The organism is Bacteroides sp. An279, assembly GCF_002159615.1.
Taxonomy (GTDB): Bacteria; Bacteroidota; Bacteroidia; order Bacteroidales; family Bacteroidaceae; genus Phocaeicola; species Phocaeicola intestinalis.
In genome coordinates, this window is the sequence record NZ_NFJA01000021.1 from 1 (window position 1) to 46,269 (window position 46,269).

The window sequence follows — 46,269 nt, forward strand, 5'->3', positions numbered from 1 at the left end:
GCTCCTGTTCTTCGTCAGATAGCCCGCTATCTTCCTCATCACAGAAGCGAAAATGCCTCAAAAACTCATCCCAAATCATCGCACGATAAATTCAAAACAGCTTCTAATTCAATCTGCGTAAATCCGCGATTATCTGCGTTTCTCCGTCATATCAATTAATTTGTACATTACTTATTATAATTTACGTATGACATATTCTGCCAGATAGCAGCCGAACACTGCCGGCATATAGCTGACGGTACCAGCGGTAGACTTCTTGTTCTGCTCGCCATCTACCAGCATCACAGCTTCCGGGTCTGCCTGTTCGGTACTGAACACAACAGGTAATTTCCGCTTCATCCCCATCTTCTGCAACCGCTTGCGCACCGCTTTGCTCAACCCGCAATGATAGGTTTCCCATAAGTCGGCAAAACGTATCTGGGTTATGTCTTTCTTGGCACCTGCCCCCATGCTGCTTACTATTTTCAGCCCACGCTGTAAAGCATGATAAATCAAATAACACTTAGGGGCAACGGTATCGATGGCATCTACGATGAAATCGAACCGCGCACTATCCAGCAGTGCGGGTATCGCCTCGTCTTTCAGATACACGGGTAATACCTTCAGCTGTATATCGGGATTTATGTCGCGAAAACGTGCCGCAAGAACTTCTGCCTTAGTCTGTCCCAATGTAGAATGCAGTGCCGGAAGCTGACGGTTGATATTGGATGGCTGCACCGTGTCGGCATCCACCAAGGTCAGTTGTCCCACTCCTGCCCGGCACAGCATCTCGGCGGCATACGCTCCTACTCCTCCCAATCCTACTACCAATACATGCGCCCGGCGCAGGCGTTCTGTCTTGTCCTTGCCCAACAGCAATTCCGTACGTTGCTGCCACTCTTTGCCTGTCATGCTCATGAATTTTTCTTGAACCATTTATAAATCCAGTTTCCTACTTTATCATAATACTGCGTTTCCGCCCATCCACGCGGGTCAGAGAAAGAAAGACTCTCATTCGGGTCACCCTTCTGCTCGGGATAAAGCAACATGATGCTGTTGTTATTGAAATACTTCGAAACTTGCATCGGAAGTTTCTCGAACGAAGAATCATACGATATCGAGCCACGCCGTGCACTCACGATGACCAGCAAATGATCATAGTTAACCTGTCCGGTCAGCAACAGCAAGTCGTCCCACTCTTCCAGCTCCGAATAGACGGCACGCGTATCCTTGTATTTCTTTTGGATAAAGCCACTGATATACCCCAATGTCCGCGAAGAAGCATAAAACTGCACCCGGCACCCTAACTGACTGCTCAGCCGGCACATATAAGTTATCCACTTGGTAAACCCGTGCTCGAACTCGGCTTTCGGGGGAACTGCCACAATAATGCGGCGCAATGTATTGACCGGCATCAGGAAGCGCACCACCATTACCTGCAGATAAGTATTCTTCAACAGGTTCTCGGTCAGATTGCCGAAAAACGAATCCACAATACTCGCCTTATAATGTAGCCCCACGATGATGCCCGTAGCCTCGTATTCCTTGGCTGTATGCAAGATACCGGTTGTAATGTTCAAATCAAAACGGCTGACCGTCTTCAACTGTACATTGGTAGATGCAGCAATCTGCGCAGCTTTTTCCAAATTACGTTTACTGCGCATTTCCTGCTTTACCGAATCATTACTGTCATTGATAACACTCAGTGCTACCAGATTATCGTTTATCTTCTCATCGCGCAACACCAATGCCAGGCTCATCAGTCCTTCCAAGGTTTCGGGGTTGGCGATGGGAACCAAGAAACGTTCTTTTTCCTGCTCCTTTTCCTCGTTCACTCCAATATCATCACTCGTCGCAATCCGCTTGGCTGCATGTTCGGTTATAAAAGAACTGACAATGCATGTCACCAAAATCAGCAAAATCGTACCGTTCAGCACATCTTCGTTCAGCAAACGTTCGCCTGAAGGCAGAATGATATCATAACCTACCAATACCGCAGCCAGTGTAGCAGCGGCCTGTGCATTGCTCAAACCGAACATCAATTCCCGTTCGACAGCACGCATCCGGTAAATCTTCTGGGTAAGCCACGAAGCAATCCATTTTCCCACCAAGGCAACCACTATCATAACGCCCGCTACCTTTATCGAATCGATATGCCCGAACAGAACGTTGACATTGATAAGCATCCCCACACCTATCAGGAAATAAGGGATAAACAAGGCATTGCCCACAAACTCCAGATGGTTCATCAGCGGTGACACGTGCGGAATAAGCCGGTTCAACACCAATCCGGCAAGAAAGGCTCCCAAAATCCCCTCCATACCGACTACCTCCATCAATCCGGCACCAAGGAAAACCATCGCCATCACAAAAATGTATTGCACCACATTATCACTATACCGCCGGAAAAACCAACGGGCTATGGGCGGGAAAGTATACATAATGACAGAGCCAAGTATAATCACTTTCAAGACCAACCATACCCAGAACATATCCGACGATTCGCCTTTATACAAACCACCGATAACTGCCAGCACCAGCAAAGTCAACGTATCGGTCACAGCCGTACCACCTACAGCAATACCCACCGCCCGCTGACGGTTGATGCCATAACGGATTACAATAGGATATGCGATAAGGGTATGTGATGCATACATACTGGCAAGCAAGACAGAAGTAACAACACCATAATCCAATATATGAATATTGGTCCAGAATCCGATACCCAGCGGAAAGATGAATGCCAGCAAGCCCAATACCATCGCCTTGGCACGGATACTTTTGAAATCCTCCATATTCATTTCCAATCCGGCAAGGAACATTATATAATACAGCCCCACTTTGCCAAACAATTCGAAACTGCTGTCACGGGTCAGGATGTTAAACCCATGTTCGCCGATTACTACTCCAGCCAATATCATCCCGATGATGTGTGGTATACGCAACCGCTCCAAAATAATAGGAGCAAAAAGAATAATCACCAGTACAAGAAAAAAAATCCACGTAGGATCGGTAATCGGAAAATGGATATCAAGACCAAAAAAATCAAGCAATTCTTTCATAAACCGGTATCGTCATTTTGCATTCATCGAACAAAAGTAGAAAAAAACTTCCGAGTTTCCATATTAATCGGACAGAATGTTTTATTTTTGCAGTCGAAATCGTCATAAACGATACAGTCCGATTAAAAATAACAAGATATAGTCAGAAAAAGTATTAACTTAACAGAATTACAAAAACATGAAAGTAGCAATTGTTGGTGCAAGCGGAGCCGTAGGACAAGAGTTCCTGCGTGTGCTCGATGAAAGAAATTTTCCAATAGACGAACTGTTGTTGTTCGGTTCCCAGCGCAGTGCCGGGCGAAAATACACCTTCCGCGGAAAAGAAATCGAAGTGAAACTGCTGCAACACAATGATGATTTCAAAGGAGTTGACATTGCTTTCACTTCTGCAGGAGCAGGAACTTCCAAAGAGTTCGCAGATACCATTACCCGATACGGAGCAGTGATGATTGACAATTCAAGTGCATTCCGCATGGATGCAGACATTCCGCTGGTAGTACCCGAAGTCAATGCCCAAGACGCATTGAACCGCCCGCGAGGCATCATCGCCAACCCCAACTGTACCACCATACAGATGGTTGTGGCACTAAAAGCCATCGAAAACCTGACCCATATCAAGCGGGTACACGTTTCTACATACCAGGCTGCCAGCGGTGCGGGAGCAGCCGCCATGGACGAACTTTACGAACAATACCGTCAAGTATTAAACAATGAGCCGGTGAAAGTAGAGAAATTCGCCTACCAGCTCGCTTTCAACCTGATTCCGCAAATCGATGTCTTTACCGATAACGGATATACGAAAGAAGAAATGAAAATGTACAACGAGACGCGTAAAATCATGCACTCCGATGTAAAGGTAAGCGCTACATGCGTACGCGTTCCGGCACTTCGTTCGCACTCGGAAAGCATCTGGATAGAAACAGAACGCCCCGTGTCGGTAGAAGAAGCCCGCAAAGCATTCGCCGAAGGAGAAGGACTGGTACTGATGGACAATCCGGAAAAGAAAGAATATCCGATGCCGTTGTTCCTTGCCGGCAAAGACCCTGTCTACGTAGGACGTATCCGCAAAGACTTAAGCGACGAAAACGGACTGACCTTCTGGATTGTAGGCGACCAGATAAAGAAAGGAGCAGCACTAAACGCCGTACAGATTGCCGAATACCTGATTAAGGTGGGCAACATCAGATAAATGGCGATTCAAGCCAAACGCAAAGACGCAAAGGATACAGAGGATACCTCACCTTTGCGTCTTTATGACAACACTCATCTTCATTCAATCAAAACAAAGACTATGAAACTCACCCGAGATGCACTTACCCTGCTGCTTGCCGTAATGGCATGCACCGCCTCTATGGCACAAAACAAAAAACACCCCACATTCCGTACTGCAATCCCACGTGATTCCATCCGGCTCAGCGATCCTTGCATTCTGGCCGATGATGAAACCCGCACCTATTACATGACCGGAACAGGAGGATTATTATGGAAAAGCAAAGACCTTGACCGATGGGACGGACCTTACATCGTAGCCGAAACAGATCCAGACTCATGGATGGGGCACAAGCCACAAATATGGGCAGCCGAACTCCATAAATACAAAGGAAAGTATTATTATTTCGCAACTTTTACCAACGACTCCATTCTTATCGGGAACTACCGGGGAAACGACATTCCCCGACGCGCCTGCCACGTACTGGAAAGCGACCGTCCTGAAGGACCTTACCGCCCAATGAAAGATAAAGTCTACCTCCCCGCTAATGTCCCCACACTAGACGGTACACTATGGGAAGATACCGACGGAAAGCCTTACATGATATATTGCGGCGAATGGCTCCAGAACTGGAACGGCACAATCGAGAAAATAGCACTTAAGACAGACCTCAGCGGAACAACGGGTAAAAGCGAAGTGCTGTTCCGTGCAAGCGATTCACCTTGGAGCCGCGAGACAGGAACAGACAAGCCCAATCGTGTGACAGACGGACCATGGCTCTTCCGCACCGGAACCGGAAGACTGGGAATGCTATGGACAAGCTGGATAGAAGACGTATATACCCAAGGAGTAGCCTACTCGGAAAGCGGAACCCTGGAAGGCCCGTGGATACAAGAAACCGAACCGATTACACCTCCAAACTATGGACATGGCATGCTGTTTAAAGACTTCAACGGACGCTGGCTGATGTCTGTACATAGCCACAACAACGACAATGGAAGATACATACGCATTCCTCAGTTATTCGAAGTGGATTTATCGGGTGACAAACTCAAGCTGGGACGACGCCTGTGCACCTCAGAGCAAAACATGGGAGCGTATCTATTTGTATTTTTCAGCGACCCGACACATAGCCTGTTCATGGCTACGAGCCGCGACGGCTATACATTTACTGCGGTCAACGATGGACAACCAATCATCAGCGGAGATACCATCGCCGAACAACGAGGCATACGCGACCCACATATCTATCGCGGACCAGACGGTGCTTTTTATCTTGCCATGACCGACTTGCATATCTTTGCCCAACGAGAAGGCATACGCGAAACCGAATGGGAACGGGACGGAAAACAGTACGGATGGGGGAATAACCGCGGACTGGTACTGATGAAATCGCACGACCTTATCCACTGGACTCACAGCAACATACGGGTAGACAAAGCTTACCCCGATAAATTCGGCGATATCGGATGTGCCTGGGCACCCGAAACCATCTATGACCCTCAGGCAGGTAAAATGATGATTTATTTCACGATGCGTCACGGCAACGGAAGGAGTACACTTTATTACGCCTATACCGACAATGATTTCACCCAGCTCACCAGTGAACCCAAACAACTCTTCGAATATCCTGACCCCAAAATCCAAATACTGGATGCCGACATATCCCTATTGCCCGACGGACGTGCCTGCATGATGTATGTAGCCCAAGAAAATCCCGGAGGAATCCGCATGGCTATCAGCAATAACGGAAACGTAACCGGTCCCTACCGCTACATAGATAAATGGATAGACTTTGAACCGGGAGCATGTGAAGCACCAAACGTATGGAAACGTATCGGTGAAGATAAATGGGTAGTGATGTACGACATCTTCAGCATCCAACCACACAACTTCGGGTTCTGCGAAACCAGCGATTTCAAACATTTCACCAACCTGGGGCATTTCAACGAAGGAGCAATGAAAGCCGTTAACTTCATCTCACCCAAGCACGGCACTGTAATTCAAATCACTCCTGCCGAAGCTGATGCACTGGAAGCATACTGGAAGCAGCATTAATACCCACATACAGAGACACACAGAGACAAACTTCTTCGTTCTGTGTGCCTCTTCCAACCGTAATATCTTGACGGATAAAATCAACCGGAAAAACGTTGAAAAATGCTCTAGAAGCTATCAACCTATCAGTTCTTGCAATTTTTTTTCAGAAGCGTCAGGCAGCAAACTACGAAGATGCCCATATATCTGCCGATACGACTCTTCGGGTGTGCATCCGGCATCCTGCCTGCCATAAAGCACTTCAGGAGAAGTATAACGGGCAACTCCCCAACCATAAGGACGACCGTGACGATCAATATTGTATTCAAAATCGGAAATAACAACATGCATCCCCATCATCAACCGTGTCAGTATAGGTTCAAGCGAAATCTTGCCATCACTCTGCATTGCATCCACCAGATCTGTCTCGCATCGACGCCCACGCCTCTTGGCAAAACCGAGTAAGCAGCGTAACTCTTTCACCGTCACACTGCCTTCTCCCCAAATAGCCTGAAGCACCACATCATCAAGTGCAGCAGTATCTTCGTCTTTCGCATAACGGCGTGAACGCCGCCAGTTCATCAGATGAGGAAGCCATTCCAGACTGACATAACCCGCTTTCTTATTGTACAGCTTGCCATAGGCGCAATGTCCCTCGCGGATGACGGGGCCTTTCCATTCCCACGGACCTTCTTCTTCGTCCGAGAACCAATATTCAGTTGCCGTCCGTTCTTCGATGGAGAAACCGGGAATGCCGCATCGGAAAAACGGCAGGAAGCCCAAAGCCAATACCTGCCGTTCCATATCTTCCGCCGTGCGTATCTTGTCTTTGATACACATCATCATTTTTTCAATGCTATACCGTCCTTGAACGCACTGCCCACATGCCCGCCTACTTCCAGATAGGCATTGTGTACGGGGTCGAACGAAATCGGGCGCAATTTAGCAGGGTCTATCTTGCCCTTCTCGTCCAAAATGCGCTCGTCGGCAGATACATTCACAATCCGACCTACCAGATGGCACATTTCCGGGTCGTAAGAAACAAGCTCGCACTCCACTGCCATCGGCAATTCTTCGATGAGAGGCGCGTTGACAAACTCCGACTTTACGGCATGGAATCCCGCACGGAAAAACTTGTCGGGCACATCGTTTGCCGAAACGATACCTACATAATCGCAAGCCGTCAGCTGGTCTGCTGTTGCCATACTTACGGTGAATGCTTTTGTCTTTAGCAAGTTCTTTACGGTCTTATGCCCTGCACTCAGACACAGGTTGATTTGATCGTCGTAATCGATGCCTCCCCAAGCGGCATTCATCGCGTCGGGGCTTCCTTCTCCATCGTAAGTAGCAACGATAAATACAGGCTGTGGATACGTCCACGGCTTTGCTCCAAAATTCTTTCTCATAAAGCTTTCCTCCTTATTTTAATGTGATAATGTGGCAATGTGATAATGTGACAATGTGATAATGTGACAATGTGATAATGTGGCAATGTGATAATGTGGCAATGTGATAATGTGGCAATGTGATAATGTGGCAATGTGATAATTCATTCACACATTAACAAACTATTCATTGGCAAATTACCACATTTGCACATTACCACATTTGCACATTACCACATTTGCACATTGTCACATTTGCACATTATTTATGCGTCTTCACAATCTCGGTGGGAGCCAGCTCGGCATTGCGTTTCTCTGTCTGTGCAACCACGTTACGTGCCAGTTCCAGAAAAGCCTGCCCCGTCACCGAATCATCGTCAAGAGCTACGGGAGTTCCCTCATCACCGTGCTCGCAAATACTCTGCACAATAGGTATCTGCCCCAAGAGAGGCACATGAAGTTCTTCTGCCAGTCTTCGTGTGCCCTCCTTGCCGAAAAGGTAATACTTGTTTTCGGGCAACTCGGCAGGGGTGAACCATGACATATTTTCTACCAGCCCCAAAATAGGCACGTTCACCTTATCGTTCATATACATATTGATACCTTTGCGGGCATCGGCAAGAGCCACTTCCTGCGGAGTGCTGACGATAACCGCTCCTGTGATGGCAAGAGTCTGCAACAACGTCAGATGGATGTCGCTCGTGCCCGGAGGCGTGTCAAGGACGAAATAATCCAAATCTCCCCAGTCGGCATCGCCCACCAGCTGTTTCAAAGCATTGCTTGCCATGCCGCCGCGCCAAAGCGTAGGTTGATCAGGATCAACAAAAAAACCGATAGACAAGAGCTTGATGCCGTATTTCTCAATCGGAACTATCAAGTCCCGCCCTCCAATAGTTTCGGCATACGGACGTGCATCTTCCACCTGGAACATCTTAGGAACAGAAGGACCAAAGATATCAGCATCCAGCAATCCTACCTTATATCCCAGCTTCGAAAGTGCCACAGCCAGGTTGGCAGCAATGGTAGACTTACCCACGCCGCCTTTTCCCGATGACACGGCGATGACATTCTTCACCTGCGGAAGCATCTTGCCCGGTTCAGGGCGCGCCGCCTGACGGCTTTCGGTCGTGATTGTCACTTCCACGTCTTTCGACACATAAGTATGAATAGCCGTTTCTGCCGACTTCACTACTGATTTCATAAAAGGGTCGGTCGGTTTCTCGAAGACAAGCGAGAAACTGACCTTCATCCCGTCGATACGCATATTGTCCGCCACCATTTCTGCTTCGACAATATTTTTCCCGTTGCCAGGATAACGCACCGTTGCCAGCGCGTCTAAAATCAATTTCGGATACAATGTCATATAAATGAAATTTACGATTTGACTATTTACAATTTACGATTTGACATTTTACGGTTTATGATTCATGGCTAACAATAAATAGTAAATCGTAAATTGTCAAATCGTAAATGAGTATTATTTGCTTGTTTGCAGTCCGCTCCGCTTGCTACGGTTATAGCTGCGGTAATCGTCCAGTTCGATTTCCACATCCGGCTCCTGTAGTTCACCCGTCTGGGAAAGACGAAAGCGGATATACTTAATGCTCAGCCCACGGTCCAGCCATTGCTGTTCGTAATAGGTACGGATGCGCAGGATATCATCGTCCAACCCCGAATGATATAAATCATCCGTGACGAACTCAACGGGAAAATGATTGACTTCAACCATATATTTCGTATAGGTGAACATGAAATTGCTGTCCGTCTTCAGGTGCACCAGCCCGTCGGGCACAAGAAACTTGCGGTAACGCTCCATGAAATACGTCGAAGTAAGCCGCTTGGTCACCTTTTTCATCTGCGGATCAGAGAAAGTCAACCAAATCTCGCTCACTTCACCCGGAGCAAAGAATCGGTCGATAATTTCAATATTCGTGCGCAAGAAGGCTACATTCTTCAATCCTTCATCAAAAGCCTCTTTCGCTCCCGTCCACATACGTGCTCCTTTGATATCGACCCCGATGAAATTCTTGTCGGTATACCGGCGTGCCAGCCCTACGGTATATTCTCCTCTTCCACAACCCAACTCCAGCACGATCGGATGTTCGTTCTTAAAAAAATCACGGTTCCAGTTTCCTTTCATCTCACAAGGCGTATCCGCCACCTGTGAATACGGATATTCGAATACATGCGGGTATTCCGCCATGTCTGCAAATTTCGCTAGTTTTCCTTTTCCCATTGCGTACAGATTAATCCTAGTTCAGGGAACAAATGTACAGATTTTCGGCGGAACCCACAAATGAAAACATGGAAAAACACCTGCAAAAACGATAGACTTATTCTTTTTACGGGTGCCGCAATCCGCCCATACAATTACGTTCAAAAACGAAGATATATTACTTTGCCGTTTCAGATATCTTCATGAGCTGTAGCAGTTAACTGGAATCGCCCATGAAGGTATCTGCATTTTTCTGCGAACACTTTTTCCGAATCCATTGCCAGCTGAAAGAAAGGAATTATCTTTGCAACCAGACATAACACTCAAAAAAACGACAACACCGATGACCGATAAAATAACCTCTTATACCTTAGCCGCACTATTGCTTTCATCGCAGGCTCTGCCATGCCCTGCATCCTTATGGCAACAAAGCACCGTATCTGACACCATAACCACGGTAAGCGAGAACCAATGGAAAGGGAAAAAAGTGGCTTTTTTAGGCGATTCCATTACCGACAAGAAACACGTAGGAACTACCAAGAACTACTGGCAATACCTTGCCGAAATGCTGGGACTTACACCGCTGGTATATGGCATCAACGGCAACCAATGGAACGGTATTCTGAAACAAGCCGAACGGCTGAAGGCGGAAGCCGGTGATAACGTGGATGCCATCATCGTATTTTGCGGCACAAACGACTACAACGCCGGCATACCTTTAGGAGAATGGTATACATATACCTACGAAGAAACAACCGTAAAAGGCGGAACAAAAGAAGTGCGCAAGAAACGACATGCAGCACCCAACCCGCACACGTTCCGCGGAAGAATCAACGAAGCAATGCTATACCTGAAGAAAAATTTCCCAATGAAACAAATTATCCTGCTGACCCCCATCCACCGTGCCCAAGCAAGATTCAGCAAGGAAAACATCCAACCCGAAGAATCGTTTCCCAACAAACTGGGATTGTATGTAGACGAATATGTGAACGTTGTAAAAGAAGCTGCCAACGTATGGGCAGTACCCGTTATCGACCTGAACAGCATCAGCGGGCTGTATCCTTTGCTGGACGAACATGCTCCATACTTCCACGATGCACAGACCGACCGCCTGCACCCGAACGCTAACGGACACTACCGTATGGCAAAAGCACTTGCTTACCAGCTGCTGGCATACCCGGCAAACTTCTAAAAAGGATGCGGCCAGAAGTGAAAAACATTCATGTGTCGCAGGAATTACGGCTTTGTCAGGGAGTCGAAAGCCAATACCTTATAAAACAGACATACAAGGCATTAGCCTTTAACTCCCTATAACTCTTTCTCATTCCTGACTCTGTATGCAGCATTAAAAAGGCAAATCATCTTTTTCATCACCTGCCGAAAAGTCTACAGGAGCAGCCGGAGCAGCACCTATCGGCGGGAATGGAGCTTCGGGTTGCATAGGTTGTGGTGCACTTACACGTTCCACTTTCCATGCACGGATACTGTTAAACCAACGTCCTTGCCATTCGCGTGCATCAATGTCGAACGAAACGTTCAGTTCTTCACCTATCTTAATAGCAAACTGCTGTATCTTGTCGGCACCAAACACGTCAAAACACATCCGGCGAGGATATTGGTCGTGTGTTTCAATGACATACTCCTGTACCATCCATTCGTTTCCATTTCTGGAAGTACCGCTCTTCGGTTCGAGAACGGCAATTACTTTTCCTGCTAATTCCATATTTTCATTTTTAAATTTGGCTACGAAAATACGTTTTTCTACACAAGTAAACTAATTTTTTAGATACTTTTTGCGATGCATCTGCAATCTTTTCGTAACTTTGGCTGATAAAATAAAAATAAGGATAAAACATACAAATATGAAATTTATTGTTTCAAGTACAAGCTTATTCAGCCATTTGCAAGCTATCAGCCGTGTTATCAATTCGAAAAACTCATTGCCAATTCTGGACTGCTTTTTGCTCGAGTTGCACGACGGGACACTGTCGATGACCGCATCAGATAATGAAACCACACTTTCTACCTCGATTGAAGTGAATGAATTTGACGGAGACGGACGCTTTGCCGTATCATCGCGTACACTATTGGAAGCATTGAAGGAAATTCCTGAACAGCCGCTCTCGTTTGCCATCAACCCTGAAAATCTGGAAATAACGGTGCAATACCAAAACGGGAAGTACAGTCTGATGGGACAGAATGCCGATGAGTATCCGAAACCGCAAGCATTGGGAAACAATGCTGTACAACTCACTATTCCTGCCAACGTCCTGCTGGACGGAGTAAACCGCTGTATCTTTGCCACTGCTGATGATGAATTGCGCCCGGTAATGAACGGTATCTATTTCGACATCACATCCGAGGATATCACACTGGTTGCTTCCGACGGACATAAGCTGGTACGCAACAAGACCTATGAGGCACACGGTTCGGAAAAAGCAGCTTTTATCCTGCCCAAGAAACCTGCCAATCTGCTCAAAAACCTGCTAACGAAAGAACAGGGTGATGTCCAGATAGGTTTCGACGACCGCAACGCAACATTCATCCTGGAAAATTACCAGATGGTATGCCGGCTGATAGAAGGACGCTACCCCAATTACAATTCGGTTATCCCACAAAACAATCCGCACAAGGCCGTCATCGACCGTAGCTCGCTTATCAGTGCTTTGCGCCGTGTATCTGTATTCTCGTCACAAGCCAGTAGCCTCATCAAGCTCAACCTCTCGACCAACCAGATGAAAATCTCGGCACAAGACATTGATTTTTCGACCTCTGCCGAAGAGACCTTGATGTGCCAGTACGAGGGAAATGACATGAGTATCGGATTCAAATCATCATTCCTGATTGATATCCTGAACAACATACCTTCGACCAACGTAGTGATAGAGCTTGCAGACCCTTCACGCGCGGGAGTAATTGTACCCGAAGAACAAAGTGAAAACGAAGACCTGCTGATGTTGTTGATGCCGATGATGCTGAATGACTAAGCGATAACAAGAGTTAAAAACCAATAGTCCCGTTTATGACATCAGCATAATAAAGCATAGACATCCAATTGTTTTTAACTCTTAAGCCACATGATATAGACAATTCATAAAAGAATCCGAATGAAACTGAACCTAAAGAATCCGATAGTGTTTTTCGACTTGGAAACAACCGGAACCAATATTAATACCGACCGTATCGTGGAAATATGCTACCTAAAAGTATATCCCAACGGCAACGAAGAAAGTAAAACGATGCGCATCAACCCTGAAATGCACATTCCCGAAGCATCGACTGCCATCCATGGCATCCACGATGAGGATGTAGCAGACTGTCCTACCTTCAAACAGATAGCCAAAGAACTGGCCCGGTCTATCGAAGGTGCCGATATAGCCGGATTCAACTCAAACCGATTCGATGTACCGGTACTGGTAGAAGAGTTCTTGCGTGCAGGCATCGATATCGACCTGAGCCGGCGGAAATTCATTGACGTGCAGGTCATCTACCACAAACTGGAACAACGCACACTCTCGGCTGCCTATAAATTCTATTGCGGCAAAAACCTGGAGGATGCACACACCGCCGAAGCCGACACACGTGCTACCTATGAAGTGCTGAAGGCACAGTTGGATCGCTATCCGGAAGTATTACAGAACGATGTTGCGTTTCTTTCTGAATACTCTACATACAGCAAAAACGTAGACTTTGCGGGACGCATCGTGTACGATGATAAAGGAGTGGAAGTATTCAACTTCGGTAAATACAAAGGAATGCCTGTATCAGATGTCCTGAAACGCGATCCCGGTTATTTCGGCTGGATGATGAATGGCGATTTCACGCTGAACACCAAAAATGTATTGACAAAAATCAAATTGCGCGAAAGCGGACTGGTAAAATAATATTCAAGTATCAGGTTTTAGACACCAGATGCCAGATTATTTTATCTTATTATAAAATCTGGCCAACCGGTACCTAACATCTAGTCTACTTAAAAATATGAAAGGCAAAAAAATTGTATTAGGCATAACGGGAAGCATTGCTGCTTATAAAGCGGCAGTACTGGCCCGTGCATTGATAAAAAAAGGAGCAGAAGTGCAGATTGTCATCACTCCCGCAGGAAAAGAATTTATCACTCCCATCACACTCTCGGCACTGACCAGCAAACCGGTCATCAGCGAGTTCTTCGCACAACGCGACGGGACATGGCATAGTCATGTTGACCTTGGGCTATGGGCTGATGCAATGCTCATTGCACCTGCCACGGCTTCCACCATCGGGAAAATGGCACACGGGATAGCTGACAATATGCTGGTCACCACTTATTTGTCAATGAAAGCTCCGGTATTCATCGCTCCGGCTATGGACCTTGATATGTTCGCTCACCCGTCTACCCGCCACAACCTCGACATCCTGCGTTCGTATGGAAACCACATTATCGAACCCGCTTCGGGCGAACTGGCAAGCCACCTTGTAGGCAAAGGACGTATGGAAGAACCCGAAAAGATAGTAGAAGTACTGGAAACATTTTTTGCCCGGGCCGAAGACTTGAAAGGCAAACACATCCTGATAACAGCAGGCCCTACGTATGAAAAGATAGACCCAGTACGGTTCATCGGAAACTATTCTTCAGGGAAAATGGGATACGCACTGGCTGAAGCATGTGCCAGACGGGGTGCAGATGTTACCCTCATCAGCGGACCAGTCGCTCTCCAGGTACAGCATCCTGCTATCCGGCGCATTGATGTGGAAAGTGCCGAGCAAATGTATCAAGCTGCTATCCGTATTTATCCACAAGCCAATGCAGGTATCTTGTGTGCAGCGGTAGCAGACTTCACCCCCGAAACTGTAGCCTCCAACAAAATCAAGCGCGAAGGAGAGGACCTGATTGTCCGTCTGAAACCTACCCAAGACATTGCCGCTGCTTTAGGAAAGATAAAACGTCCGGACCAACGACTGGTAGGATTTGCTTTGGAAACGTATGACGAACAGATACACGCCCAAGAAAAACGGAAACGGAAAAATTTCGACTTTATCGTACTGAACTCGCTGAATGATGCCGGAGCCGGATTCAGATGTGACACCAACAAGATAACCATTCTCGACGAATCGGGAATCACCCCCTATCCACTGAAAGACAAACACGAAGTGGCAAGCGACATTATCGACAAATTAAGTGCAATCTTATAATTCTTACAGACAAACCCGAAGACTACATTATGTTACAGTCTATTCACATACAGAATTATGCGTTGATCGACAAGCTGGATATTGATTTCACACCAGGTTTTTCGGTTATCACCGGTGAAACCGGAGCAGGAAAATCCATCATCCTTGGGGCTATCGGACTGCTGTTGGGCCAACGTGCCGATGTGAAAGCCATCAAAAACGGAACTTCCAAATGCATTGTGGAAGCACGCTTCTGCATTGCTTCATACGGACTGGAAGCATTTTTTCAAGAACTCGACTTGGAATATGACCCTGAAGAATGTATCCTCAGACGTGAAGTATATGCCAGCGGAAAAAGCCGGGCATTCATCAACGACTCTCCAGCCTCACTGAACCAGATGAAAGCTTTGGGTGAAAAACTGATAGACGTCCATAGCCAACACCAGAACCTGCTGCTCAATAAAGAAGGATTCCAACTGAATATCCTGGATATTCTGGCACAAGATGAAAAACAACTGGAAGCATACAAACAGGTCTACCGACACTATAAAGATATAAGCAACACACTGGAGGAACTGATTATACAAGCAGAAAAAAGCAGGCAAGACGAAGACTATCTGCGTTTCCAGCTGGAACAACTGGAAGAAGCCAGCCTCCATTCTGGCGAACAAACAGAACTGGAGCAGGAGGCCGAAACCTTAAGCCACACCGAAGAAATCAAAGCAAACCTTTACAAAGCCCAACAGCTGATAGACGGTACCGAAGCAAATGGTATCCTCTCACAGACCAAAGACTGCCAACAGGCATTACAAAACATTTCCAATGTATATCCTTCGGCATCCGAATGGGTAGAACGTCTGAGAAGCTGCTACATCGAACTGAAAGACATCGCACACGATCTCTCGGTAGCAGAAGAAGAAACAGAATTCAACCCCGAACGGCTGGATTATGTAAACGAACGGCTGAACCTGATATACAATCTTCAGCAAAAACATCGGGTAACGACTATCGAAGCCTTGTTGGAACTTGCAGAAAATTACCGCCATCAACTGAATGACATTTCATCGTTCGACGAACGAATAGCTGAACTCAACCAACAGAAAGAGGCCTTATATAATAAGGTATTGGAACAAGCCCGCCAGCTGACCAATCTCCGTACAAAGTCGGCACATCATATCGAAGAACAGATGAAAAAACTCTTAATACCACTGGGTATGCCCAACGTACGTTTTGCCGTAGAGCTGACTTCGCGTAAAGAGCCCGACCTTAATGGACTGGACAACGTAACGTTCCTCTTCTCTGCCAACAAAAACGGGGCATTGCAAAACGTTGCTTCGGTAGCTTCGGGAGGAGAAATAGCCCGTGTCATGCTTTCGCTCAAAGCAATGATAGCCGGAGCTGTAAAGCTGCCTACTATCATTTTCGACGAAATAGATACAGGCGTATCAGGCTCGATAGCTGAAAAAATGGCACTTATCATGCGCGATATGGGACGCCAGAACCGGCAGGTAATCAGCATTACTCACCTACCTCAAATTGCGGCACGAGGCACAACACACTATAAAGTATATAAAAAAGATACAGAAACAGGCACCAACAGTTACATACACCGGCTTACACCGGAAGAACGGGTCAAAGAAATCGCACACATGCTGAGTGGAAGTGTACTGACAGAAGCCGCATTAAACAATGCACGTGCCTTACTGGAAAACCAATAACTAATAAAACATTGATTTTATGATAGAAAAAAATGAAATGATATTCGGCGTACGGGCGGTCATCGAAGCCATACAAGCCGGAAAAGAGATTGATAAGGTATTGATAAAAAAAGACATGCAAGGTGAAGTGGCAAAAGAATTGTTTGCCATACTGAAGCAAACAGATATTCCAGTACAACGCGTACCTGTGGAACGCATCAACCGCATTACCCGGAAAAATCATCAGGGAGTGGTAGCATTCATCTCGCCTGTTGCATACCAGCGCACAGAAGACCTTGTACCGTATCTTTTCGAACAAGGAAAAACACCATTGTTCATCATGTTGGATGGCGTAACCGATGTGCGTAACTTCGGCGCCATTGCCCGTACTTGCGAGTGTGCAGGCATAGACGCTATCATCATACCCGCCAAAAACAGTGTCAGCGTAAATGCTGATGCCGTAAAGACTTCGGCTGGTGCCCTGCTCACCCTTCCAGTATGCCGCGAAAACAACCTGACACAAACCATCCGTTTTCTGAAAGACAGTGGATTCAAGATTATAGCAGCTACCGAAAAAGGAGATTATGATTATACCAAAGCCGACTTCCATTCACCTACCTGCATTATTATGGGAGCCGAAGATAAAGGAGTCTCTTACGAAAACCTGGCCTTGTGTGACGAATGGGTAAAAATTCCACTCTTCGGAAACATTGAATCGCTAAATGTATCGGTAGCTGCAGGCATCCTTATCTACAAAGCCATAGAGCAGCGCGGATTTGCCGAAAATGAAAAACAATAACCTTTATATACCGTTTACACACATGAAAAAAACTATAGCTATTTTATTTGTATTCGTTATGCCATTCTCTGTCCTGTTGGCACAAGAATTGCCTAAATGGGCAGAAAATGCCAGAAAAGCCGTTTTCTCCATCGTGACTTATACCAAAGACGGCCAAATTTTGAGCACCGGAAACGGATTTTATATCGATGAACAAGGTACAGGAGTTTCCGATTATAGTCTCTTCAAAGGCGCCGAACGTGCCATAATCATCACCGCAAACGGTAAAGAGCTGCCCGTGAAATACATGATGGGTGCAAACGATATGTATGATGTAGTGAAATTCAAAACCGATTTTGACAAGAAAGCCGAGGCTTTGCAACCAGCCACATTGCCTTCATCGACTGGCGAAACCGTGTATCTGGTTCCCTATTCTACCCAAAAATCATCAAAAGGACAAACAGGCACTATAGCCAAAGTAGATACCATTGGCGAACAACAATACTACTACACCCTTACCATGCAGACTACAGAAAAAACCGTAAGCTGCCCCATTATGAATGCAGCAGGACAAGTAGTAGGCATGATACAAAAAAACAACGACTCTGAAAGCAAAGAAAGTTTTGCCATTGGCATCCGCTATCTGACCGACTTAACTATCAACGCTCTCTCTGTCAATGACCTTGCCCTCAACTCCATCGGGATAAAAAAAGGACTTCCCGAAGACGAATCGCAGGCTTTGGTCTATCTGTATATGGCATCCGGCGTATATGCCCCCAACCAATACTTCGATTTGCTGAACGACTTTATCAGCCAATATCCCAATAATATGGAAGGCTACCTGCGCCGTGCTACTTATTACATCAATATCGGCGATGATACTCATTATGCCCTGGCTGTTGAAGACTTGAAAAAAATGCTTGATGTGGCCGAGAAAAAAGACGAAGCACATTACAACATAGCCAAACTCATCTATTCGTACCAGTTGAATATAGGCGACAAGAAGCCCTATGCTTCCTGGACATTCGATTATGCCCTCAATGAAATAAACGAAGCGTTAGCCATCACCCAAGAACCTATCTATTATCAACTGCAAGGAGACATCTATTTTGCCATGCAAAAATTTACAGAAGCCTATACTGCTTACGACAAGGTGAACAAGAGCAAACTGGCTTCAGCCGCAACTTTCTATTCTGCAGCAAAAGCCAAGGAACTGATAGAAGGAACCGACAAGAAAGAAGTCATAGCCCTGATGGACAGCGCCATTGCTTTTTATCCCAAACCCTACGGAAAAGATGCAGCCCCCTACCTGTACGAACGCGCCCGTATCAAATCGGACATGGAAGACTATCGGGGTGCCGTAACCGACTATAATGACTTCTACGATGCCATGCTGGGACAAACTTCTGCCGAATTCCATCTCATCCGTTCACAAGCAGAATTAAACTGCCGTATGTATCAGCAAGCTATCAACGACATCAACAAAGCTGTTGAACTTGATCCTAACAACGTAACCTATTGGGTAGAAAAAGGAGGCATACACATTCGAGTCAACCAAGCTGCAGAAGCTATACAAGCCCTGACGCGTGCCATCAAGATGGATCCCGAAAATGCTCCTGCCTATCGTATGCTGGGATATGCACAAATCCAGAATAAAGAGAAAGATAAAGGCCTGGCCAACTTACAAAAAGCCAAAGACTTGGGAGATGAAGTGGCAGACGGGCTATTGCAAAAATACAAATAAACAAAGATTGATGTTACCGCCACAGAAAGACACAAAGACATTCCGGTTTTTCCAATACCACTTGCCTGTCTTTCTGTGGTGAACAAACAATATGTATGGAAAAATTCGAATTACATATTCTAGGATGCGGGTCAGCACTACCCACGATGCGTCACCAAGCCACCTCACAAATTGTCAATATCCGGGAAAAACTTTTTATGATAGACTGTGGAGAAGGCACGCAAGTACAATTGCGCCGTTCACGACTGAAGTTCAGCCGGTTGAATCATATTTTCATTTCCCATCTGCATGGCGACCATTGCTTCGGGCTGATTGGACTGATTTCTACATTCGGCATGCTGGAACGTACTGCCGACCTGCACATTTACAGTCATCCCGACCTGATATCCTTACTTCAAGCACAAATCGCATTCTTTTGCAAAGGAATGAGCTACAAGGTCATATTCCATCCTTTTAACCCGAAAGAACAAGCTGTTATTTATGACGACCGTTCCATATCTGTAGAAACCATTCCTTTATGCCACCGTATGCCTACATGCGGATTCCTGTTCCGCGAAAAACCTACCCTAAACCATATCCGGCGAGACATGATTGACTTCTACCGCATACCCTTATGGATGATAAACCGCATCAAAGAAGGCGAAGATTTTATCACGGACAGCGGTGAAACCATCCCCAACAAATGGCTTACCACACCTTCCGACCCGCCACGCACATACGCCTATTGCTCGGATACCGCCTATTATCCCCGTATCATCCCTCAAATACACGGTGCCGACCTGCTGTTCCATGAAGCCACATTTGTCAATGCCGATGAAACGCGTGCCCGCCAAACCCAACACTCCACCGCCCGTCAGGCTGCCCAAATAGCCCATGATGCAGAAGTGAAACGTTTGGTCATCGGTCATTTTTCGGCACGGTACGACGATGAAAAGCAACTTTTAAAAGAAGCACAGGAAGTTTTCCCTGCAACCTTATTGGCACAAGAAAACCTGCAAATCAACTTATAGGCAAGTTAAAAAAACTTATCCCATTTAAACGTTGGCACTTCATTTTATCTAAAAACATATACAAAGACACCATTATGAATAACTATAACGAGGAAGAGATAATTGCCCAGCTACAAGACCCAAAGCTGCAACGGGAAGCTTTCGGGAAAGTGGTCAGGCACTACAGCGAACCATTGTACTGGCAAATACGACGTATGGTACTCTCCCACGATGATACAAACGACCTCTTGCAAAACACATTCATCAAGGCATGGAGCAATTTGGAATATTTCCGGGGAGAAGCACGCCTGTCTACATGGCTTTACCGCATTGCCATCAATGAATCACTGAATTTCCTGAACAAACAACGTGCCATAAACCAACTCTCATTGGATGAAGCCGAAACAACAGCGCTTGCCAAGTTGGAAAGCGACCCCTATTTCGATGGTGACCATACCCAGCTACTTTTCGAAAAAGCCATACAAACCTTACCGGAAAAGCAACGTATCGTGTTCAACCTGAAATACTTCGAGGAAATGAAATACGAAGATATGTCGGAGATTCTAGGAACCAGCGTAGGTGCCCTGAAAGCCTCTTACCACCATGCCGTGAAAAAAATAGAAGAATTTTTAAACCAAAACGATTAAACCTTGTACCGGATTATCAATCTAATAAACAAAGGAAGGAGGGATGATACGATGAAAAAAAACGACCTTGAACTACAAAAGAAATACGGGAAACAAAATCCATTCACCGTACCGGAAGGATATTTCGAGCATTTTACCGAAAACCTGATGGAACGACTTCCCGAAAAAGAAGTCAAAGCACTTCCTGAAATCAAGTTATGGGACCGTGTGAAACCATGGATTTACATGGCGGCCATGTTCGTAGGCCTGATGTTCACTGTCCGTGCCTTTGTAGGCACTACCCAATCGGCAGATGACTCAGACAACCTTACCGATATGCCGGATGAATACATCGAATCAATCGTAGACCAAACGATGATGGATGATTATGAACTATACCAATATTTAACGGATGCCGATGCCGGTATCTATAACTAAAAGACCAATTCAATGAAGAAACTATTTTCGATTATGATTCTTCTTACCTGCTTCTGCACATACATGCATGCGCAGAAAAACAAATTGAGCAAAGAAGAATTCCGTGCACGGCAAGAAGCGTTTATTACCGAAAACGCCCGACTCACTCCACAAGAAGCCAAAGAGTTTTTTCCACTCTACTTCGAACTGCAAGATAAAAAAAGCAAGTATAACCGTGAAGCCTGGCAAGAAATAAGAAAAGGAAAACAACCCAACGTAAGCGAAGAAGAATACAACCGTATCGTAGAAGACGTAATACAAACCCGAATCACCATTGACCAGCTGGACTTGGAATACGTACGGAAATATAAGAAATTCCTCTCATCTAAAAAGATATACGATATCCAGCGGGCGGAAATGAAATTCCACCGCCATTTGTTAAGACCAGAGAGGGAGAAAAAATCGAAAAAATAAATTACACGAATCAGAAGAGGCTGTCTCAAAATAGAAACAGGCACTCAGGATGACATTACTTTCTGATACTCAATTACCATTTTGAGACAGCCTCATCAGCTTAGTCCGACAATCCAAGCCACATAGCTATCTTGCTTGTAAGATTATTAATCTTCATGCCGAAAGATTATTAATCTTCACGCTGTAAGATTAATAATCTTACAAGCGATGCAGCTATATTGCGAAAAGACCAAAGCTTACTTGTCATGCCGGATGTATAATCCGGCATAATTGAAGAAACGGATTTACAATCCAGCGTGACACCCTGTCAACAGAAGCGACACCGGAAGTATGTATTCCATTAAAATGCACAATTGCATACCGTCCAAAGTATAAACAACCTTCCCAGTCCTCCCCAATCGGACATCATATTAACAAACTGTTTTGAATTTCTACAAAAAGTTTTTCTCATCTTGATGTATTTGTTCCCGTGTGTGCCTTGGGCGATAAATTCAAAACAGCTTCTTACAAGTCAAGTCTATAAAAAACAAAAGCCACAACGTCATCAGTTGTGGCTTCTTACTTCCTGCACGGGAAGAGAGACTCGAACTCCCGACACTCGGTTTTGGAGACCGATGCTCTACCAACTGAGCTATTCCCGTGTTTGCGGATGCAAAGGTACGACATTTTTTGATATTGCCAAATGCTTTGGCATTTTTTTTGCTTCATGGCATAAAAATGCCCGCTTCACACAGCATAGACCGATATATTTCTGCCTTTTTCTCCAACTTGAGCGGATAAGCCCTGCTGGAAGAAGGCATCCGGTAAAGCCAAAGTTGGCGGTCAGCATATTCGAATTTGCTTTTTCCACCTACCGGAGGTTCTTCAATATGCAATTGTGCACATAAGGTATCTGTAGCTTTTTGCCCGGTCGTTACAATAGATTTGCATGCCGGAAGTTGTTTCAGAAGCAAGCCGATGTCCGTAGGCTCCACGATTTCCAGGTATTTGTCTGAAGCATTGCTTTTCAAACGTTTCACTGTGCAAGCCGTATCATAAAGCGCAACGCCTTTTTCTTTCAAGAAGTGTATGAGACGTTCTTTATCGAAAGCCTTTTTACCGGAAAGTACAAAATGTTCTTTATCACCGAAGAAAATCAGTCCGAAAATCCGCCACATGTCATTGTTCCAGTTCGGATAGAAGAAATCCATGCTCCAGCGCTTCTTCTGCGGAGGAAAGCTTCCCAGCATCAGCAAAGTAGCTTCTGCAGGAAGAAACGGTTCCAACGGATGATTTTCGATGAGGCTGTCCATCTTAGTTTTCTTTGGGTTTAGGTTCTTTTTTTGCCAGTACAACGATGTTGTAAACATATTCGTTCATCCAGCTTTCGCTATATCCCAGTGCATGCTGGTATTGGCGGATGTTTACACAAGTCTTTCTCACACTATCATCTTTCCAGTTGGTTTTCGTCAGGATATCGTGAATGGTCTTTTCGGTCATCGAACGCAATAATTTCTTGAACATGCCAGGCATACGGAATTTCCATTGCATCAGATTCCCCACTACCATCATCAAGTCTTGACTGAATCCCTGAAACATAAACAGGTAGTTCTTGATATCATTCACACTCTTGCAGTGCTTTTTGACAGATGTATCTATTTCCTTAAAAAAGAACTCATTAATGCCGTAAATATCCATCAGCATCTTTTTGCATCTGGTACGTTCTGCCACTCCCAGCTTGTTGTTCTGGGTAGGGATTTTCAATGTACGCTTGAATACTGCCATATCAGGCAGGAAATTGATATTGCTGATGCCCAGCTGCGCAGCCATAACGGCTTGGTAGTATACACGTATCAAAGTCATGAAGTCTTCTACACCTCCTACCCGTGCACCTTCTTCTTCAACTTGTTTTTTACCTAATAGCTTCGAAAATATGCTCATAATCTAATCTGTAATAAATTATTATGGGGACAAAGATAAAACAAAAAAGTGAGATAAAAGGCAGTTTATGACAAGATAGTGACAAGAAACTGCTTTGAATGTCTTTCTCTTCCCGATGTATTCGTTTTCGTGTGTGCTTTGGGCGATAAATTCAAAACAGTTTCTAGAAAGTTATCAACTATCAGGTCTTATATAAGCATAGGATACTTCGTTATTTCACGATTTTCACCAGCAGCGTCTTGCCGGCAGGTTTTCCTTTCATATCGTATGATTCCGATTTTACCAGACCTATTCCCTCGGCATACCATTCAGTCACCCGGTGCGTGGTGCTTTTCAACACCACTTTGGTACGTTTCAAGTAAGTAATCTTTATACAGTCGAATTTCCCAGCCGTAGTACTGATTTGCTCCTCTCCCATATAAGCAGCTCCCGAAATCGTAATTTCATTTTTCAGCATCTTCACAATAAGTGCATACGAGCGGTCGGGCATACTTTCTCCTCCCTCGGCATGTTCCTTCAGCACAAACGAGTTGTCGCCTTTATACTTCAATTCTTCACGCATGGCAGTACGTGCCGCCGTATCATACTTATCCGGATCCGAATCCGAATCAATATAAGGTCCATACACCAGATCTTCGGCACACACAGTCTGGTTGCCATCATAACTCCAGTCGAAACGCGTATAGCTGGTATTGTTCTTCAACTTGTTGGTTACAATCTTATTGATATAACAGGCAGTTACCTTACCATCGTTTCTCCCGACAAACGACACGGTAGCAGTCTCATTCGAAACACTTTGTCCCGCTTCATCGTAATTGACATAATGAAGTTCCGTTCCCTCTACCGTACAAAAATATTGTGCATGCAGGCTGAAACAAGCCAACACCGCACAAACAAACAAAAGCATCTTTTTCATGTTACGTTCCTTTTTTTCTAATTACGCCACAAACTTACAAATTTCTTTTCAGCAAATGCAAGCATATACCTGATTTTCTCTATCTTTGTGCCCAACATTCAATCATAAAATACGAAAAACATGGGTTTATTATCAGCAATCTTCGGCAACGGAAAGCCCGAAGAAAACCAACAGGAAAAACAGACACAAAAGAATTTCGAGATTTTAAAATACGATGGCATACGGGCACACAACATGAACCAACTGGCTTACGCCGCCAAATGCCTGGAACAGGCGTCTGCCCTGCGTGACGATGCTGAAACACTCCAGTACCTTGCCGACACGTATGTAAAACTCCAGCGTACCGATGATGCCCGGACAACTTTGGACAAACTGACCGGACTGGAACCGGACAACATACAGGGATATCTGTTCCTTGCCAACGTATGCTTTGCACAAGAAGACTATGACGGTATGGACAAAGCCTGCCAAAAAGCCATCAAGCTGGACGAAAGCAATGCCCATGCCTACTATTTGGCAGCCAGGGCAGCCCACGGACTTCACAACGATTTGCAAGCTATCGTAATGGCTACCAAAGCCATCACACAAGACGAAAGCTTTCTTTCTGCCTACTTGCTCCGTGCCGAAGTGCTTTGGAGCATGAAACAGGCGAAAGAAACACTGGAAGACCTCGATTATATCCTAAATGCAAATCCGGAAGAAGAAGATGCCTTGCTGCTGAAAAGTACCGTCAAAGCCACATTAGGAGAAACCGACGAAGCATATCGGTGTCTGGAGCTGGTCATGGAAACCAATCCTTTCAACGAAAAAGCTTACCTGCTGAAAGGAGAACTGCTCTGTGGGCAGAAAGCATACGGCAAAGCCATCGAACTGTATACCGAAGCCTTGGAACTGATGCCCCAGAACGCTACATTCTACCAGGAACGCGGACGTGTCCGGTTACTGGAAGGAGACAAGAATGGCTCCATCGAAGACTTGAAAAAAGCCATCGAACTGAACCCCGAAAGCGAATCCCAAATAAACGGAACGTTTGATAACCAAGACACCCTTTCCGGCACCCCAAATCCTGCAAGTATTTACTGACTGGAATGCATCTATGTCCGTTGCCTTACGAAGATAAATACACCGGCCTACGGACATAGATGCACAAAGCTACGTACATACGGTTTCCTGAAAAACGGTTTCCAATATTCTATCAGGGTCTTAACACTCCCGCTTCTTCAACAAAAAGAGAGGCAAATAAAAGAAAATGCCTGCAACAGACATTATCAATCCACCTATTGTACCCGCCGCCAAAGAAAACCAGAAACTTTCCTTCTCACCTATCATAAAAGGAATAAAACCCAGTACGGTCGAAGTCACCGTCAGAAATATCGGAACAACCTTCACATTCCATGCCTTGGTGTATGCCTCAACCTTTCCCAGATAAGGGTAACGCCTCCGGATAGCATTATACTCGTTCAGAATATAAATGCTGGCATTGACCGTAATACCACACAGAAGAACAAAAGCAGCGAAACCACCTTGGTCGAACGTGAGTTCGAACAGATAAAAAGTCAGAAACACTCCGATATATGAAATAGGAATCACACCGATAATGGCAAGTGGCTGCTTCAACGAATCGAACAGGATAGCCGAAATAAAGAAAATAATGCCAATCACAATAAGCAACAGCCCGTACTGACCATGGTCATCGTTATGCCAATACCATATATTGCTCTTGTTCTCGATACTATACCCCATCGGGAGAGCAGCCTTCATGACCTCAACATCCTTTGCCAAGATTTTCTGCCCTTGCTGGTGTGCACCGATGTATTCGAATTGCAGACACAATACGTACTGCTGGTTCTCTTTCACAATCTTCTTCGACACTTGCTCTTTGCTCACCTTGGCAAAATCGGATAATTTATACTGTCTGCCTCCGAATATAAAAGGTACTTCCATCAGCCCCCATACATCATATTCACCGCTCTGTACCGAAGACAACGAAAGCCGTTCGCTCTGATTATCGTACACAATATTCCCCACACGCTGACCCGACATGAATATCGGCTGCAAAATAGCAAAAAGAGTGCTTGCCGTAAGGTTTTCCTTTGTCATCTTTTCCTTGTCGAACTGCAAGACATACTCGTCATAGTCATCCTTCCAATACGAGAATTCAGCATTGACCTGCACTTCCTTGATACGCCTGTGAGACAGCAACAAACGCTTCATCTCTTCCGCCCAATAAGAAAGTTCGTCATAATTATACCCGTACATCTCCACCTGAAAACTTCCTGCCGTCTCACGTACATCATTCGAAAAGCCTTGGTCTTGCAATCCATACACATTCCAGCTTCCGCCTCCCAACGTAAGAGCCTTACTGATAATGTTCGACTTCAACACGTACGGAAAGCCACTGTGCTCATATTCTTTTTTGAAAAATATCTCGATACCGGCATGACGGGCATCATAGACAGAAGTTTGAAACTGCCTGATTTCCCGAAATTCACTCAGATAAGTTTCCATTTGCTTTATCAGCACATTCATCTGTTCCAGCGTACTGCCATTAGGAAGTGTGGCTGTTACCGAAAGCACCACTTCTTCATCGCGGTTTCCGAAATAATTTCCGTTGTACACCTTTTCCACAAACAGCCGCAACGTACCTCCCAGCCATTTGTCGATCACCGGTTTTATTTCTTCCCTATAAACAGGACGGTCAAACACCTTATTATATAAAGTGGCCCATCCACCTTTCTGTTCTGCATGCTCTATCTTTTCGGGAAGCAGAAATACCGGAAGTCCGAACGCCCATACCAGTACGGCATATGCAATAGCCTTACGCCTGCACAATGCCTTTACCATCCATTTATAACCACGTGTAAAATAAACCACCCCCCGCTTGATACGCGACGAACGCCTAAAGACCGAAGTCCTGCGCAAGCGGATGCGTTCTATCAATGCCGGGACAAAGAACAGTGCCACAAACAATGATACAGCCAGATTGATAATAACTACAGCTGCAAAATCTTGCAGGTTCAAGCGTATCTTCTCGTCCATGAAAAAGATAATGACCAATGCTCCGATAGTAGTCAACGTCGCTGCCAGGATAGACATAAACGCTTTCAGGTTCCGACGGTGCAGGATATGGTCGGTCATCACAATGGTATTATCTATCAACAGGTTCAGCGAAATGGTGATGCCGGCAAGCGAATAAAGCTGAATATCTACTCCGCAGATGTAGTAAAAGATAAAAGCAATAGCCATATTGACAGCCAGACTGGCTACTATCAAAAACAGATAACGCAGATTCAGGGTAATGACTGCCACAAACAACAACAGGATAAGCACAGTTATTGTTGTACGGAAGTAATTTGTATTCAGTTCCTTGCTAATGTATTCCGTAGCATCGTAACTGACATGCACCTCGTACCCCGGAGGCATATTCTGCTGTATCTGCCTCATGGCATCCCTTACCTGGGCTGCCACCCGAAGCTGATTTGCCGTTTCCTCTGCCGTAATGGAAAGATAAATAGAATTAAGCCCGTTGATACGGAAATAGCCGGTAGGTTCTTCCTCTGTATGTGTCACTTTCACCAGTTTGTCCAGCGAAATCAATTTTCCTTCTGACGTACGTAAACTGATATCGGCAGGCCGGAAGCCTTCCTGTCCTTCAGACGAAGTGCGTACCACCCTAATCCATTCATCCCCCACATCTACCTGGCAGATGCCCAAGAATTCATTGTCATAATATTCCTGGATAGCCTGTCCTAGATCTCCTACAGACAGACCAAGATAGCCCAACTGGCTGTTATCGTATGTCAGCCTCCACTCCATGGGGGTAGCACCGCTCAACTCTATCTTATAAATACCTTTAATGGCAGAAAGCAACGGTTTGATATAATTTTCCCCATAATTCTGAATCAGAATCGGGGTAGCCGGTGCATTGAGTGTATAAGTCATGAAAGGCCTTGTCGAGCGGTCGTCCGAACGTTGAGTAGAAATCAAAGGATAACTCACTCCTTCTGGCAATTGCGACCAGACCTGACGGATCACGGTAGAGACTTCAAAGCGTACGATATCCACTTCGCTATGCTTGTCTATCTCAATGCGCAGGCTGCCATATCCATTATCGGAAGTGGAACGGATTTTCCGTACACCTTCTATCCGCGACAAGGCTCCCTCCAGCCGGCTGGTAACTTCTGCTTCGATTACTCTTGCCGAATTGCCTGGCATAGAGAATGAAACCGTCAGTGCCGGAAGTTCATGCGAAGGCGAAAGTTTCACCGGTAGCAAAGGCACCAGCGAAAGTCCCACAATAGCCAGACAGATAAAACTGACTATCAGAGTAAAGGAAGAAGCCGTTTTACGAGATTTCTGTTTCATTGACGGATTCTATTTTTAAAATCAAAACGGTCAGACAAAGAAAAGCCAGTTTCAAAATCATGCAAAGTCAGCTTCCTTATTTTATAATAGCTCAGCCAATAATTCTGCAAAGCCTGAATATAATTCTTCTGCGCTTCCTGCTGCCTGTTCAAGGCAAGGGTCAGACTGTTTACATCACTCTTCCCGATAATAAAACGCTGCCGGGTCTGCTCGTATGCCAGTTCTGCCAGGTCCAAAGCCTCCTCTGCACCTTCTATCAGGTCTTGCTGCACGTTAAAGTCGCTCACGGTCATCACCACATCTTCTTCCAGACTGATTTCTTCCTGCCTTGCTGCAATCTTTACAACGTTCAGATTGTTCTTTGCCATGTTATATTTACCTTTCCTCACCCCCCAGTCTATCAAAGGGATAGAGACACTGATTGACACCAGGTCTTGCTGCAACAGATTCTTATAAGCAGAACGGATATTATCCGACACCTGGTTGAACCCGACACTGGCATTGAAACTGGCACTAAAGCGCGATTCTTTTTTCGTACGGTCTACATCACGCTCCGCTTCCAGTACATTCTGCCGCTGCTCCAGATAAGTCGGATTATTCTCTTTGGCTTTCTGCAAAGCCTCATCCGCCAACACTTCCAGGTGGCGCGGACGTCCCGGCAAGTCCAATTCGATGGTTGTATTCTTATCCATATTCAAGAAAGTAGCCAATGCCGACATCGCCCTTTTCAGTGCAATCCGTGCATTGGTCAATGTATTCTGCGCATTCACTTTATCCAGTTTCAATGTCAGCAGGTCTGCCTGCGAAATAGAAGCAATCTTCTGGCGCTGCATTCCGATGTCACACAATGTATCTGCCGTAACCAGATTATCCTCTGCCAGCTTATAGTCAGCCTGTGCCATCGCCAGACTGAAGAAATAATTGACCGCTTCTTCCGCCACCTCTTCTGTATGATAGATGAACTGCTTTTTCACCTTTTCAAATTTCAACGGTTCTATCTTGCGGTCCCACCGGAAAGCATTATATCCCAATAATTCCTGCTGATACCCGATACGAAAAGGAACAGTAGAGAACTGAGTCGATTTCGTATCACCAAAATTACGCATAAAGTCCAGTTGGGTATCTATATAGAATGTACCTCCCAGCCAGTCGAAATTCTGTGCCAGGCTCAATCCACCCGTTGCACTGAACATCTGCTGTTCACGGTAAACATCCATATCCTCATTCGAGTCATAGCGTTGGGTAATGTAACGGTAATATTGTGCCGGCGTCAGGTTCAAGGTCAGACTGGGCAAACGGTTCGCTTTAAAAGTACGGTATTCCCAGTAACCGGACAAATACATGTTCTGATAACGGAAAGCCGACAACGAACTGTCATTCGCCAATTCTATCGTTTCCTGCAAATCCAGTTTCACGGTGTGTTGCGCCAACAGCGGCATACAGCTCAGTGCCAGTACCAGGCATATACTAATATTTCTGCGTTTCATGTTTTCTATAGATTAACCAATATATTAATGGAATAATAAACAAGCTGATAATGGTTCCCAAGGTCATCGCCCCTATCATGGCGATGGAAAGCGGACATTGCAGTTCCGAACCCATATCGGAAGTAAACAGCAGCGGCACCATGGCAAAGATAGTGGTCAGCGTAGTCATGACAATTGCCCGCAAACGCTTTCTTCCTCCTGTATGGATAGCTTCAGTAAGTGGCATACCGGTTTTTCTCAGTTCGTTGATGGTATCCAGTTTCAAGATAGAGTCGTTTATCACAATACCGCTTGAAATGACAATACCGATAGCCGACATCAGATTCAGCGTATCTCCACACAGCCACAGGCAAAGCAAGGCAAAAGCAATATCCATCGGGATTTCCGCCAATACAATAAGGGGTTGCAAGAAACTTTCGAACTGGGCACACAAGATAAAGTACATCAGCAAGACCGATATGCACAGTATCACCATCAGTTCCCCCATCATCCGCTGGTTCGAAAAGAAACTGCCCGAAAAGTCCACATCCCATTTCCCCGACCGTGCCACCACATCACGTATGCCGGCTATCAGTCCAGGTGCATTGTCCACATCATAAAAACGCAGCGGAATATATTCACCGTTGCTCCCTGCTGTAATGCTTTTCAAGTCTTCAGCCGGTTGTACCGACAGCAGCTCCTTCAACGGGACATAAGCCTGTTCCTCTCCTTCTTGGGGCACATTTTCCACCAGCGTTTCCGCCAGCACCCGTTCAAGTGTACGTTCGTTTCCTGCCACACTGATAGGCAAATACTGCTGGTAAGAACGCAAGACCGATACTTCGTTTTCCTTAAATGCAGTCCGCAACGTGCGTACCACTTCATCGTAATCCACCCGATAAAGCAACAGGCGGTTACGGTCTATTACCAGATTCAGTTGGTTGCGGAAAGCAATAACCTCCGGATATACTCCGGTCTCCTCGGCTATCTGCCTCTCCAGTTCTTTCAGTTCGGCAGGTTGTGGACTCACAGCCTTATTCTTCGACCGGACCTGTGCCACCACATCGGCTTCTCCCGTTACAAATAGTTTTTCAAAGATAGTCATTGGAGGCGAATAAGTGACTGTGGCTTCCGGATAATGCGCCCCGAACCATTTTTTCAGATGCTGCTCTAACGGCAAAATGTCCGAAGGTTTTTCCGTCTTGAAATAAAGTTCAGCCTCACCTGCCGATAAGGCATCATCCGTATTCAGCACATAATCCTGCATACCTACATACGCCGTATGTTCGACGGCAATGCCATCAGTATGTTTCAGCAGTTCATCCACCCTCCGGTTATTTTCCTCCACATGAATATTCTCGTTCCATGCCACTTTCACTATCATTTCGTTCTGGTCTATTTCGGGCATCCGCTCTTTATCCAACACCCCGAACAAAACCACGCATAGCGGAAGGGTAGCCACAGCCACACACAAACTGATACGCTTATGCGAAAATACCCAGTTGATGCCCGCATCGTATCCGCGCTCCAGCCAGTCATTCTTCAGTTTATCCCGAAAATCAAAATTAATCCACCGGTACCTGCGCATTCCCAAACGGAAAAACAAGACATATAGAACCGGCAATAGCATGATGCCTGTAAAGTAAGATACTCCCAACCCAGCCGTAATGGAAAACGCCTGGTCGGTAAAGATGGCACCGGCTATACCGCTCATGAATATCAATGGCACAAATACTGCTACCGTAGTCAGCGAAGAACTCAGCATCGGTGTAATCATCTCACTGGTGCCTATTACCGCCGACCGTTTCAGCGAATAGCCACGTTCACGGTACTGCGACACGTTTTCGGTCACGATAATTGCATTGTCTATCATCATGCCCACCGCCATAATCAGTCCTGACAGCGATATGACGTTCAGCGAAACCTTGCAGAGATAGAAGAAGAAAAATGTGATTACCACCGATACCACCATCGTAATGCCGATAATCAACGGCGAACGCACATCGCCGATAAAGAACACTGCCACGATAAAGATAAACAGGAAACCCAACGTGAAATTCTGTTGCAGGTTCGAAATGGTATAATCCAACAGTTCTGTCTGGTTGCGCGTAATAGAAAATTCTATATCGGGATACAATGCGGCAAACCGTTCGGTAGTCCGCTGCAATTCCGCCTTCAGGTTATCCATGTTCTCTTCCGATTGCTTGATGATGGCAAATGTCACTGCCCGCTTTCCTCCAGCCAATGAACGTCCTGTCTCATGCTGTGTCACCAGGCTTACCTTACACAGGTCTTTCAGCTGCATGATGCGTCCTCCCTTGTTCAGATAGATGTTCTCTACATCCTCTGGAGTACGCAGGAAAGAAGCGATACGGATGTTATACTCGTAATATCCGTCACGCACCAGCATGCTGCCCGGCTCTGCATTGTTGGCTTCCAGTGTTCGTTCCAAATCATCTATACCGATGCCCAAGCTGTTCATTTTTTCCCTGTCGGGCACTATCTGCAACACCCTTTCAGGCACCCCGGTCATGTCCGCCATGGCTATCTGAGGCAATTGTTCGATACGCCTCCTCACCACGTTTTCTGCCAGTTCTGACAGGTTCAGGAATGCTTGTTCATCTGTATGCTGATAAGGCTTGTCCTTTTTCAACGTCATGTTCAGGTAAAACACCGGTATATCCGTTGCACTAGCCTTGATGGCTTTAGGACGTTCGGCATCTTTAGGCAAGCTGTTCATTGCCGCATCTATTTTCTCGTTTACTTCAATAAAAGCAAGGTCAGTATTGGTTCCGAACTCGAATGTCAGATGAATGACTCCCGAACCGTCGCGTGTCTCGCTTCTCATTTCATCCAGCCCCGACACCTGCAGCAAGGCACGCCGCACAGGAGCCACCATTGTATTCTCCATTTCCCGTGCCGACATATTATCCGAAGCCATCCGTACCGTAATCTGCGGAATGTCAATATCGGGCAACAGCGATACAGGGAGCGACCAGTAAGTAACCAGCCCTATGATAAAACAAGCGGTAAACGCCATCAATACGGCTATAGGCCGTTGTATTAAAAACTTAACCATCTTTTTTATTTACGATTTTTCTATTTACAATTTACCATTCAACCATTTACGGTTTGATAATTAAATCGTACTTCGTAAATCGAAAAATAGTAAATCTCCGCATGTTATTCCACTACTTTCACCGGTGTCTCATGTGCCAGGTTCACATTCCCTGTCGTAATGACTACGGCACCCTCTTCCATGCCGTCACCCGTCACCGTATATTCGGTCATATTCTCCAGTCCGGTCTGCACGTAGTTCCATATCGCTTTTCCGTCTTTCAACGTAAACACCACCTGTTTGCCCGAACGCAATACCACCGCGGTTTTCGGGATAACCAACTGGCCAGGCACCGAACGCTTCACGCTCACCCTTACGTTCATCCCGTCGAACAGCCTGCCTTTCCCGTTCACCAGTGCTTTTACCTTTACCATCCCGTTTTCGTCTACCGATGGGTTGATTTCTGCAATGCGTCCCTGCAAGCTGCCGGAAGCTACCGTATAGGGCATCACTTCCACCCTGTCGCCCGCTTTTACCAACGGCAGCTCGCTCTCCAGCACCGTAAATGCCACTTCCATATCGGATGTCGAGAGAATGCGGCAGAAGGGTTTCCCGCTTTCCGGTATATTATATTCCTTGCCATCCAGGTCGGCTACGATGCCGTCAAACGGTGCCGTCAGCGTAGCTTGCTCCAGTTCGCGCTTCGCCAGTTCGTAAGCCGCCTCGCTCTGCCCGTATCCGCTTTTGGTAGCAGCCAATTTCCTCACCGATTCGGGCACGGTTTCCATCCGGTCGGGAGCATACCCTTGCCCTATCAGCACATCCTGCATCTCCAGCCGGGCTTGCTCCAACGTATATTCCGCCTGTGTCAGTTTGTTTTGCAGGGAAAACAGGTCCAGTTCGGCTATCTTCTGCCCCTTCTTTACCCGGTCGCCGTTCTTCACATAAATGCGAGCTACCGGTTCGGTCGCAGTACGGAACTGCAAGGCGGCATACCGCTTGGCTTCCACCTTGCCGTTGCTCACCAGTTCGTGCTCGAAAGCCTGTTTTTTCAAGGTCATCACACTCACCTCCGCCACCCGCGAGGGAAGCACCGTTTCCACTCCCTCCTTTTCGGAGGCATCTTTTTTCTCTTCGCCGCACCCGCTCCATATTCCCGCGGCAAGCAGCAGCATCACATATCCGTAGCGTGCGTTCATATTTATTTATCTTCTATTAATTTACTCCATTCCCGTTTTGCGGTCTAAGGCCGATGCAATATTACACCAAAAAATATGATTATTATCATTCTTTGCCGCAAATATTCTTTTCCCGTCGGCAGATACTGTAAACAAGTTTATTTTATCCGCAACATTAAACCGCGACAATAAATTTCCTTCCCAATCCCACACCTGAAAACAAGTCACATCCGAAGCTTCATTATCGGGAGCATATTTTACGAAAATAAAATCCGCTGTATACGAACATCCCCAGTAATACATACCCTCCCTACGAAAGAACTTATCCGGATCGGATATTTTTTCCCCTACACTACATTCAACTAACAAATTACCGTCAAAATCAAAAAAACGGACATACGGAAACTTGCTATAAAAAAATGCAATGCGTTCTTTATCCGCATTCACCGCCACATTTACTGCCCGATACTGAAAAGCTTGTATCATATCAGCTTCCGGCTCGTCCTCTTGAAAAGGAGAATCAGGCATATCAGACACATCACCGCTTGTCGTATCATACAGGCTCCACCCTCCTTGTCTTTTACCAGGTTGAATCAAGACTTTTCCGTTCTTCAAAGGATACAAATTCTGACAGACATCTTTTTCCCATTCAAGTTGCTTGCGCCCATCTATTTTCAATCCACCTTCAACATCTACCACAGTAACAAGCGGAACACCTAAGCCTATAGCATAAAAACGATGACTGTCAAGAGGCCGTATCCACCTGAAAGGAAGCATGTCATTAGAACCTCCGCCATAAATCAAACCGCTATACCGGTATTCCAAACCGTGAACGTCAAAGACATCAAACAACGTATCTTTATGAAGATTGGATATAATCAGGTAATCCGGAAGGGCAACCATCCCGGTAGCGTTCAGCAAAACACCGCTATCTACACTGTCCATTTCAAACACCTGCACATCAGCCGGCAAAGCGACGCAAATGCCTTTGCTTGGCGACTTCGAACAAGCCGCCAAACAAAGTATGCTTATTATAAATAAAAATACCTTCATCCCTGTCAAGGTCTACAGCTACCTCTCCTTCTATTTTTAGGTTTAACATCGGGTGGAAGATGAATGGACTCTCCACAGTTTAATCCATCTTCTCCCCCCTTCTTATCTTCTCATTTTTGAGTCGGCCAGGCCACTTGTCCGAAAAATGAATATATACTGCATTGGCAGTTGAATATATACTGCAACTGCCCACGGATATATACTTCATCGGCCCATGCAGTATATATTCATTTTCGGAAGGTATAACCTCACGCGTTTCCCGTTGGCGTCACCCTGGCGCAAACCATACCGCATCGCCTCACCAGAAACGACTCTCATAACTCAATCTGTTTTTCTTCCAGTATCCTCCGGGTCTCTTCCTTCATCTGCCTTACAGCCGTCGAAGGCACCTTCGGTTCTTTCGTCAGTACCACCCGCACCGCTTCACGCAACTTGTCGGGCTGGTAGTTGTCGCGATACGAAAAGAGCTTCACCATCAGGTAATACGGATAAATGCGCGACGGCACCCGGTCTGCCGCCCGTCGGTAATACCACTCGGCACTGTCGAAACGGTACATCGCCGACTCGTTCTTCCCTATCAGGTTCAGTATCATCGGGTCGCCGCTCACCTTCAAAGCTTCTAGCAAGACAGCGGTCGACTCGTCCCACTGCCCGGTTTTATGCAGCGAGCGGGCATACTCGAAAAGGAAACGGGGATTCCAGTCCATGTTATGATACGTATAGTACGGCTTTTCGTACAAATCACCATACGCCTCCGCCGCACGCTCATACAATCCGGCATTGTACAACACCTGGCATTGCTCCCACGAACGGTACAGCTCCGCCACATACTTCTTGTCACCATATTTTATAAAAGAGACCACACATCCCGAACCAATCAAAAGAACAGCAATCCAATACCACCCGTCCTGCCATCGCAGCACGACCGATATGGCGGAAAGCACCAGCAATGCCAGCACCGCCACCATCGACGGATACTGCAGCGGATAAGACGCGAACGCAAAGATAAGGAAAGCCAGCAACGCCCCGTACAACCCATAGTTAAAGTTCTCATACAAACGGTTCAGGCAGCAACCTATTATCAGGCATGCTCCTACCAGCACCGGAATGCCCCAAGCCAATGCCACCTGCAAGTATTCGTTGAATACGTATTCGGGCGCGTCCGCCACCCGTGCTTCGGTCTCCGTATAGTCTCCCATGGCAAAGTAATCTTCTTGCGCCTGCCCGTAAACCGCAGGCACTCCGTTCCATCCGTTCCCTTCCAACGGATGTTCCTGCAGTGCAGTCGCCGCCACCTTCCACATCAGCACACGTCCGTCCGCCGAATCTTTTTTCAAGTAGTAAAGCCCTGCTCCCGCTCCTACAAGGATAAGTACCGCCACAATCCCTATCACCCATTTCAACGGCTTTTCATACCGCGGATAATATTCGTCTATCTTCCATACATTCCAAAGGTAATACATACACCCTGTCGAGACAAGTGCGGCAATCCATGCCGTGCGGCTCATCCCTGCAGGCAGCACAAGCACGATGGAAATCATCGCGACAAGGGCTACCGGCTTGTGAATATCCCGGTAAGTACGGCTTATATACTCGGAGTAGGCCAACGGAAACACCATGGCAAGAAAGCCCGAATAGGGTCCGGGATTAGCAAACGAACCGGTCACGGCGAAACGGGCATGATTGGAAGGAAGCCAGCCCCATAGCTGGGCCAATCCCCACACGGCTTCCACTATCCCATACAGCATGAGCGCCAACGCTGCCATGTCGCCCACGTAGTCATAAAGCAACTCGCGACCTTTCTTTACCAGCATACAAATAAAATACAACGCCAGCACAACCGCCCAGCAACCATACATCCATTGCCAGGCTTCTTCTTGCGTTCCCATCGGCATATCGCCCGCGTTCATCAGCAGCACACTGAGCGACATCGCTACCACCACAAAGATAATAATCTCTGCCGCCTTGTCTTTCAAAATCATATATCCATCCATTCCTTATCTTTTTAATTCCATCATCCTGTCCGGATTACAAACCTAAAGATTTCATGACAACCGGACAAATATCTTATATAAATTCAACATAAAATCTTATTTCAGGTTCCGTTTAGATTGAGTTTAGGTTCTATTTATATTCCGTTTATTTTTCTCTATGTTACATCATTCATGCAATGATATGCCCAAACCGTTCTCACCCGTACACAAATGTTACATACGGGCTATTTTTCACTCGATACGCTTCCATACCCGCTTCCAGTCTACCGAACCCGTATACGGATCGACCGATTTCCATATCCGCGTAGCCTTGCCCACGATGTAACATTCGGGCAACAAGCCCCAGTAACGCGAATCTTGCGAGTTAAAACAATTGTCACCACCCATAAAGTAATAATTCTGGCGGAAACGGTAACCCGTTATCCGTTTACCCTCCAAATAGAAGCCATCGTCCTTTTGCACCAACTTTCCCCGCTGCTCCCATTCTATCAGGTTCCTGTAAAACAGGTAATGGTTCCGGGTCATCTTTATCGAATCGCCACGCGCGGGAACATACAACGGGCCGAAATCCTTTACCGTCCAGCCCAGCAACGAATCGTAAGGAAACGTGTAATAGGAACGGTTACGTATCATCTCCTCCCTGCCCGATTTTTTGGACAACAGCCGTGAAAGCCGTTCCTGTGCCTCCACGTTCCCTGCCGGAGTATCTGTTCCGCGCACACGGTAACGTCCATCCCTTATCTCCACCGTATCGCCAGGCCCGCCGATGCAACGCTTCACGTAATAAAGCAGCACGTCAAAACCGATGCTGTCCCAACGTTCGGGGTAAGGGAAATTGAATACCAGCACTTCCCCACGGCGGAACTCTTCCAAGCCGGGCAATCTCCGTATCTCAAACGGACGGTGTTCAGCCGCATCCCATACATCGAATATCCGTGCCCCTTTCAGCGGTTTGTCCACCAGCACATAGTCGCCCGGACGCAACACAGGCACCATCGAATCGGAAGGGATGGAAAACGAGGCAAACAGGAACACCTGACCTGCGATGCGCAACACAATCCATGCCGCATACAGGCATACCGCCACTGCACATACCTTATACGCCAAGCAGAACACCTTTTTCCTGATTATCCGTATCCGTTTCATTCGCTCTATTGATTTACGTAAACTTTAACAGCCCAACCAAACACGTTACAAGCTTATTCCCGTTCTCATATCCTAATTATGAATATCCGCACCCCCTTACAGTTATTAGGTGAAATACGAATATTCAATATTTCTAATTCTCAACTGACTCAATAAAAGAAATGATTTCCTTCTTATCCGAAGTGCCAGGCAATATATAATTTCTTATCGTATTCAAAGAATCCATCAAAATCATGATAGGAGTCGGAATATATTTCAATTCTTTTCGAATCAAATCCTTTGAATCTGCATATACATATTCATAATAAGCATTACGCTTTTGGTAAAAAGAAGAACTGCCCACCGTTGAAATAACTGCAACTTTCCTTTCATGATAAAGAGAATCTATTTCTTTCGTCACAGAAAAACCTAAATCGACACAATTACCGCAATCGTAATAATTAAACACAAAAACGACCCCATACTTTCTATCGGATACAATGGAATCAATAGACGTAATTCTCCTTCCTATCAAATCATATTCATCCTTCTGTATGTTGACTTCCCTTTGTGGCTTATTTTTCTCATTACTGCATCCGAACAAAAAAGGCAGCAATAGCAATACGATAAAAACCTTATCTTTCAGCATCATCACGCAATTTAAATTTTTCAATGGTTGTTTCGTCCACTTCTTGTGCCGCAAACAGATAAGTATCTGAAACACAAAAAGAAGAATAAATATCATGCGGAAGCATATAAGTAGAAACCAACTTCATATCTTCGTCTACAGACAAATCCAAGATTGTATTTACCTTGTACTCGTTTTGGTCTGTACGCGATGAACATAACAGATACAAATGACCATCGGCAAGATAAGCGTCACGAATATAGATGTAAACTGATTTCTCGCGGTTAGCCTGTTTCTCGGATATTTCCATAGCTGCCTTTATGACAGGAATAGATGAAATATCAAACCTCCGGACATATCTCCCGTCAAAGGTATATTGGTCTATATAAGGATAACAATCCGATACCGAGAAAATTCCTTTTCCTTCGGCATAAAGAATATGTTTCCGATTGGATATAACCGTCTTAAATGCTGTCTTTTCCTGTACCACTTCCCCTTTGGGGACTTGCCGGTCAGGATGACGTGTATCAATAAGCAAGAAACTGGTTGAATCAGTATTTGCCGACAAGTATATCAACGAATCACGAAGGCTGAAACGATTCTCATTCGCATTCGAAAGCAAGAAATCGCCGCAGAACGATCCACCATAAAATTTCTTCATAGACTTGGTACCGAAATCCACTACATACACTGTATCATACTGCACATTGAACGTAAAAGGCCAGGTCGTTTCATAAGGCGCTGCCCCATGATGAGTGACATATTCCATCCGTTGCAAGTCATCACTTAACGCGACGATGTCCCCCCGCTTTTTGTCTAATACATAAACATTGCCCTTGTCATAAACCATACAAGTTATGTCAGAGAAAAAACTGGAATCCGGATAGGTTTCGATTTGACTCTCAATCTTACAATATGTCAAGTCACTTTGACGCTTGTTCTTTTGACAAGAAACAAGACACAAAAGTATTAAAATCAAAAATAACGCCCTATTCATATTCAGCAAAATGTTTTATTTCCATCACATTCAACATAAGCGCCTCTCGTCCAATCAATCCCCCGACTACATCTTTGACCACTGCAAGACACTGAACCGCCTAAAGGAAGCCCGCAGTCCACAGTTGCTGTACATGAATAGTTGCCGCTACCTCCATTTTCCGGTTGTGCCAATGCTTCTACGTTAGTCAATATAAACTCTGTCATATAAACCTTCTTATCTAACGCAATATACATATTGTAACCTGCCGTTATGGCTACCACTGCGATAAACGTAATTAAAAAAATAAGTTTTTTCATCTTTTATTCGTTTTTTAATGATTAATATTCTGTTTGATTTCTTCTTTGTGAAGCCGCAAATCCCCGATTTGCTTGTCTTCTGTTTTTCTTTTTAAATTCGCCATAATGGTAATAGCTACTAATGAATATTTTCTGTTTTCACATATTGAATAATTTGCTCTTTAAACATATTGTCTTTCATGTCACCGGCAAACAAAACCTTTTTCCCATCTAAGAGAAAAGTCCGAACCACATTATCATCAAGTATTTTGTTCCTTGTCCTGAATTTCCTATAAAAATCAAAATAGAAAGGATATTGAAGCAACACCGTATTAAATATGGAATCTTTATAAGAACTGTAACCTACTATTTCAAAAGATATATGACGGTCTGTCAATGCGTGAATAAAAGATTCATTATCCAATATTTCGTATATGCAAGAAGTACAGGTTATATCCATTGTATGAAGCAACTTATACCTACTCTGATTTGCCAATTGACGATTCACCAAATCAGAATCAGGAAAATAAACCAATTCTTTCCCAATATACATGGAACAGATTTTCTCATTAAAAGAAGACCGATGAGAGCAAGAGCAAAAACATCCCAAAATGATAAGCGACAATATATATTTTCTCATTTTCTACCTTTTTTATATTGCGAATGGATAATACCCTACTTCATACTCCCCTGTATCAGGATTACGGGAAATGGCATAAATACGGTTCTGTTTCCGTTCTACACACATAAAAACATTCAACCGATCAGTTTCCAGACATTTCACCTTTTCACCTTTTGTCGTCAAAATGAAAATATGCGAAGCGAGAAAGGTCTCTTCCGGATATTCTTTCAAGGTACGACCGGAAAACAACAGATAAACGAAGTCATTATCCAAATCGGCAGAACTGACTCCGCATGGCGTATTCTCCGTAACAACATCCTCGGCATGTTCTATCGGCATGTATTCGACAAAACGTTGTTTCCACGCATCCCCTGAACGGGCATACAGTTCATAATAATAACCGGTTGGAGAATGATAAAGCAACAGGTTACGGTCTGCATTTATCTGCAAAACCCCTTGAAACAAATAAAATGGAGAACTGCTCATTGTTAGGTCTTTCGGGTAATTTCCCCAATAGGTCACCGTATCTTTTCCGATGCAATAATATTTACCTTGATTACTGTCGCCAAGGCCGATATAAGTGCTGTCCTCCAAATAATAACAATACTGCAATCCTTTTGCTTTTTGAACTGCCAATTCATTATAAAAAAATGAATGCACAGGTATAAACGAACGGCTTTTCAAAATACTGTCTACGTTATATATCAAGACTTTCCCGTTTGACATATCAATCACCTGAAACTCTTTTTCATTAATCTTATCCGTAAACTGTCCGTATAAAACCTCATCCGGACCTGTCCCTTTCTTACCGCCGGAAATCTGCACATCAGGCGAACTGATAGAAAATAGCGTGTAAGTATTTCCTTCTACCGGATCGTGTACCAACAATAAGGAATCAAACACTTCTATTGCGGTTGGTTTAAATAGAAAATCACTTTTAACTGGATGAAAACTGACTTGCTCTACCGTACGGAAACCATACTTCGACATAGGGGATTCTTCCCGCCCGCAACTGAACAAAAACAATAAAGCCAATAATATAACTGAAATCCTCATAACTGAAAATATTTATATTAAATAAGAAGCAGCGCACTTTAGATGATACCTAAATGCACTACTTCAACAAATGCCGCTTATAAAGTGTTAGTCTTATAATAACCTCTACCTGGATGCAAACCGTTACAATAGCAGGACCGCATCAGGTCTGATACGCAATAAAACAATATATCACCCGTTACTGAAACACATTCAAATTGTGCCAACGCTTCCACATTCTCCAATGCTAAATCAGACAAAACTTCTACTTTCTGTGACTGACTATAAGTAGTATAAGCTGAAGCTACGGCTACCGCCGCGATAAACGTAATTTTTAAAATAAGCTTTTTCATCTTTTGTTTATTTTTTAATGATTGATATTCTGTTTGATTTTTCGTCTGCAAAGCCGCAAATCCCCGATTTGCTTGTCTCCTGTTTTTCTTCTTAACTTTGCATCGGCTTAACCTCCTTTCGTTTTATGGGTGGAATGGAAACATGCCAATTACCACCACACTTGTTTCCCTCCTTCATACGTAAAAATCCGTTCTTCTTTGCCTTTACTTAAATTGCGGAGCAACAGCAAGGCGTTCTCCGGTACATTATCATATACTAAACATTGCCGTTCGCCATCGCCTGTCTTCTGCCCTAACGACCGCCAGCCTTTATCCCAATAAAACAGTTCGTACAGTTCGCCCTCGCGGATAAAATTATCATCGTTGCGAGGAAGATAGACCAGCTTTGACAACTCAACGGCTTTACCTAAATCCAGCCCCAACCAAGCGTCTTTTTGCTTGCCGTCTGTACGCGAACAACTCAATACATTTCCGTCAAAAGCCATTCCCATTGCCTGCATCACATCATCCGGTTCTTTCGGATGGAAATTGCCGATAATCTTTCCCTTTACCTGCTTTCCCTGTTTGTCATACAACCTAATTTCAGCTATATTCCCTCCGGTTTTTGCAACAGGGATGAATTTCATATAGCGGTATGGCTTTCCCAATACCACCGTCTGAAAATTGCATTCTGCCAACGTATCAACCCGTATCGTGTCTGCCCGGCGGAACGAAGCGTCACGGCTGAACACAAACCTGCTCCCAGCAAAATTATTCAGCCAAATCCGAGGGAACAAATCCATGAATTTGCGATACAGCTTTACCGACCGCAGCCGTGCCGTATCAGGCTTCAATACATGCAACCCTCCATCCTCATCCACTTTTATGGGATAGTAAGCCGATGCCGTAGACCCTTCTGAATAATACATCGGGAGGTACACCGCTCCTGGTGCCATCCGCTCGAAACGATAGCCTTTCCCTCTCCGTTTGCCATACGCCACGATTTTCCAATTCTGCGCATCGAACACGCCCAAGTAAGCGTAACGGGGAGCATGTGCCTGCGGGAAGCAATCGGGCAAGTTCACGTCAACGGTCTGGATATACTGGTCGGTCACATCCACGATATGAGGGTCGCTGAACAAAGCGGGCACATTCTCTTCATCCTTTATCAGTCCTCCCGTTTCGCCAAACAACTGCCGATAAGCTTTCGAAAGATGATAAGAGTTATGAGCGATGTGTTGTCCGAATGCAACTGCAGACCCCGGCATAATAGGATACGTTTTTCCTTCGGATATAATAGAAAGCCAGTTGTGCCCCATGGCATGATTGGTCCAATTAGGCGTAAAGTCGCAAGCCACCGGCACGCCAATGCTGCGGTACAGATAAACGCCCATTGCCACAAAAGAAGGACACGATCCATAACGCAAATGCAGCAACGAAGAGGGGCGAAGGTCGGGCACGTAGGAAGGAGTAAAATAGCGGTTCCCTATAATCCGGCGCATAATCACTTCATACACTGAATCTACTTGTTGATGTAACAAAGGCTGCACCAACGGAGCATACGTTTCCTTGTACAAATCGCGCCACAGTTCCAACCGTTCATGTCCTACCCGATAAGGCAAGATGTATTCGCAAAACTCATCAAAGGTCAAGTCTTTCGCCCACGGTGACTTCCAAGCCTCGAAGGCGGCATCGATATGGCTGATCAGGAAATCGGAGCGCACCGCTTTCAAGTCGGGCGTACGTTTTATTCCCGCAAACCGCTGAGGCGTATAAATAGAGTCATAAATCACTTTCAGCGCAGAAACGGCAACATTTGTGTCCCGCTGCAGGCTGTCGGTCAATTCGTAATACGTGTCCATATACGGACAGTCTGCCGTATAGTGCCTCTTCATGTTCCGTATCAGGAATTTAGCTGCCTCTTGCTTTTCCGGCTCACCGGCATAATGGGTTATCACGGCTTCCAGCTGGCTCCGGTTTTCCCCGCTCAGTTCCAGCGACGTGTCCAGGACACGGTCGCATCCGACAGACAGCCATGCCGCTGCTACCCACACACATGTTTTCAGTAACGTTTTCATTCGATTCTTCTTAAACATCTTTTCCATTTCATTTATCCGTATACGGGTCGACCTACTTCCATATCCATACCGTCTTGACCGCAATATAACACTCTGGGAGTAAACCTCAATTGACGTAATTCATATATTTATCAACATGCATTTTTCATTCATTTTTTATCCTGCAATTTAAAATCATAAAACAAAAGCACAGGATTACTCTCTTCTCCCATCCCAGAAGCAATCTTATCAAGCAACTTGCTATTCGAGCCGTATTTTTTATATAAAAAAAGCATTTCTTCCGGATATACCAAACTCAACATCTGAACGGAAGTTTGATCTGTCTCGTAAGCAACCATACGTATGGGAAGTTTATACTTATCCAAATTAAAACTACCACAAAACAAAATAGATCCATCTTTTGAGAAAATCAAATACCTCCGAGGATTATCTGCATAATAGAATGAGCAACACATATAATTATCCCATTTATAAAAAGCGAAAATAGAAGGAGTTAATTCCTTTGCTAATTTTAAAGCTTTGGATGCCGACATACTCAGTTCGATTTTCTGTTTATTCAATGCTACAGACAAATAAGGATTAAGCACCCCGTCTTTGGGGTTTACAACATAGATTGTATCATTGAACGGAAAAAAAGTAAAAATAGAATCTTTATAATGGTAAAAAGCATTATACCCCTCACCAAATGAATAAGCCTTACCTTGAATATTTTTATTAAAAGGTATATCTTGATATAATAATTCCCCTTCACGACACACAACATAACTGTTATAAGACTTACCACTGCCATTATCAGCACGACCTAATCCTAAATTCAAAGCATAATCTCCATTAGACAAAACCAATAGACCTTCCGCTTTCGGGATTCTTTCTCTGCCACAATACCGGTCTGTCAAATCATACTTTAAGACATATCCGTCAAATTCACCCATCAGATATAACGTATCTCCTTTTATATCGAAATCCCCCAATCCTACATATTCTCCCGGTCCTTGTCCTAAATGTGCATATTGACGGATGTAATTCCCTATGGAGTCGAAAACCACAATCTTATCATCTTTTCCATCCAACACATAGATTTTACCATCATACATCTTTATTTTTTTCGCTTTACCAATCAAAGATGAATCGGTAGTTTCAAGCGTAATGTAGTGACTGAATTGGAAAAAAGAATCAAATTTACCGGTATCATCATTTCTCATTCCGTCTACCGAAACCATATTCAAACCTAAACGCTGCCCCTCCTGCTTATGGCATCCGGCAAGTACACTTAAAAGCAATACGATAAAAAAATACTTACTCATAACCCTTTTACAATTTTACAAAGAGATCCTTATCCTGTAAATACATAAGAAGCTGTTTTGAATTTCTCCAAAAAGTTTTTCTTGTCTTGATGTATCCGTTTTCGTGTGTGCTTTGGGCGATTTTTTGGTCCTTTTCGCTCCTGTTCTTCGTCAGAT

39 protein-coding genes and 1 tRNA gene are annotated in these 46,269 nt (G+C 45.1%); 14 read left to right on the forward strand and 26 right to left on the reverse strand.

The annotated features are described in order from the left end of the window. Positions 1–174: 174 nt before the first annotated feature. On the reverse strand, positions 175–915 hold the full coding sequence (locus B5F78_RS05580) for a tRNA threonylcarbamoyladenosine dehydratase (RefSeq protein WP_087250839.1): 741 nt from the start codon (positions 913–915) through the stop codon (positions 175–177). After that, positions 894–3,041, reverse strand: a complete 2,148-nt coding sequence (locus B5F78_RS05585) for a cation:proton antiporter (RefSeq protein ID WP_087406238.1) — start codon at positions 3,039–3,041, stop codon at positions 894–896. The genes B5F78_RS05580 and B5F78_RS05585 overlap by 22 nt, the downstream gene beginning before the upstream one ends. A 178-nt stretch (positions 3,042–3,219) precedes the next feature. Between B5F78_RS05585 and B5F78_RS05590 the strand changes: the two genes are divergently transcribed. Both B5F78_RS05590 and B5F78_RS05595 read left to right on the forward strand, forming a co-directional pair. After that, on the forward strand, positions 3,220–4,230 hold the full coding sequence (locus B5F78_RS05590) for an aspartate-semialdehyde dehydrogenase (protein ID WP_022040517.1): 1,011 nt from the start codon (positions 3,220–3,222) through the stop codon (positions 4,228–4,230). 102 nt (positions 4,231–4,332) lie between these two features. Further along, entirely contained in the window at positions 4,333–6,309 is a 1,977-nt protein-coding gene (locus B5F78_RS05595) for a family 43 glycosylhydrolase (protein ID WP_022040516.1), read from the forward strand. Between the two features lie 117 nt (positions 6,310–6,426). Here the strand turns inward: B5F78_RS05595 and B5F78_RS05600 are convergent, their stop codons facing one another. From B5F78_RS05600 to trmB, 4 genes are all read right to left on the reverse strand, one after another. Further along, positions 6,427–7,134: an AlkZ-related protein gene (locus tag B5F78_RS05600; RefSeq protein ID WP_204502472.1), complete on the reverse strand. Its 708-nt coding sequence runs from the start codon at positions 7,132–7,134 to the stop codon at positions 6,427–6,429. Next, a complete protein-coding gene (locus tag B5F78_RS05605; protein ID WP_087406239.1) occupies positions 7,131–7,694 on the reverse strand; it encodes a flavin reductase family protein in 564 nt (187 codons plus the stop codon). The genes B5F78_RS05600 and B5F78_RS05605 overlap by 4 nt, the downstream gene beginning before the upstream one ends. A 241-nt stretch (positions 7,695–7,935) precedes the next feature. Further along, positions 7,936–9,036: an Mrp/NBP35 family ATP-binding protein gene (locus B5F78_RS05610; RefSeq protein ID WP_022040513.1), complete on the reverse strand. Its 1,101-nt coding sequence runs from the start codon at positions 9,034–9,036 to the stop codon at positions 7,936–7,938. 114 nt (positions 9,037–9,150) lie between these two features. Next, positions 9,151–9,909 (reverse strand): tRNA (guanosine(46)-N7)-methyltransferase TrmB, encoded by a 759-nt coding sequence (gene trmB / locus B5F78_RS05615; RefSeq protein ID WP_022040512.1) that lies wholly within the window; start codon positions 9,907–9,909, stop codon positions 9,151–9,153. 322 nt (positions 9,910–10,231) lie between these two features. Here trmB and B5F78_RS05620 point away from each other — a divergent pair, with 322 nt between their 5' ends. Continuing rightward, positions 10,232–11,080: an SGNH/GDSL hydrolase family protein gene (locus tag B5F78_RS05620; RefSeq protein ID WP_087406240.1), complete on the forward strand. Its 849-nt coding sequence runs from the start codon at positions 10,232–10,234 to the stop codon at positions 11,078–11,080. Positions 11,081–11,233: 153 nt separating this feature from the next. Here B5F78_RS05620 and B5F78_RS05625 read toward each other — a convergent pair whose 3' ends face one another. After that, complete coding sequence (locus B5F78_RS05625) at positions 11,234–11,611, reverse strand: DUF3127 domain-containing protein (protein ID WP_087207318.1); 378 nt, start codon at positions 11,609–11,611, stop codon at positions 11,234–11,236. Positions 11,612–11,750: 139 nt separating this feature from the next. Here B5F78_RS05625 and dnaN point away from each other — a divergent pair, with 139 nt between their 5' ends. The 10 genes from dnaN to B5F78_RS05675 all read left to right on the forward strand — a co-directional run bounded on the left by dnaN (position 11,751) and on the right by B5F78_RS05675 (position 21,764). Beyond that, the gene (gene dnaN, locus B5F78_RS05630; protein WP_022040508.1) at positions 11,751–12,875 is read left to right on the forward strand and encodes a DNA polymerase III subunit beta; all 1,125 of its coding nucleotides are present in this window, start codon (positions 11,751–11,753) and stop codon (positions 12,873–12,875) included. Between the two features lie 120 nt (positions 12,876–12,995). After that, positions 12,996–13,772: a 3'-5' exonuclease gene (locus tag B5F78_RS05635; RefSeq protein ID WP_022040507.1), complete on the forward strand. Its 777-nt coding sequence runs from the start codon at positions 12,996–12,998 to the stop codon at positions 13,770–13,772. A gap of 97 nt (positions 13,773–13,869) precedes the next feature. Further along, entirely contained in the window at positions 13,870–15,060 is a 1,191-nt protein-coding gene (gene coaBC, locus B5F78_RS05640; protein ID WP_087397194.1) for a bifunctional phosphopantothenoylcysteine decarboxylase/phosphopantothenate--cysteine ligase CoaBC, read from the forward strand. Positions 15,061–15,089: 29 nt separating this feature from the next. Then, positions 15,090–16,757, forward strand: a complete 1,668-nt coding sequence (recN, locus tag B5F78_RS05645; protein WP_022040505.1) for a DNA repair protein RecN — start codon at positions 15,090–15,092, stop codon at positions 16,755–16,757. Between the two features lie 19 nt (positions 16,758–16,776). Further along, entirely contained in the window at positions 16,777–17,535 is a 759-nt protein-coding gene (rlmB, locus tag B5F78_RS05650) for a 23S rRNA (guanosine(2251)-2'-O)-methyltransferase RlmB (RefSeq protein ID WP_022040504.1), read from the forward strand. Between the two features lie 22 nt (positions 17,536–17,557). Beyond that, a complete protein-coding gene (locus tag B5F78_RS05655) occupies positions 17,558–19,258 on the forward strand; it encodes a S1 family peptidase (RefSeq protein WP_087207320.1) in 1,701 nt (566 codons plus the stop codon). Between the two features lie 95 nt (positions 19,259–19,353). After that, positions 19,354–20,268, forward strand: a complete 915-nt coding sequence (locus B5F78_RS05660) for a ribonuclease Z (RefSeq protein WP_087207322.1) — start codon at positions 19,354–19,356, stop codon at positions 20,266–20,268. 74 nt (positions 20,269–20,342) lie between these two features. Further along, on the forward strand, positions 20,343–20,894 hold the full coding sequence (locus B5F78_RS05665; RefSeq protein ID WP_087207324.1) for an RNA polymerase sigma factor: 552 nt from the start codon (positions 20,343–20,345) through the stop codon (positions 20,892–20,894). A gap of 51 nt (positions 20,895–20,945) precedes the next feature. Continuing rightward, positions 20,946–21,311, forward strand: a complete 366-nt coding sequence (locus tag B5F78_RS05670) for a hypothetical protein (protein WP_087207325.1) — start codon at positions 20,946–20,948, stop codon at positions 21,309–21,311. 12 nt (positions 21,312–21,323) lie between these two features. Next, the gene (locus B5F78_RS05675) at positions 21,324–21,764 is read left to right on the forward strand and encodes a hypothetical protein (RefSeq protein WP_087406241.1); all 441 of its coding nucleotides are present in this window, start codon (positions 21,324–21,326) and stop codon (positions 21,762–21,764) included. 568 nt (positions 21,765–22,332) lie between these two features. Here the strand turns inward: B5F78_RS05675 and B5F78_RS05680 are convergent. The 4 genes from B5F78_RS05680 to B5F78_RS05695 form a co-directional block, all read right to left on the reverse strand. Continuing rightward, positions 22,333–22,405 (reverse strand) — tRNA-Trp (locus B5F78_RS05680). Between the two features lie 63 nt (positions 22,406–22,468). Next, complete coding sequence (locus tag B5F78_RS05685; protein ID WP_022040497.1) at positions 22,469–23,056, reverse strand: uracil-DNA glycosylase family protein; 588 nt, start codon at positions 23,054–23,056, stop codon at positions 22,469–22,471. Position 23,057: 1 nt separating this feature from the next. Then, positions 23,058–23,684: a hypothetical protein gene (locus tag B5F78_RS05690; RefSeq protein WP_022040496.1), complete on the reverse strand. Its 627-nt coding sequence runs from the start codon at positions 23,682–23,684 to the stop codon at positions 23,058–23,060. 211 nt (positions 23,685–23,895) lie between these two features. After that, positions 23,896–24,600, reverse strand: coding sequence for a TapB family protein (locus B5F78_RS05695; RefSeq protein ID WP_087207327.1), 705 nt, complete (start codon positions 24,598–24,600; stop codon positions 23,896–23,898). A 120-nt stretch (positions 24,601–24,720) separates the two neighbouring features. Here B5F78_RS05695 and B5F78_RS05700 point away from each other — a divergent pair, with 120 nt between their 5' ends. Continuing rightward, on the forward strand, positions 24,721–25,683 hold the full coding sequence (locus tag B5F78_RS05700; RefSeq protein ID WP_022040494.1) for a tetratricopeptide repeat protein: 963 nt from the start codon (positions 24,721–24,723) through the stop codon (positions 25,681–25,683). Between the two features lie 120 nt (positions 25,684–25,803). Here the strand turns inward: B5F78_RS05700 and B5F78_RS05705 are convergent, their stop codons facing one another. From B5F78_RS05705 to B5F78_RS05775, 15 genes are all read right to left on the reverse strand, one after another. Next, positions 25,804–28,965 carry an efflux RND transporter permease subunit gene (locus tag B5F78_RS05705; RefSeq protein ID WP_087406242.1) on the reverse strand — a complete coding sequence of 1,054 codons (3,162 nt, stop codon included), beginning with the start codon at positions 28,963–28,965 and terminating at the stop codon, positions 25,804–25,806. Beyond that, entirely contained in the window at positions 28,962–30,452 is a 1,491-nt protein-coding gene (locus B5F78_RS05710) for a TolC family protein (protein WP_087207334.1), read from the reverse strand. The genes B5F78_RS05705 and B5F78_RS05710 overlap by 4 nt, the downstream gene beginning before the upstream one ends. Beyond that, entirely contained in the window at positions 30,433–33,510 is a 3,078-nt protein-coding gene (locus B5F78_RS05715; RefSeq protein WP_087406243.1) for an efflux RND transporter permease subunit, read from the reverse strand. The genes B5F78_RS05710 and B5F78_RS05715 overlap by 20 nt, the downstream gene beginning before the upstream one ends. Positions 33,511–33,614: 104 nt before the next feature. Further along, positions 33,615–34,688 (reverse strand): efflux RND transporter periplasmic adaptor subunit, encoded by a 1,074-nt coding sequence (locus tag B5F78_RS05720; RefSeq protein ID WP_087406244.1) that lies wholly within the window; start codon positions 34,686–34,688, stop codon positions 33,615–33,617. Between the two features lie 21 nt (positions 34,689–34,709). Next, complete coding sequence (locus tag B5F78_RS05725; RefSeq protein ID WP_087397176.1) at positions 34,710–35,720, reverse strand: hypothetical protein; 1,011 nt, start codon at positions 35,718–35,720, stop codon at positions 34,710–34,712. A 314-nt stretch (positions 35,721–36,034) separates the two neighbouring features. After that, a complete protein-coding gene (locus B5F78_RS05730) occupies positions 36,035–37,714 on the reverse strand; it encodes an O-antigen ligase family protein (protein ID WP_087406245.1) in 1,680 nt (559 codons plus the stop codon). A 231-nt stretch (positions 37,715–37,945) separates the two neighbouring features. Beyond that, complete coding sequence (gene lepB / locus B5F78_RS05735; protein ID WP_443104546.1) at positions 37,946–38,851, reverse strand: signal peptidase I; 906 nt, start codon at positions 38,849–38,851, stop codon at positions 37,946–37,948. A 142-nt stretch (positions 38,852–38,993) separates the two neighbouring features. Next, positions 38,994–39,491, reverse strand: a complete 498-nt coding sequence (locus B5F78_RS05740) for a hypothetical protein (protein WP_239414084.1) — start codon at positions 39,489–39,491, stop codon at positions 38,994–38,996. After that, positions 39,475–40,317 carry a hypothetical protein gene (locus tag B5F78_RS05745; protein ID WP_239465563.1) on the reverse strand — a complete coding sequence of 281 codons (843 nt, stop codon included), beginning with the start codon at positions 40,315–40,317 and terminating at the stop codon, positions 39,475–39,477. The genes B5F78_RS05740 and B5F78_RS05745 overlap by 17 nt, the downstream gene beginning before the upstream one ends. A 149-nt stretch (positions 40,318–40,466) precedes the next feature. Beyond that, positions 40,467–40,763: an NVEALA domain-containing protein gene (locus B5F78_RS05750; RefSeq protein ID WP_087207345.1), complete on the reverse strand. Its 297-nt coding sequence runs from the start codon at positions 40,761–40,763 to the stop codon at positions 40,467–40,469. 118 nt (positions 40,764–40,881) lie between these two features. Further along, positions 40,882–41,382, reverse strand: coding sequence for a hypothetical protein (locus B5F78_RS05755; RefSeq protein WP_140400050.1), 501 nt, complete (start codon positions 41,380–41,382; stop codon positions 40,882–40,884). 12 nt (positions 41,383–41,394) lie between these two features. Beyond that, on the reverse strand, positions 41,395–42,420 hold the full coding sequence (locus B5F78_RS05760) for a BF3164 family lipoprotein (RefSeq protein WP_087406247.1): 1,026 nt from the start codon (positions 42,418–42,420) through the stop codon (positions 41,395–41,397). Between the two features lie 77 nt (positions 42,421–42,497). After that, positions 42,498–42,752 carry an NVEALA domain-containing protein gene (locus B5F78_RS05765; RefSeq protein ID WP_087251518.1) on the reverse strand — a complete coding sequence of 85 codons (255 nt, stop codon included), beginning with the start codon at positions 42,750–42,752 and terminating at the stop codon, positions 42,498–42,500. A gap of 149 nt (positions 42,753–42,901) precedes the next feature. Further along, positions 42,902–44,809, reverse strand: a complete 1,908-nt coding sequence (locus tag B5F78_RS05770) for a discoidin domain-containing protein (RefSeq protein ID WP_087406248.1) — start codon at positions 44,807–44,809, stop codon at positions 42,902–42,904. Positions 44,810–44,958: 149 nt separating this feature from the next. Continuing rightward, positions 44,959–46,113, reverse strand: a complete 1,155-nt coding sequence (locus B5F78_RS05775; protein ID WP_087406249.1) for a 6-bladed beta-propeller — start codon at positions 46,111–46,113, stop codon at positions 44,959–44,961. Between the last annotated feature and the right edge of the window lie 156 nt (positions 46,114–46,269).

What these genes read in the sequence shown, in the direction of transcription:
- B5F78_RS05580 (WP_087250839.1), bottom strand. Translation starts at nt 915, where the DNA reads ATGGTTCAAGAAAAATTCATGAGCATGACAGGCAAAGAGTGGCAGCAA.
- B5F78_RS05585 (WP_087406238.1), bottom strand. Translation starts at nt 3,041, where the DNA reads ATGAAAGAATTGCTTGATTTTTTTGGTCTTGATATCCATTTTCCGATT.
- B5F78_RS05590 (WP_022040517.1), top strand. Translation starts at nt 3,220, where the DNA reads ATGAAAGTAGCAATTGTTGGTGCAAGCGGAGCCGTAGGACAAGAGTTC.
- B5F78_RS05595 (WP_022040516.1), top strand. Translation starts at nt 4,333, where the DNA reads ATGAAACTCACCCGAGATGCACTTACCCTGCTGCTTGCCGTAATGGCA.
- B5F78_RS05600 (WP_204502472.1), bottom strand. Translation starts at nt 7,134, where the DNA reads ATGATGATGTGTATCAAAGACAAGATACGCACGGCGGAAGATATGGAA.
- B5F78_RS05605 (WP_087406239.1), bottom strand. Translation starts at nt 7,694, where the DNA reads ATGAGAAAGAATTTTGGAGCAAAGCCGTGGACGTATCCACAGCCTGTA.
- B5F78_RS05610 (WP_022040513.1), bottom strand. Translation starts at nt 9,036, where the DNA reads ATGACATTGTATCCGAAATTGATTTTAGACGCGCTGGCAACGGTGCGT.
- trmB (WP_022040512.1), bottom strand. Translation starts at nt 9,909, where the DNA reads ATGGGAAAAGGAAAACTAGCGAAATTTGCAGACATGGCGGAATACCCG.
- B5F78_RS05620 (WP_087406240.1), top strand. Translation starts at nt 10,232, where the DNA reads ATGACCGATAAAATAACCTCTTATACCTTAGCCGCACTATTGCTTTCA.
- B5F78_RS05625 (WP_087207318.1), bottom strand. Translation starts at nt 11,611, where the DNA reads ATGGAATTAGCAGGAAAAGTAATTGCCGTTCTCGAACCGAAGAGCGGT.
- dnaN (WP_022040508.1), top strand. Translation starts at nt 11,751, where the DNA reads ATGAAATTTATTGTTTCAAGTACAAGCTTATTCAGCCATTTGCAAGCT.
- B5F78_RS05635 (WP_022040507.1), top strand. Translation starts at nt 12,996, where the DNA reads ATGAAACTGAACCTAAAGAATCCGATAGTGTTTTTCGACTTGGAAACA.
- coaBC (WP_087397194.1), top strand. Translation starts at nt 13,870, where the DNA reads ATGAAAGGCAAAAAAATTGTATTAGGCATAACGGGAAGCATTGCTGCT.
- recN (WP_022040505.1), top strand. Translation starts at nt 15,090, where the DNA reads ATGTTACAGTCTATTCACATACAGAATTATGCGTTGATCGACAAGCTG.
- rlmB (WP_022040504.1), top strand. Translation starts at nt 16,777, where the DNA reads ATGATAGAAAAAAATGAAATGATATTCGGCGTACGGGCGGTCATCGAA.
- B5F78_RS05655 (WP_087207320.1), top strand. Translation starts at nt 17,558, where the DNA reads ATGAAAAAAACTATAGCTATTTTATTTGTATTCGTTATGCCATTCTCT.
- B5F78_RS05660 (WP_087207322.1), top strand. Translation starts at nt 19,354, where the DNA reads ATGGAAAAATTCGAATTACATATTCTAGGATGCGGGTCAGCACTACCC.
- B5F78_RS05665 (WP_087207324.1), top strand. Translation starts at nt 20,343, where the DNA reads ATGAATAACTATAACGAGGAAGAGATAATTGCCCAGCTACAAGACCCA.
- B5F78_RS05670 (WP_087207325.1), top strand. Translation starts at nt 20,946, where the DNA reads ATGAAAAAAAACGACCTTGAACTACAAAAGAAATACGGGAAACAAAAT.
- B5F78_RS05675 (WP_087406241.1), top strand. Translation starts at nt 21,324, where the DNA reads ATGAAGAAACTATTTTCGATTATGATTCTTCTTACCTGCTTCTGCACA.
- B5F78_RS05685 (WP_022040497.1), bottom strand. Translation starts at nt 23,056, where the DNA reads ATGGACAGCCTCATCGAAAATCATCCGTTGGAACCGTTTCTTCCTGCA.
- B5F78_RS05690 (WP_022040496.1), bottom strand. Translation starts at nt 23,684, where the DNA reads ATGAGCATATTTTCGAAGCTATTAGGTAAAAAACAAGTTGAAGAAGAA.
- B5F78_RS05695 (WP_087207327.1), bottom strand. Translation starts at nt 24,600, where the DNA reads ATGAAAAAGATGCTTTTGTTTGTTTGTGCGGTGTTGGCTTGTTTCAGC.
- B5F78_RS05700 (WP_022040494.1), top strand. Translation starts at nt 24,721, where the DNA reads ATGGGTTTATTATCAGCAATCTTCGGCAACGGAAAGCCCGAAGAAAAC.
- B5F78_RS05705 (WP_087406242.1), bottom strand. Translation starts at nt 28,965, where the DNA reads ATGAAACAGAAATCTCGTAAAACGGCTTCTTCCTTTACTCTGATAGTC.
- B5F78_RS05710 (WP_087207334.1), bottom strand. Translation starts at nt 30,452, where the DNA reads ATGAAACGCAGAAATATTAGTATATGCCTGGTACTGGCACTGAGCTGT.
- B5F78_RS05715 (WP_087406243.1), bottom strand. Translation starts at nt 33,510, where the DNA reads ATGGTTAAGTTTTTAATACAACGGCCTATAGCCGTATTGATGGCGTTT.
- B5F78_RS05720 (WP_087406244.1), bottom strand. Translation starts at nt 34,688, where the DNA reads ATGAACGCACGCTACGGATATGTGATGCTGCTGCTTGCCGCGGGAATA.
- B5F78_RS05725 (WP_087397176.1), bottom strand. Translation starts at nt 35,720, where the DNA reads ATGAAGGTATTTTTATTTATAATAAGCATACTTTGTTTGGCGGCTTGT.
- B5F78_RS05730 (WP_087406245.1), bottom strand. Translation starts at nt 37,714, where the DNA reads ATGGATGGATATATGATTTTGAAAGACAAGGCGGCAGAGATTATTATC.
- B5F78_RS05740 (WP_239414084.1), bottom strand. Translation starts at nt 39,491, where the DNA reads ATGATGCTGAAAGATAAGGTTTTTATCGTATTGCTATTGCTGCCTTTT.
- B5F78_RS05745 (WP_239465563.1), bottom strand. Translation starts at nt 40,317, where the DNA reads ATGGTTTATGACAAGGGCAATGTTTATGTATTAGACAAAAAGCGGGGG.
- B5F78_RS05750 (WP_087207345.1), bottom strand. Translation starts at nt 40,763, where the DNA reads ATGAAAAAACTTATTTTTTTAATTACGTTTATCGCAGTGGTAGCCATA.
- B5F78_RS05755 (WP_140400050.1), bottom strand. Translation starts at nt 41,382, where the DNA reads ATGAGAAAATATATATTGTCGCTTATCATTTTGGGATGTTTTTGCTCT.
- B5F78_RS05760 (WP_087406247.1), bottom strand. Translation starts at nt 42,420, where the DNA reads ATGAGGATTTCAGTTATATTATTGGCTTTATTGTTTTTGTTCAGTTGC.
- B5F78_RS05765 (WP_087251518.1), bottom strand. Translation starts at nt 42,752, where the DNA reads ATGAAAAAGCTTATTTTAAAAATTACGTTTATCGCGGCGGTAGCCGTA.
- B5F78_RS05770 (WP_087406248.1), bottom strand. Translation starts at nt 44,809, where the DNA reads ATGAAAACGTTACTGAAAACATGTGTGTGGGTAGCAGCGGCATGGCTG.
- B5F78_RS05775 (WP_087406249.1), bottom strand. Translation starts at nt 46,113, where the DNA reads ATGAGTAAGTATTTTTTTATCGTATTGCTTTTAAGTGTACTTGCCGGA.